The organism is Embleya sp. NPDC001921 (assembly GCF_053594475.1).
Map to the genome: position 1 here is coordinate 1 of NZ_JBSFEO010000055.1, position 55,359 is coordinate 55,359.

A 55,359-nucleotide genomic window follows, 5' to 3' on the forward strand; every position below is an offset into this window, starting at 1 on the left:
GGCCCGCACACACCGTGTGCGGGCCCGCGGCACGTCGTGGGTCGGGTCGGTCAGCCGAACAGGCCGCCCAGCGGCTTGCTCGCGGTGGCACCGGCCTTGGGCGCGCTGCCGGAGGAACCGGTGGTCGAGCCGGCGGCCGGCGCGGAGGGCGGCGTCGACTTCTTCTCGGCGGTGTCCGCCGGGGACGACTTGGCCGCGCCCGTGCCGGTCCTGGGAACGGCGCTCGGGGCGGGCGTGTTCGCCGCGCGCGGTGTGGCCTGCGGCTGGGTGCTCGGGCGGCCCGGTCCCGTCGCCGCGGCGGAGGGTTCGGCCATCGGCGGGCGGGGCTGGCCGGCCACCGTGCCGCCCTGCTGCCCGGCCGCCGGGACCACGGGAACGGTCGCGGCGGGCCCCGGGTCGCCGACCCGGCCGGTGTCCGACTCGTCGAGGTGCCGGTGGCCGCCGCCCAGCAACGAGCCCGCGAGCAGCGTCGCGCCGACCCCCGCGAACGCGAGCATCGAGCCGTAGCCGAGCTTGCGCCGCCGAGCCCGCACGGGAGTGATGATCGGGCCGCGCCAGGTGCGCAGCGACAACCACGCGTCCGCCGAGTACATCGGCGCGCCCGCCAGGGCCAGCGGGCTGAACGCGGCCAGGAAGACCACGTAGGGCGCGTGGTAGGGCGAGGAGCCGGTACCCACCGCGATCAGTACGCCCAGCGAGAGCAACATCCCGAGCAGGCCCGCGAGCCGGGTCCACAACCCCAGCATGACCGCGAAACCGACCACCACCTGCCCGAACGCGAACAGCAGGCCCGCCCCGATCGCGTGCTCGGCGGCCAGGTCCATCACCGACGGCGACAGGCTGCCCTCGCGCAGCACCCCGATCCGGTGCCCGAACGAATCGGTCGAGCTCGGATCCAGGAAGCCCGGCGCGTAGAGCTTGCGCAGCCCCTCGACCAGGAACGCCCCGCCCAGGAACAGCCGCAGCGGCAACAACACCGTGCCGCCCTGGAGCGTGGCCCGGCGCGCGTGCGCGGGAGCCGGGGGCGAGGTGCCGTCCCGCTCGCGCCCGGCCGCGAGATCGCGACGCGCCGGCGGCACCCGTCGCCGCGGTGCCTCGTCCCGGATCACCGGCAGCCGCGTGGTGGCGTCGTCCGCCGGTCCACGGGCTCCGGGCACGGGCTTGCCGCCGACCCGAGGGCCGCCGATCACCACCCGCAGGGTCTTCGTGGGGGTGGCGACCGCCGCCGGATCGCCGGGGTCGCGCACTGCCGAGGGCGAGGGCAACAGCCCGACAGCACCGCCGAAGCTGCCTTCAGATCTGGTGTCCACGCATCAATAACCGCGCGAGGGCACCGGAGGATGCGGCCCTTCGCGTATTACCCGATGCGGGCCCCACGGCCGCCCGCGCGGCGTTACACTGCGCGGCGCCTGGCCACCTCGTAAAGCACGATGCTCGCCGCGACGCCGGCGTTCAGCGACTCGTTGCCGCCCGCCATCGGGATCCGCACGGTGATGTCGCAGGTCTCCTGGACCAGTCGGCCCAGGCCCTTGCCCTCGGAACCGACGACCACCACGATCGGGTCGGTCGCCGCGGCCAGTTCCTCCAGCGAGATGTCGCCGTCGGCGGCGAGGCCGACCACGGTCAGACCCGCCTTCTTGTACGCCTCCAGCGCACGGGTGAGGTTGGCCGCCCGGGCCACCGGCACCCGCGTGGCCGCGCCCGCCGAGGACTTCCAGGCGCCCGCGGTCATCCCGGCCGCGCGCCGCTCCGGCACGACCACGCCGTGGCCGCCGAAGGCCGCCGCGGAACGGATCACCGCGCCGAGGTTGCGCGGGTCGGTGACGCTGTCGAGCGCGACGATGATCGGCGTCTCGCCGCGGTCGTGCGCCTCGACCACGAGGTCGTCCGGGTGCGCGTACTCGTACGGCGGCATCTGGAGCACCAGGCCCTGGTGGATCGCGCCGTCGGTCATCCGGTCCAGCTCGGGACGCGGGATCTCCATCAGCGGGATGCCGCGCACGTTCGCGATCTTCATCGCCTCACGCACCCGGTCGTCGCTGTCGATGTACTGCGCGATGAACAACGACGTGGCCGGCGCGTCGGCGCGCAGCACCTCGAGCACCGAGTTGCGGCCCGCGACCAGCTCGTTCGAGCTCTTGCCGCCGCGCCCGGGACGACCACCGGCGGCGCGTCGGGCGGCCGGGGCCGCGGCCTTGCGCTTGGCGGCGGCGTTCGCGGCGCGCTGCTTGGCGTGCCCCTTGCGCATCTCCGCGGGCGGCGTCGGCCCCTTGCCCTTGAGCGCCCGGCGGCTGTGCCCACCAGTACCGACCGAGGGCCCCTTCTTGCTTCCCTCGTTGCGCTTGTTACGGCGCTCCGTGTTGCCGGCCATGACGGGTACATCCCTTCGATTGCTTCATCATCCGCTGCGATGGCAGCTCACATGCTTGTACAACCGTACGGCCGGCCCGCCACCTCGTGGCGATCCGGCCGTACGGCACGTCTTCATCGGGCCCGGGTGGGCCCGATCACCGTCAGTCCCGGTGCAGTGTCCACCGGGGCCCGTTGGGCGTGTCCTCCACCACGATCCCGGCCGCCGTGAGGCTGTCCCGGACCGCGTCCGCCGCGGCGTAGTCCTTGCGGGCCCGCGCCGCCTCGCGCTGCTGGAGCGCGAGTTTGACCAGGTGGTCGACCACCCCGCGCAGTTCGTCGGAGCGACCGGCGGAGGTGCCCGCCGTCCACTGCTCCGACAGCGGGTCCATGCCGAGCACGCCCAGCATCGCCCGGATGTCCGCCGCGTGCCGCACGACGGCGTCCTTGTCGCCCGCCGCCAGCGCGGTGTTGCCGTCGCGCACGGTGTTGTGCACGACCGCCATCGCCTGCGGCACGCCCAGGTCGTCGTCCATCGCCGCGGCGAACACCGCCGGCACGTCCGCCGCCGGTTCGATCGCCCCGGTCTGCTCGCCCGCGCGCTCGAGGAATCCCTCTATCCGCCCGAACGAGACCTCGGCCTCGCGCAGGGCCTCCACGCTGTACTCGATCATCGACCGGTAGTGCGGGGTGGCCAGGTAGTACCGCAGGACGAGTGGCGACCAGCGCTTGAGCATCTCCGAAACGAGCACGGAGTTGCCCAGCGACTTGCTCATCTTCTCACCGCTGAGGGTGACCCAGGCGTTGTGCATCCAGTAGTTGGCGAACGCGTCGCCCGCCGCCTTGGACTGGGCGATCTCGTTCTCGTGGTGCGGGAAGACCAGATCGAGCCCGCCGCCGTGGATGTCGAACGCCGGCCCCAGGTACTTGTGCGCCATCGCGGAGCACTCCAGATGCCAGCCCGGACGGCCGTTGCCCCACGGGGTCTCCCACGAGGGCTCGCCCGGCTTGGCCGACTTCCACAGCGCGAAGTCGCGCCGATCCCGCTTGCCCGCCGCACCCGCGCCCGCGTCCTCCGCCTCGCGCATCGCGTCCGGCTTCTGACCGGACAGCGCGCCGTACGCGGGGAACGAGGACACGTCGAAGTAGACGTCGCCGCCGGACGGGTAGGCGTGCCCGGTCGCGATCAGCCGGTCCATCATCGCGATCATCTCGGGGATGTGCCCGGTCGCCCGGGGCTCCACCGTCGAGGGCAGGCAGCCGAGCGCGGTGTACGCGTCCGCGAAGGCGCGCTCGTTGGTCTGCGCCACCTGCCAGTACGGAATGTCCTCCGTGCAGGACTTCGCGATGATCTTGTCGTCGATGTCGGTGACGTTGCGGCAGAACACGACGTCGTTGCCGCGGTGGGCGAACCACCGGCGCAGCACGTCGAAGTTCAGCCCCGATCGGATGTGCCCGATGTGCGGCGGCGCCTGCACGGTGGCACCACACAAGTAGATCGAGACCTGTCCCTCGACAAGCGGCACGAAGTCCCGGACCGTGCGGGTGCTGGTGTCGTACAGGCGCATGCTCACACGCGCAAGCTTAGAGCGTCGGGACGGCCCGGCGTTCCCCTGTTATTTGCCTGTTCGCGACGATCACCTCGCCGTGCCGAGGATCAGCTCGAGGTCGCGACCACGAGCGCGGTGGCGATCGCGGCCACCCCCTCGGCCCGCCCGGTCAGCCCGAGTCCGTCGGTGGTGGTCCCGGACACCGACACCGGCGCGCCGACCGCGGCCGACAGCGCGGCCTCGGCCTCGACCCGGCGCCGGCCCACCTTCGGCCGGATCCCGATCACCTGCACCGCGACATTGCCGATCTCGAAGCCGGCCGCCCGCACCAGGCGCGCCGCCTCGGCCAGCAGCGTCACCCCGGACGCCCCCGACCACTGCGGTCGGGATGTGCCGAAGTGCGCGCCCAGATCGCCGATTCCGGCCGCCGAGAACAACGCGTCGCACGCGGCGTGTGCGGCCACGTCGGCATCCGAGTGCCCGGCCAGCCCGGTCTCCCCGGGCCAGTGCAGGCCGGCCACCCACAACTCGCGGCCCTCCTCGAAGGCGTGCACGTCCACCCCGATCCCGGTGCGGGGCACAACGACACGAGAGGCGTGCTCACCGGACAACGTCGATCTCCGTACTCTTCGCGCCGATCGCCGCCCCGCCGGCCGCCGCTTCCGCGCGCCGCGCCAACAGCGCGCCGGCGAGCAGCAGGTCGAACGGTCGGGTCACCTTGAACGCCTCTTCGGAACCGGGCACCACCACGACCGCTCCGCCGAGGCGCTCGACCATGCCCGCGTCGTCGGTCGCGCCCTCCCCGCCGAAACCCCCGGCCTCGGCGTGCGCGCGCGCCAGAACGGCCCGCCGAAAGCCCTGGGGGGTCTGTACGGCGCGCAGGGATGATCGGTCGACCGTGCGCACCACGGTCTCGGCGCCGTCGATCGAGGCGACCTCCTTGACCGTGTCCACCACGGGCAACGCGGGCACCACCGCGTCGGCCCCGGCGGCGACGGCGGCGATCACCGCCTCCACCACCTCGGCCGGCACGAACGGACGCGCGGCGTCGTGCACGAGCACGACGTCGTGATCGGCGGGGACCGCGTCGAGCGCGAGCCGCACCGATTCCTGGCGTGTCGCACCGCCCGCGACCACCCGTAGGGGTGATTCCGCCGGCAAATGCGCACGCAAAAGCTCCCGGACACCGGCGACACCGTCCGGCGGTGCGGCGACCACGACCGCGGTTACCCCGCGGGCGGCCAACAGCGACCGGACGGCGTGCACCAGCATCGGGATGTCCCCAAGCTCACGCAACGCCTTGGGCGCACCGGGACCGAGCCGTTCACCACGCCCTGCAGCGGGCACAAGGACCGCAGCGTTCAACGAAGTCCCCTCAAACCACCCGGGCGCCGACGCGGGATCGCGCCGACACCGCACCGGCGGATTCGTCCGTCATCGACGGGCGGATCCTACGGCTCAGGAAGCCAGAACCTCGTCGAGGATGGCCTCGGCCTTGTCCTCGTTCGTGTTCTCGGCGAGCGCCAACTCGCTCACCAAGATCTGCCGAGCCTTTGCCAGCATGCGCTTCTCGCCTGCCGACAGGCCGCGGTCACGCTCGCGGCGCCATAGATCGCGCACGACCTCCGCGACCTTGATAACGTCACCGGAGGCGAGCTTTTCCAAGTTCGCCTTGTAACGTCGTGACCAGTTCGTCGGTTCTTCGGTGTGCGGAGCGCGCAGTACCTCGAAGACGCGGTCGAGCCCTTCCTGGCCCACCACGTCCCGGACACCGACGAATTCCGCGTTGTCCGCAGGCACGCGGACGGTCAAATCACCCTGGGCGACCTTCAACACCAGATAGGTCTTGTCCACACCCTTGATCGTGCGCTGCTCGATCGCCTCGATCAGCGCGGCCCCGTGATGGGGGTAGACCACGGTGTCGCCAACCTTGAACGTCATGTGACAGGTACCCCTTCCGTGGCTTTCTAGGGTAACACGGGACACGCCCCTACTGAATGACGTTTCCGCAGGTCAGGGCCTTAGTCGGGGCTTGACAACCGACCTCCGGCCGTGCTGGGACAGGGAACCCCACACCCGCAGGACTCAAGCAAATAGGACAAACAGCTCCTCCAGGTGGCGAGCCGCACGCTCTCGCGCGACCCATATGTCACACGGGCCCCACCCATGTCGGCCCCGTGTTCGACATCATTGCGCCGCTCCGACCGGGCCGGAGCCGGCCGTCGGCGCGGTGAGCCGCGTACAAGTCGTCCGCCCGGGCTGAGTACGCTGTCCCCGGTCGTCCTGACCGGTCCTCGATCCAAGATCTTCAAGGAGATGCCGCCGCCGTGAGCCGCAGCCTTCGACGCGGCGCCCTCGCCGCCACCGTCGCCGTCGTCCTTCCCCTGGCCGCGGGCTGCGCCAGTGGCAACGACGCCGAGACCAACAAGATCAAGCCCGATACGGCCAACACGGCGTTCGGCTCGCTCAAGATCCAGAACGTGCAGTTGGTGACGAGCGACCCGGGCAAGAACCTGGTCGCGCTCGGTGGCGCGTTGTTCAACGAGGGCACCGCGCCCGAGACCATCACCAAGGTGACGGTCGACGGCGCCGGCCAGGCCCTGGGCGGCCCGCTGACCATCCCGGCGGGCGGCTCGCTGTACCTGGTCGACCGGCCGCAGGGAATGGCCCCGGACAGCCCGCAGGGCAAGACCTACCTCGGCCCGCTGGTCTTCCCGAACGCGGCGAAGGTGGAGGCCGGTTCGTGGCGCAGGGTGACCTTCGCGTTCGGCACCGCCGGCGAGACCTCGCTGGACGTCTCGGTGCACGGGCCGTCCGGCTACTTCGCACAGCTCAAGCCGACCCCGGCGTTCACCCCGCCGCCGCCGGCCCCGCCGGCCGCGCCGCCCACCACCGCGGCACCCACCAACTCCGCGGGCAACACCTCGCCGCCCGCGACGGGCGCGACCGGTGCGGCGACCACCACCAACGCGGCCAACTCGACGCCGCGCAACAGCTCGTCGGCCCCGGCCGGCGGCTGACCGCGCTCGCCCGCACCTACGACGGCGCCCGCGCCGCCCCCGGAGTTCCGGTGGGCGGCGCGGGCGCCGTCGTCGTACCTGGGGGCGGTTGCCGGCGCCCCGGGCCGATCAGGGCTCGAACTTGTAGCCGAGGCCGCGCACGGTGACCAGGTAGCGCGGGGCGCCCGGGTCCGGCTCGATCTTGGCGCGCAGCCGCTTCACGTGCACGTCGAGCGTCTTGGTGTCGCCGACGTAGCCGACCCCCCACACCCGGTCGATGAGCTGCATCCGGGTCAGCACCCGGCCCGCGTTGCGCAGCAGCACCTCGAGCAGGTCGAACTCCTTGAGCGGGAGGTCGATCCGCCGGCCCTCCACGGTGACCCGGTGCGCCTCGACGTCCAGCCGCACCGGCCCGGCCTCGATCGCCCGGGGCTCGTCGGTGGGCTCACCGCCCTGGCGCCGCAGCACCGCGCGGATCCGGGCGATCAGCTCGCGCGTGGAGTACGGCTTCGTGACGTAGTCGTCGGCGCCGATCTCCAGCCCGACGACCTTGTCCACCTCGCTGTCCTTGGCCGTCACCATGATGACCGGCACGTTGGACTTGGCCCTGAGCCCGCGGAACACCTCCGTGCCGGGCAGCCCGGGCAGCATCAGGTCGAGCAGCACCAGGTCGGCACCGCCCTGGTCGAACAGCTCCAGGGCCTCGGGTCCGGTGGCGGCGACGGCCACCTCGAAGCCTTCCTTGCGAAGCATGTACGACAGCGCGTCGCTGAAGGACTCTTCATCTTCGACGACGAGCACACGGGTCATCGTGAAGCCTCCATGGATGGGGTCGACGATGTCATCGACATCGATTGAGAGGTACTGGACTTGAAGGGCAGCACCAGGGTGAAGGTGGATCCCACACCCTCCAGGCTGCGCACGGTTACCTCTCCCCCGTGGCCCGCCGCGATGTGCTTGACGATCGACAGGCCCAAGCCGGTACCGCCGGTGGCCCGCGAACGGGCCGGATCGACGCGGTAGAACCGCTCGAAAATTCGATCCAGGTCGCGCTGGGGGATGCCCAGCCCCTGGTCGGAAACGGTGATGACAGCCATCCGTGCCTCGGCTCTGACCTCGATGTCGACCCTCGTCCTCGCGGGAGAGTAGTTGACCGCGTTCTCGACGAGGTTGCCCAGCGCCATCACCAGTTGATTGTGGTCCCCGGGCACGATCAGGTCACGGTCGCCGCCGATCTCCAGGGTGATCTGCTTCGACTCGGCGGCCTGCCGGCAACGGTCGGCGGCCTCGGCCACCAGTTCGTCCAGCGGCACCGGGCCGACGTGGTGCAGCGGGTGGTCGTTCTGCACCCGGGACAGGTCGATCAGCTCCTGCACCAGGTTGGTCAGCCGGGCCGACTCGATCTGCATGCGACCCGCGAAGCGGATGATCGCCTCGGGGTCGTCGCTGGCGTCCATCACCGCCTCGGCCAGCAGCGACAGCGCGCCGACCGGGGTCTTGAGCTCGTGGCTCACGTTGGCCACGAAGTCGCGGCGCACCGCGTCCACCCGGCGGGCCTCGGTACGGTCCTCGACCAGCAGCAGCACCAACCGGGAGCCCAGCGGCGCGACCCGGGCGGACACCTCGAACTCGTGCGCCTCGCCGTCGGCGCGGGCCAGCAGCAGGTCCCGCTGCCTTATCTCGCCGTCGCGTCTGGTCTCCCTCGCCATCGCGAGCAGGTCCTCGGGCACCAACTGGTCGCCGCGGACCAGGCCGAACTTGTAGGCCGCCGAGCTGGCCTTCACGACGGTGTCGAACTCGTCCAGGACCACCGCCGAGGAGCGCAGCACGGACAGCACCGTGGCCACTCCGGGCGGCAGCGACGGGGCCACGGCGGGCGCCGCGGCCGTGCCCCTGCCCTGGGCTCGCTCACTCCAGCGGAAAGCCAAGGTGCCGGCCACACCCACGGCCAATCCGGATACGGCGGCCAAAGCGGCAGCAGCAACGTTCACGTCCACATGTTCCAGGGTAGAGCTGCTCCGAACGGGTGAAACCGTCCAGAGGGTCCCTCGTGCAGATCTTCATGTGTCGTTCATCCGTGCGCCACGCCTGTCACCGGTGATCGTTCGGAGGTCGTCATGCCCGACCCGCAGACCCCACCCCAACCTCAGGCCCCCGCGCCGGGCTGCAACTGCCCGTCCAGTTGCGGCTGTGGCTGTAAGTCCGGTTCCGCGTGCAATTGCGGGGGCGGCTGCGGCCGCTGAGCCGGCACTCGGGCCGCCGAGCCCGGCCCGTGCGGGGCGCCCCACCCCTTCCGTGACAGGGGGGCGCCTCGCGCGGAGCCGACCGATGGTTCACCCGATGTTCGTGATCACTTGCGGCCCTGGTTCTTGACCGCCTCGATCGCGGCCGCGGCGGCCTCCGGGTCGAGGTAGCGCCCACCCGGCGTGATCGGGCGCAGGTTCGCGTCCAGCTCGTACAGCAGCGGGATGCCGGTGGGGATGTTCAGGCCCGCGATGTCCGCGTCCGAGATGCCGTCCAGGTGCTTGACCAGCGCGCGCAGCGAGTTGCCGTGCGCGGCGACCAGCACGGTGTCGCCGCCGAGCAGGTCCGGCACGATCGCGTCGTACCAGTACGGGAGCATGCGCTCGACGACGTCCTTGAGGCACTCGGTGCGCGGGCGGATCTCCACCGGCAGCGACGCGTACCGACGGTCGGCGAACTGCGAGTACTCGTCGTCGTCCGCGAGCGGCGGCGGCGGGGTGTCGTAGGAACGGCGCCAGAGCATGAACTGCTCCTCGCCGAACTCCTCCAGGGTCTGCTTCTTGTCCTTGCCCTGGAGGGCGCCGTAGTGCCGCTCGTTCAGGCGCCACGAGCGCCGGACGGGCAGCCAGTTCAGGTCGGCCACATCCAGCGCGAGCTGCGCGGTGCGGATCGCGCGGCGCTGGAGCGAGGTGTGCAGGACGTCCGGCAGCACACCCGCGTCGAGCAGCAGCTGCCCGCCGCGCGCGGCCTCCTTCTCACCCTTGTCGGTCAGGTCGACGTCGACCCAGCCGGTGAAAAGTCCGGCTTCGTTCCACTTGCTTTCGCCGTGTCGCAGAAGGATCAGTTTGTAGAGAGCATCAGCCATGGGCAGGAGCCTAATCGAGGCGATCGGGCGCCCGGGCACGGGCTTTTCCCGGGCCCTATCCGCGGTTCTCCGGAGCCGCGAAGCGGGTGAAGGCCTCCAGGTTCTTCAGGGATTCGCCGCGTTCGACGCGCCAGTCCCATTCGCGGCGGATCGAGGTGGCGAAGCCGATCTCCAAAAGCGTGTTGAAGCTCTCGTCGGCGGCCTGGAGCACGACGCCCAGGATGCGGTCGACCTCGTCGGTGGTGACCGCCGCGATCGGCAGCCGGCCGTTCAGATAGACGTCGCCCAGTTTGTCCACGGCGAAGGCCACGCCGTACATCCGCACGTTGCGCTCGAGCAGCCAGCGGTAGAAGGCCGCGTGGTTCTCGTCCGCGTGCCGGATCACGAACGCGCTCACCGCCAGGGTGTGCGCGTTGACCGTGAGCGCGACCGCCGTCTTGAGCTTGCGCGTGCCCGGCAGGACCGCGACGAACGTGTTCGTCGCGGACTGCTCCCACTCGACGCCGGCGTCCTTCAGGGCCGCGCGGACGGTCTCCGCGGCCCGATCCTGTTGGGCTGCCACGGGCCACTCCATTCGTTTCCGTGTGCGAACGTCTCGACGCTACTGCCCGCCCACGACCCGGCCACGCGGGGCCGCGCTGCGGGCCAGCGTGTCGGCGTAGACCTCGGCCATCGACGCCGCCGCCGAGGACCAGCCGAACGCCGCCGCGTGCCGCACCGCGCCCTCGGAGTAGTCCTCGCGCAGCCCGGGCGCGCGGATCAGGTCGCGCAGGGCCAGGCCGTAGTCCACCGGATTGTGGCCCCGGACCAGGGTGCCGGAGACGCCGTCGCGCACCGCGGTCGGCAGGCCGCCCACCGCCGCCGCGACCACCGGGGTCCCGCAGGCCTGGGCCTCGATGGCCACCAGGCCGAAGGACTCGTTGTAGGAGGGCACCACCGCGACGGTGGCCGCGCGATACCAGTCGGCCAGCACGTCCTGGCGGACCGGCCGCTGGAACCGGACCACGTCGTGGATGCCCAGCGTCGCGGCCAGCTTGTGCAGGTGCTCGGGCGCCGCCAGGCCGTTGCCGCTGGGCCCGCCGACCACCGCGACCACGAGCGAGTCGCGCAGGCTCGGATCGGCCTGCAGCAGGTGGGCGATCGCGTACAACAACACGTCGGGGGCCTTCAGCGGCTGGATCCGACCCGCGAACAGGATCACCGTGGCGTCCGCCGGCACGCCCAGCCGACGGCGCGCGTCGGCCATGTCGCCCGGGCGGAAGGTCTCCAGGTCCACGCCGGGGTTGACCACCGCGACCTGGTCGGGGTTCGCGTCGTAGAGGTCGATCAACTGGTCGGCTTCCTCGACCGTGTTGGCGACCAGCCGATCGGCGGCCTCGACCACCTGGGACTCGCCGATCACCCGGGCCCGGGGTTCGGGCGCGTCGCCACCGGCCAGCGAGGCGTTCTTGACCTTGGCCATCGTGTGCATGGTGTGCACCAGCGGCACGCCCCAGCGCTCCTTGGCCAGCCAGCCGACCTGGCCGGAGAGCCAGTAGTGCGAGTGCACGAGGTCGTAGTGCCCCGGGTCGCGCATCGCCTCGGTGCGCAGCACCCCCGAGGTGAACGCGCACAACTGGGCCGGCAGGTCCTCCTTGGACAGGCCCTCGTACGGCCCGGCGGTGACGTGTCGCACCAGGACTCCCGGGGCCATCTCGACCACCGGCGGCAGGTCCCGGCCGGTGGCCCGGGTGAATATCTCCACCTCGATGCCGAGCGCGGCCAGCCGCTTGCTGAGTTCGACGATGTAGACGTTCATGCCACCGGCGTCGCCGGTGCCGGGTTGGTGCAGCGGGGAGGTGTGAACGCTCAGCGTCGCGATTCGACGAGGTGCCCCCCGGCGCGCTCCCAATGTGATCGCGCGCTGGACGTGGTGGCTCACTCGTTGACCTCCCAGGCCGGCCCCGTGTCATGTTGTCCGGTGTACAGAGCTACCACGTGTACACAGAGCTACTAGTTGTACAGAGCTACTACCGATCGTGGACCGCCCGTCCGTCGCTCGCGGCCCAACTCAAGAGCTAACCCATCGTGGTGGGAGGGGATTCCCCGGCGGAGTGTGATCCGGACCGCTCGCGGGGGCGTGTGGAGGCGTTCCCTTACGCTGCGAGCATGGGCACGCGCGGCAACTCGGGGTTCGGCGCCCCGGGAGCGGGGACGAGGGCCGCGGCCCGGTCGCGGCCCAGTGGGGTGATCACCCGGGGAACCACCAACGCGAACCGGTTGCGCCGGGTGGACCGGTGGCTGACCGACGTACACGCGCGGCTGCTGCGCGGCGCGGCCGATCCGCTGGTGGTCGACGTCGGCTACGGCGCGTCGCCGGTGACCACCGTCGAGCTGTTCCGGCGGTTGCGCACGGTCCGTCCCGACGTCGCGGTGGTCGGGTTCGAGATCGATCCGGAGCGGGTGGCCGCGGCGCTCCCCTACGCCGAGGACGCGCTGACCTTCGCCCGGGGCGGCTTCGAGGTGCCGCTGCCGGCGGGCCGCTCGGCGACCGCGATCCGGGCGTTCAACGTGCTCCGGCAGTACGACGAGGACGCGGTGCCCGCGGCCTGGGCCCGGATGTGCGCCCGCCTGGCCCCGGACGGGGTGCTCGTGGAGGGCACGTGCGACGAGTTGGGCCGGCGCGCGGTGTGGCTGGGCATCGGGGCCGACGCGCGGCCGCGCACGGTCACCTTCGCCACCCGGTTGGCCGGCCTCGAGCGTCCGTCCGAACTGGCCGAGCGACTACCCAAGGCGCTGATCCACCGCAACGTGCCGGGCGAACCGGTGCACACCTTCCTGACCGCGTTCGACCGGGCCTGGGACCTGCACGCGCCGCTGGCCGCGTTCGGCGCCCGGCAGCGCTGGCTGGCGGCGACCGCGACGCTGGCCCGGGACTGGCCGGTGTGCGACCGGCCGGCGCGCCGGCGGCAGGGCGAGCTGACCGTGGCGTGGTCGGCGGTGGCCCCGCGCGGGTCGGCCGCGTCGGCCGGCCGGACCGACGGAATTCGGTGACTCGTGTCCGATCCGGAACAGCACATGAAATCTTGAACACACCACGTTCACTTGACCGTGGCCGGACCCGGCGTGTCGTCCGCAAATGGATATATTCGCCCGTTCCGATAAGTGGACGATCGTGAATTCTCCTCTGCCCATCGTCGCCGGAACATGTAAGGATCCGACGCTGAGCCGGCCTTTGGGAACTGCCGTCCCGGAAGCACCGGTTCCGTTTCGAATCGACGTCGCCGGCCGGCATCGACACGCACGTCGCAGGAGAGCATTCGAGTTCCGAAAGGGCGAAAGCATGGTGAAACTCGGGGGCCGAAAAGGTCTGCGAACCCGGGCTGTGACCACCTGCGGCGCGGCGCTGTTGTGCGCGGCCCTGTTCGGCGGCAACGCGTGGGCGGACCCGGGCATACCGCCCGTGCCGCCGGCCGGTACCACCGCGATCACGTCGGTGCAGGATCTGCTCGCCGCGCAGGCCCGGGTGCAGGAGCTGTACCGCCAGGCCGAGCAGGCCACCGAGCGGTTCAACGCCACCACCGAACAACTGGCCCGCACCCAGGTCAAGGTCAACGACGTGAACGCGGGCGTGGTGTGGGCCCGGCAGAACGTCGAGAAGGCCCGCGACGACCTCGGCCGGCTGGCCCGGTTGCAGTACACCACCCGCGGCCTGGACCCACTGCTCACCCTGATGCTGACCTCGGACCCGCAGGGCTTCCTGCGCGACGCGCCGGCGTACGAGCACATCTCGCAGACGCAGTTGGACACCATCAACCGGGCCAAGCAGGCCGAACTCCAGCTCACCGCGATGCAGAAGAGCGCGGACACCCAGCTCGCCGAGAGCCGTCGGCTGGAGCAGGAGGCGGCCGGCAGCCGGACCGACATCCAGACCCGGATCGCCGAGGCCGAGAAGATACTGGCCGGCCTCACCCCCGAACAGCTCAGCGAACTGGCCCGGATGGAGGCGCTGTCCGCGGAGGCCGGCCAGGCCCAGCTGAACACGCTGATCGGCAAGCCGGACCAGCAGACCACGCCCAAGGCCGCGCTGGCCATCGCGTTCGCGATCGACAAGATCGGCAAGCCCTACATCTGGGGCGGCGTGGGCCCGGACGGCTACGACTGCTCCGGTCTGACCTCGAAGGCGTGGGCGTTCGCGGGAGTGCCGATCCGCCGCACCTCGCAGGAGCAGTGGGCGTCGCTGCCGCGCGTGCCGCTCGCCGACATGCGCCCGGGCGACCTGATCGTCTACTTCTCCGACGCGAGCCACATCGCCATGTACCTGGGCAACGGCAAGATGGTGCACGCGCCCCGACCGGGCCGCGCGATCACCGTGGCCAACGCCGGCTCGATGCCGATCCTCGGCGTGGTGCGTCCCGACGCCGGCGCCGGCACGGTGAACGCCCCGGCCATCCCGCACGTCCCGGCTCCGCCGACCACGCCCACGGCGCCGCCGATCACGCCGCCGGTGACGACACCCCCGGTCACGACACCGCCGGTCACGACACCGCCCGTGACCACCCCGCCGGTGACCACCCCGCCGCCGAGCACCGAACCGCCCACGACGCCGCCGAGTTCACAGCCGCCCACGTCGACGCCGCCCTCGACCGGCGCGCCGAGCAACTCCGCGTCGGGCAGCCCGTCCGGGAGCACCTCGGCCGTCCCGAGCGGCGGCTGAGCACCTCGACAACGCGTGTGGGCCGGACCCCGGGGTCCGGCCCACACCCGTGTCCGGGTCTACAGCGCGGCGACCGCCCGCTCGAACGCGACGTACGCGCGCGCCTCGAACAGCACGAAGCGCACCTCGTCGAGGGCGGACGGCGTCGCGTGCACGGTCTCGACCGCGATCCGCGCCGCGTCGTCCATCGGCCAGCCGTAGGCGCCCGCGGAGATCGCCGGGAACGCCGCCGAGGTCGCGCCGAGCTCGTCCGCCACCCGCAGCGCCTCGCGGTAGCAGGACGCGAGCAACGCGGACCGGTCGTCGGTGTGGCTGTACACCGGCCCCACCGTGTGCACGACCCACCGCGCCGGCAGGCGCCCCGCGGTGGTGGCCACCGCGGCGCCGGTCTTCAGGCCCTTGCCGAGCCTTGCCGCGCGCAGCGCCCGGCACTCGGCCAGGATCTCCGGACCACCCTTGCGGTGAATGGCCCCGTCGACACCGCCACCGCCCATCAGGGACGAGTTCGCCGCGTTCACGATCGCGTCCACGTGTTGTTCGGTGATGTCGCCGCGAACGAGCGTTGTCCGTGTCATGCGCCCAGCCTGCCGGCCCCGACCGTGGCGCTCCCACTCCCTCAGCCGGCACAGTGGCCGGATGTCCGTGGCCCGAGGAGAAGGGGACCTACCCGCGGAACTGCTCGATCGTGTGGACGCACTGTGCGAGTGGCTGACCGCGGTACGCACCCGCGCACACGGCGATCTGGGCAGCCGGGTGTCTCCGTCCCAGTTGCGGGCCCTGCTCGTGATCGCCGGTCACGACGGCATCAATCTGAACATGCTGGCCGCCCGGTTGCGGGCCATCCCGTCCTCGGCGAGCCGCCTGTGCGACCGTCTGGAGAACGCCGGCCTGCTGGTGCGCGGGCTGAGCCCGGCCGACCGCCGGGAGGTGGTGCTGCGACTGGCGCCCGACGGGGTCAGGTTCGTGGAGGAACTGCGATCGGCTCGACGACAGGCCCTGGCCAAGGTCTTGATACATCTGGAGGCGGACGAGTTGGACTCGCTCGTGCGATCCCTCGTGGTACTGCGCGACGCGGCGCAACGGGCCACCGACCGGACCTAGCTTCGGCCGAACCCGCGCGTCGTGCGGTTACCCGCTCACACCCCGCCGCGCTATCGTCCTTTTTCGATTGCCGAACGACAACGATTCGTACGGCGACATCAATCCCGGAGGTGGTGGCGTGCGCCCCGCGTACGGCGGCGACGGCAAAGCGGTCGAACGCACCGACTACCGCTCGGTACCGATGCCCGCCCCCGCGGCATCGGGTCCGGTCGCCCACGCCGCGCACCCGCTGCGCGTCCTGCTCATCGAGGACGACGCGGGCGACGCCTTCCTGGTGGAGGAGTTGCTCGCCGACTCCCCGGACCCGATGGAGATCGTCTGGGCCCGGTCGATGGCCGAGGCCGTGGTCAAGCTCGGCGAGGACATCGGCTGCGTCCTGCTGGACCTGGGACTGCCCGACGCCGAGGGGCTGAACGGTCTGCACCGCCTGCTGCTGTTCGCGCCGCGGACCGCGGTGATCGTGCTCACCGGCCTGTCCGACGCGCATCGCGGTTCGGCCGCGGTCGCCGCCGGCGCCCAGGACTACCTGGTCAAGCAGGAGATCGACGGCTCGTTGTTGTCCCGGGCCATCCGCTACGCCCTGGAGCGCAAGCGGGCCGACGAGTCGCAGCGCCGGCTGGTGGAGTCGGAGTTGCGCGCGCAGGAGAACGCGCGGCTGGAACGCGGGCTGCTGCCCGCGCCGATCCTGCGCGACCCGACGTTGGACTTCCGCGCGCGCTATCGCCCCGGCCGCCAGCGGGCGCTGCTGGGCGGAGACCTGTACGACGCGGTGCAGACCGCCGACGGGCGCGTACATGTGATGATCGGCGACGTCTGCGGGCACGGGCCGGACGAGGCCGCGCTCGGGGTCAACCTGCGGATCGCCTGGCGCTCGCTGATCTTCGCCGGGCTCACCGGCGGCGAATTGCTCACCACGCTGGAGCGGATCTTCGAACACGAGCGACGCTCGGACGAGATGTTCGCCACGTTGTGCATGACCATCATCGAGCCCGATCGTCGACGCGGCCAGGTCTACCTCGCGGGCCATCCGGCGCCGCTGCTGCTCACGCCCAAGGGCGTCGCGCCGCTGTCCGAGGGGGCGACCGGCCCGGCGCTGGGCCTGTTCCCGGACGGGCGCTGGGGCCACGAGTCGATGGAGCTGGGCACGGACTGGTCGCTCCTGCTCTACACCGACGGACTGATCGAGGGCCGGATCGGCCCGGGCCCGGAACGACTGGGCACCGAGGGCCTGTTGCCCCTGATCGGGCGGCTCCTCGCGGCCGGGCGCTCGGGGTACGACCTGATCGATTCCGCCGTGGCCGCGGTGGAGGACCTGCACGGGGGCAGTCTCAACGACGACGTGGCGGTGTTGCTGCTGCGGCACGACCCCGATCGCCCGTTGCACGGCGTGCAGGGGGGACATCCGGTGCTGCCGGGCCAGACGACGGGCGAGGACGACAAGGCGTGACTCGAGAGCGGGAGCGGGAGCGGCGGAGCGGGCCACGCATGCGCCAGGTCGTCGGGCTGGGCCTGGGCCTGCTCGCGCTGGTGATCGTGATCTCCGCGGTGGTCGGCGCGTTGGCGATATCGCGCCTGAACGACTCGCGGCACACCGTCCTGGACCGCCTGGAACCGGCCGCCAACGCCGCTCTGCGGCTGGAGACCGCGCTGATCGACCAGGAGACCGGCGTGCGCGGCTGGATCATCGGCGGCGACGCGAGCCTGCGCGAGCCGTACACCCAGGGCCGGACCGAGGAGAACCGGGCGTACGCGGACCTGGAGCGGCTGTTGCCGAAGTCGGCCGAGGGCGACCGGCTGCGCGCCGACCTGGCCGAGGTGAGCACCCGGGCGCGGGAGTGGCGCGTGGGCTACGCGGAACCGGCGCTCGCCGACCGGGCGGCCACCATCGGCGGCTCGCTGCCCGATCAGGGCAAGCGACTGTTCGACGCGGTGCGTGCGGCGACGGCTGCCCAGCAGGCCGACCTCGGCGACGAGCGGGCGCGGGCGCGGGCGGAACTCTCCCGCGACGCCGGCACGTTGACCGCGACGCTGATCGCGGTGGCCGCGCTGTTCGCCGGGCTGGTGCTGCTGGTCGCGCTGGTGTTCCGCCGGATGGTCACCCGCCCGCTGGAGCATCTGGGCGAACAGGTCCGCAAGGTCACCGAGGGCCACTACAACCAGGTGCTGTCCGGCCGGGGGCCGGCCGAGATCACCGCTCTCGCCTACGACGTGAACTCGATGCGCGAGCGGATCGTGGAGGAGTTGCACAGCACCGAGGCGGCCCGGGCGCTGATCGACGAGCAGGCCGAGGATCTGCGCCGCTCGAACGCCGAGTTGGAGCAGTTCGCCTACGTCGCCTCGCACGACCTGCAGGAGCCGCTGCGCAAGGTGGCCAGCTTCTGCCAACTCCTGGAGAAGCGGTACAAGGGCCAACTGGACGAGCGGGCCGACCAGTACATCGCGTTCGCGGTGGACGGCGCCAAGCGCATGCAGACGCTGATCAACGACCTGCTCGCGTTCTCCCGGGTGGGCCGGCTGGACACCGAGCGGGGCGATGTGGACCTGCGCGAGTGCCTGGACCACGCGCTGCACGCGCTGGCCACCGCGCGCGAGGAGAGCGGCGCGAGCATCACCGCCGACCCGCTGCCCACGGTGCCGGGCGACGGGCTGCTGCTGGGTCAACTGGTGCAGAACCTGCTCGGCAACGCGATCAAGTTCCACGCCGAGGAGGTGCCGCGCGTGCACCTGGGCGCGCGCTGGGACGGCGAGCAGTGGGAGTTCTCCTGCGTCGACAACGGCATCGGGATCGAGCCGCAGTACGCGGACCGGATCTTCGTGATCTTCCAGCGGCTGCACCCGAAGGACGCCTACGGTGGCACGGGTATCGGGCTGGCCCTGTGCAAGAAGATCGTGGAGTACCACGGCGGCCGGATCTGGCTGGACGCCGAGGGCACCGGCGGCACCACGATCCGCTGGACCCTGCCGGGACCGCCGCCGGCCGCCCTGCCGGAGCCGCGCGAGTCCGAGCCGGATCCGGAGCGATCGGAACCGATCACCCCCGAGCCGCAGTCCCAGGGACCGGCCGACGAAGCGGTAAGAGGGAGCAACGCATGACCTACCCCGTCGAGGGAGCCATCGAGGTCCTGTTGGTCGAGGACGACCCGGGCGACGTGCTGATGACGCGCGAGGCGTTCGCGGACAACAAGGTGCGCAACACGCTGCACGTGGTCAGCGACGGCGTCGAGGCGGTGGCGTTCCTGCGCCGCGAGGGCGAGTACACCGACGCGCCGCGTCCGGACCTGATCCTGTTGGACCTCAACCTGCCGCGCAAGGACGGCCGGGAGGTGCTCGAGGAGATCAAGGCGGACGAGGATCTGCGGCGGATCCCGGTGGTCGTACTGACCACGTCCGAGGCCGAGGAGGACGTGCTGCGCAGCTACCACCTGCACGCGAACGCCTATGTCACCAAACCGGTGGACTTCGAGCAGTTCATCAGCGTCGTGCGGCACATCGACGAGTTCTTCGTCTCGGTGGTCAAGTTGCCCGCGCGCTGAACGCGGCCCGGCGGTTCGGGCGCGGCGGTTCGGGCGCGGCGGTTCACCAGGGGCGGCCCGGCCCCATGTTGCGACCGCCGCCCCGACCGCCGGCGACCTCCTTGAGCGCGGGCCGCACGTCGACGAGGTAGACGATCGCCGCGACCAGGCCCGCGAGCATCAGGAGCAGACCCAGGCCGATCGGCAGCACGTCGACCACGACCGCGATGCCGAGCAGGATCAGCCAGAAGGACTTCTTCTTCTTGTCCGCCGCGCGGTAGGCGTCCTCGCGCCGGAAGGCGGCGTCGAACAGGCAGAACACCTTGAGCAGCAGGATGCCGAGGAACAGCCAGGTCAGCGCCTGGTCGAACTTGGCCGTCAGCAGACCATCGGCCATGGCCAGCTCCATCGATCCTCCTCTGCGCGGCCGCCGCGTGCCGCCACGTGGTGCGGGGATTCCAGTCTGGCATGCCCGATGCCGCCTCGGGGGTTGCCGAGGCGGCATCGGGTCCGTCGGTGTGCGCGGGCCGAGGATCAGGCCTTGGTGTCACCGGTCGGCTTGGAGCCGGAGTCGCCGACCTTGCCGGCCGCCTGCTCGACCGCGTCGGCCGCCGCGTCGGCGGCCTTGGCGGCGGCGGTCGCCGCGGACTTCGCCTGCGCCTTGGCGTTCGCCGCGCCACGCCGTGCCGCGGTCGTGGTGGCCTTCGCCTTGCTCTCGGTGGTGCTCACGGCCGCCTTGGCCCGCTTGGTGCTCTCCTGCCGGTCGACCCGCTTGACCAACTTCTCGCCGCGCGCGGCGAGGTCCTCGTAGAGCTCCTTGGCCTTGTCCACCTGGGACTTGGCGAAGGTCTGGGTGCGGTCGGGCAGCGTCTGCAGACGCTCGCGCAGCACCTTGGGGTCGGTGGTGACCTCGGCCCGGAAGCGCTCGGGCAACTCGCGCAGCTTCTCCACCACCAGGTCGCCGGCACCGGCCACGGCGTACAGCGGGGTGGTGTCGGTCAGGGTCTTCTTCAGTTCCGTGGCGATTGCCATGGTGTTCCTCACTTCTCGGGATCGAGGTGGTCGGTTACGGCCCGGCCGGCCCTGCCGTTCTCGGTTCCGTCGGCGGCGCCCCGTTCGTCCCGCACGGCGCCGTCCTGCGCGTTCTCCTTGCGGAATGCCTCGTAGATCTCGATGAGGACCCGCTTCTGGCGGTCGTTGATCGCCGGATCCGCCATGATCGCGGTGCGCACCTCACGGTCACCCTCCTCGCGCTCGTCGAGGATGCCCGCCTGCACGTAGAGCGTTTCCGCCGAGATGCGGAGCGCCTTGGCGATCTGTTGCAGGATCTCCGCGCTCGGCCGCCGCAGACCGCGCTCGATCTGGCTCAGATAGGGGTTCGAGACCCCGGCCGCCTCGGCGAGTTGCCGAAGCGAGTATTGCGCGTTGCGGCGTTGCTCCCGGATGTACTCACCCAGCGAGCCGACGTTCAGACCTGCCATGGCTCCAGCATGCACAGATCGTGCTTGCTATTGCAAGCACAGTGCTAGCAACCGTATGCGGAGTCGATCGTGCCGCTTGTCCGGACCCGGGGTGGTCATCGGCCCGACAGCAGGTCCTCCACCTTCGCCTCGCCCTCGCGGTAGCGGCGGGTGATCTCGGCGGCGCAGTCGTCGGCGGTGCGCTGGAGGCGGTGCCGGCGCGAGGACACCTCCTGCTCGTGCGCGCCGAGCTTGTCCAGCGCCTCGCCCAGTTCCGCGTCGCTGTGCGCGGCCAGGTCGGACAGGCCCACGTCGGCCAGCAGTTGCTCGATCCAGCTCCGGTAGCGATCGGTGCGCGGCGGCTGGACGTTGACGTGCCGCGCGCCCCGGGTGGGCGGTCTGGACTCGGACAGGATCTCGGGCAGCCGGCCCACCACCGGCGATTCGGGCTCGGCGCCGTCCTGGCCGGATCGCCGGGCCAGTTCGGCGCGCAGGATGTCGATCCGCCCTTGCAGCAGTCTCCGCAGATAGGACAGATCGTTCTCCTCGCGCTGGGCGTCACGCATGAGTTCGCGAACCCGACTCAGCGTGAGTGCGCGGATGGCCTCCGGGGCCACTCCGTCGGGAAGATCCACCATGAGACGCATCGTGTCATGTCGGGCAGACCGCCGCGTGCCACATGGCTCGGAATCGGTCCGGACGGGTGTGCAGAATGGGCCCATGCGTGCCGTCCTGCAGGTCGTGACCGAAGCATCCGTGACCGTCGAAGGGGAGGTCGTCGGCTCGATCGTGGGCCCCGGCCTGTGCGTCCTGGTCGGCGTGACGCACACCGACACTCCCGAGATCGCCCGCCGACTGGCCGCGAAGTTGTGGAGCCTGCGCGTCCTGGACGGTGAGAAGTCCTGCTCGGACCTGTCCGCGCCGCTGCTGGTGATCTCCCAGTTCACGCTGTACGGCGATGCCCGCAAGGGCCGTCGACCGACCTGGAACGAGGCCGCGCCGGGCCCGGTCGCCGAACCCCTGGTGGCCGAGGTCGTCGCGGCACTGCGCGCGCTGGGCGCGGAGGTGGCCACCGGAGTGTTCGGCGCCGACATGAAGGTCGCGCTCGTCAACGACGGCCCGATGACCCTCGTCGTGGACATGTGACCGGCGCGCGCGACCCCCACGGGTGAGCCGGCCCGCGCCCCGACGATTCCCGTTCCCGGGGGTTCTCCCCATGTTCGCGGGCCCCGCGGGGAAGGAGAATGGGCGTCGGGTACACCGACCGAAAGGGGTTGGACCATGTCGCACCGCGGGCCGTACATCGCGGCCGGGATCGTCGTCGCCATCGTCGCGCTGATCGTGCTGCCGTCGTGGATCGCCTGGACCATCGTGGCGGTCGCGATCGGCCTGCCGGTCGTCGCCTACTTCACCCTGGACCGCTCGCAGCGGCGGCGCCTGCACCGCATCCGCCGCCGCGAGATCCGCTAGCCGAGGAAGGGCCCGTGCCCGGGCCGACGAGGACTACGCGGGGACCACGACCTCCTGGGTGGCCGGCACGCCGCCGGCCAGGAGTTCCGCGTCCACCGCGGTGTTGCGCTTGATCAGCGCCAGCGCGATCGGGCCGAGTTCGTGGTGGCGCACCGCACTGGTGACGAAGCCGACCTGCCGGCCGGCGAGTTCGACCGGCGCGCCGTGCGCGGGCAGCGCCTCCGGCGTGCCGTCCAGGTGCAGGAAGACCAGCCGGCGCGGCGGGCGGCCCAGGTTGTGCACGCGTGCGACGGTCTCCTGGCCCCGGTAGCAGCCCTTGTCCAGGTGCACGGCGGTGTCGATCAGACCCAGCTCGTGCACGATCGTGCGGTGGTCGGTCTCCTGGCCCAGCCGGGGCCGGTGGGCCGCGATCCGCAGCGCCTCGTACGCCCACATGCCCGCCGGGTGCGCGTGCTCGCGGCCGTACCGCTCCAGGCGCTCGCGCGGCAGGAACAGCTCGCGTCCGTGATCGGTGACGCGCACCAGCACGTCCTCGGGCGTGTCGCCGGGGTCGCCCGCCTCGTGCACGATCGCGAAGTCGGCGGACACGTCCGCGACCTCGACCCGCAGCATGAAGCGCATCCGGTCCAGGAACTCGACCAGCGCCGGCGCCTCGCCGGGCTCCAGGTGGGCCCAGAACGCCTCGCCGTCGTCCACGCCGTACAGCGCGTGCTCGATGTGCCCGTGCGGGCTCAGCACGAGCGTCAGCGTCGCCTCGTGCGGCTTCAGGTCGCTCAGGTGTTGCGTGGTCAGCGAGTGCAGCCAGCTCAGCCGGTCCGGACCGCTGACCTTGATCACGTCGTGGTGGGAGAGGTCGACGAAGCCCTCGCCGGCCTCCAGCCGACGTTGTTCGCGCAGGGGATCGCCGTAGTGCGCGGCGACGCCGGCGTCGGGGGCTTCCGCGGCGACCGCGCCGGGCAGGGACAACAAGGGGCTCGTGGGCATGTCCCCACAGTACGAGACCGGCGCGGCGGACCTCAGGGAACCCTGGCCGCGGTGCACTCGGCACAGCGGCCGAAGATCGCGAAGTGCGCGAGATCGATGTCGAATCCGTGCTCGGCCCGCAGTTGCTCGCCCATCGCCGCGGCCACCTCGGTGCCCACCTCGATCACCCGACGGCAGTCCCGGCAGACCAGGTGCAGATGGCCGCCGACGTCGGCCGGGTGGTAGGTGGGCGCGCCGTGCCCGAGGTGGGTGTGGGTGACCAGGTCGAGTTGTTCGAGCAGTTCCAGGGTGCGGTAGACGGTCGAGATGTTGATCCCGCCGGCCGTCTTGTGCACCTCGACCAGGATCTCGTCCGGCGTCGCGTGGCCCAGGGTGTTCACCGCTTCGAGGACGAGTTGGCGCTGCGGCGTGAGCCGGTAGCCCTTCTCCCGAAGTTCGTGCTTCCAGTCAGTGCTCACGCGGGGAAGTTTACGAGGGCCGGCCGGTCCCCGGGCCACTCGGCGCGGTCGCGTCCGGTGCGGCGCCGTGCGACCGGCGCTATTCGGCCGCGAGGTCGGCGTCGACCCGCTTGAGCTGGGCGGAGACGTGGGCCTGGAGCGGGTGCCCCATGGCGGCCATGTCGTACGCGTACATCAACTCGCCCTTGACCAGGCCGTACAGCCGGTGGCCCGCGGTGTACTCCTTCGCGTCCTCGGTGCGCGCGACCACGTCGGTGCGCATCTCCAGGCGCGGGCCGTCCACCTTGCCGAGCCAGATCTCCACGATGCCGGTGGGGTGCGCGAGGGTCACGTCGACCGAACCGTCCAGCTTCGAACGCCAGAAGCCGGTCTCGGTCGCCAGCGGGCGCACCCGCTCACCCTCGTCGTCGAGCAGCCAGGTGCGCGAGGTGTAGGTGAGGAACGGCTTGTTCGCGATGTAGCCGAAGGTGACCTGCTGACCGAAGCGGAACGCCTCGATGGTCGGGTAGTCGCCGACGCCGGCGCCTTCCCAGGTGCCGAGCAGGAACGCGAGCGGGACGGCGTCGAAGTGCAGGTCGTCCGGGATTTCGATCATGGTGGGGCGGCCGCTTCCGGGGTCGGGTACGGCGGGTCAGCCTACCGGTCCCGCGCTCAGTTCTGGCCCTTGTACAGCTTGGACACGGTCAGCGCGGCGAACCACGCGACGAGGACGCCGACCACGGCCAGCAGCGCAATGAAGAAGTAGTGCATCGCCCGGGTGCTCCTGGTGCTCTGTACGGAGTGGGCCAGGTCGACCTGGCCGGGTGCCAAACGGCCTCAGTGTATAGGCTGCGGGCCGTGAAGCGATCTCTCGTGGTCAAGGTCACCGCAGGTCAGGACGCGCCGGAACGCTGCTCCCAGGCGTTCACGGTGGCGTCCGTGGCGCTCGCGTCGGGCGTCGACGTATCGCTGTGGCTCACCGGCGAGTCGTCCTGGTTCGCCCTGCCCGGGCGCGCGGCCGAGTTCGAACTCCCGCACGCCGCACCGCTGCCGGACCTGCTCGACGCGCTGATCGCGGGCGGCCGGGTGACCCTGTGCACGCAGTGCGCGGCACGCCGCGAGATCACCGGCGACGACGTGTTGCCGGGGATCCGGATCGCGGGCGCGCAAGTGTTCGTCCAGGAGGCGCTCGCCGACGGCGCCCAGGCGTTGGTGTACTGACCGATCGGCCGCGCGGGCGGTCAGTGGCTGATCCCGGAGATGTTCAGGCCGATCACGCCGAGCAGGACCAGGCCGATCGAGATCAGTTTGAGCGGCGACGCGCCCTCGTTCAGGAGCCAGATGCCCACGAGCGCGGTGCCCGCCGCGCCGATCCCGGTCCACACCGCGTACGCGGGGCCGACCTCCAGGGTCTTGAGCGCGTAGGTGAGCAGCCCGAAGCTGCCCAGCGCGCACGCGGCGAAGCCGACGGTGGGCCACAACCGGGTGAATCCGTGGCTCTGCTTGAGCATGATGGCGAATCCGGTCTCCAGGACTCCCGCGATGATCACGATCACCCATGCCACGTGTGCCTCCCGGCGTCGCGCCCTGCTTCCGGTGCCCCGCCCCGAAAGATCCACCCGAGGCGGATCCCCCGAAGATACGGAAACCTTTCTGCCCCGGCGACGCGGGGCACACACCAAACAGCCCCGCCCCTCCCCCGAGCACGTGGGGAGGGGCGGGGCCGTCTTGCCGCCGATCGGTTGCGGGTTCCGTGGGTGTACGTCCGAAGGAGACCCGCCCCGGTCGGGGTCAGACCGCGATCTCGACCTCGGCGACGGTGCCCTTCTCGGACACCACGACGCTGCGGTCCACGGTCGCGCCGGGCACCAGTGCCCGCACGGTCCAGTTGCCCGGGGCCGCGAAGAACCGGAACTGGCCGGTCGCGGAGGTGGGCACCTCGGCGGTGAAGTCGCCACCCGCGTCGAGCAGGCGCACGTAACCGTTGATCGGCTGCCCGCCCTTGGTCACCGCCCCCTGAATGATGGTTTCCTTCGCCACGTCAACTCCTGCCAGATCCGGGCCGCCGGCCTTCGCACCGCACATCGTTCTTGCTCCCTGAAGTCGGGTTGGTCGGGTAGCCGTCGGTCACTTGCCGTCGCCGAGCTCGATCGGCACACCGACCAGCGCGCCGTACTCGGTCCACGAACCGTCGTAGTTGCGGACGTTGCCCTGCTCCAGCAGCTCGTGCAGGACGAACCACGTGTGCGCCGAGCGCTCGCCGATGCGGCAGTAGGCGATGGTGTCCTTCGCCAGGTCCACGCCCTCGCCCTCGTACAGCGCGGTGAGCTCCTCGTTGGTCTTGAAGGTGCCGTCGTCGTTGGCGGCCTTCGACCAGGGGATGTTCTTCGCGGTGGGCACGTGGCCGGCCTTCTGCGACTGCTCCTGCGGCAGGTGCGCCGGGGCGAGCAGCTTGCCGGAGAACTCGTCGGGCGAGCGCACGTCGACCAGGTTCAGCGTGCCGATCGCGGCGAGCACGTCGTCGCGCCAGGCGCGGATCGACTTGTCCTGCTCCTTGGCCACGTAGTTCGTCGCGGCGCGCTCGGGCACCTCGACGACCAGCTCGCGCGAGTCGAGCTCCCACTTCTTGCGACCGCCGTCGAGCAGCTTGACGTCGCCGTGGCCGTAGAGCTTGAAGTACCAGTAGGCGTAGGACGCGAACCAGTTGTTGTTGCCGCCGTAGAGCACGACGGTGTCGTCGTTGGAGATGCCCTTGGCGGACAGCAGCGCGGAGAAGCCGGCCTCGTCGACGAAGTCGCGCTTGACCGGGTCCTGGAGGTCGTCGCGCCAGTCGATGCGCACCGCACCGCGGATGTGGTTCTTGACGTAGGCGCTGGTGTCCTCGTCGACCTCGACGAGAACGACCTTCGGGTCGTCCAGGCGGGCCTGGACCCAGTCGGCGTCTACCAGAACGTCGGAGCGGCTCATGGGGATACCTCCGGTGCAGAAGTGCGCGGGATTGCCGCGGGTGTGGGGCTACGCGGTCTCGGGGTACACCCGGGCGTGCCGCGGCGCCGCGGCAGGCGGGGTGTGGGTGTGTGCGTGGTTGCCACGCGGGGCCGGGTGCCCGTGCCACCGCGTCGTCACACGGTTCGGGTCCCGGGTCCGACGGTCGGTCGCGATCCGCCTCGGGCGCATCGCCGATCGACGACTGTCGGCAAGTCAGTCAGCGCAACACAGGCAGGTCTGCGTGCGGCACAGGTCCACTGCGCGCCGCTTGGTGAGGTCGTCCGCCTGTCGCTTCACACCATCGATCGTAGGGAGGGTGGGCCACTCGTGTCATGCACGGCCCAAGATGTGAGACAAAATTGTCCGCCCACTGAGATGGGCGGACAATTGGCACCGATTTGTCATGGTTGGGCGGGCGGGATCTCCAGCAGTTCCGCGCCGTCGCCGACGGTTTTGACGGCGAACCGGGTGATCTCCCCGACCGGAATGCTGGTCGCGCCCCGGATCGGGTCGCCGGGGCCGTAGTCGCCGTTCGGAACCACCCATGAGGACGCCGTCTCCACCCGCCCCCGGGTGCCGTAGACGTCGAGTTGACAGCGGGTGCCGGGCCGGATGCCGGACAGCGACAGGTCCACGCTGCTGCCCCACGCGGTGGCGGCGTAGCGCAGTTCGGCGCCCATGCCCGAGCGCGGGTCGCCGCCGCGGGCGATCCGAAGGCCCGGCAACCCGGGCGGCGTCGCGGTGCCCGCCGGCCCGGCCGTCGCGGACGGGCGCCCCGGGGGCGCGGTCGTCGGCGGTGCCCCGGCCGTGTCGCCGGTGTCCGAGGAGTCGCCGAGGGCCCAACCGGTGAACCCCGCGAGGATCATCAACACGGCCGCCGCGGCGGCCACCGCATGGCGCGACCGGCGGCGCCGATCCGCCTGCCGGGCCGCGGCGGACAACACGCGTGCGGGCACGGTGCCGTGCGCGGCCGCGCCACTGGCCTCCGCCTCGGCCGCGGTCAGCCGGGCGAGCAGGGTGGGCAGGCCCGCGAGTTCCTCGTACTCGGCCCGGCAGCGCGGGCACGTGGCCACGTGTTGCCGGACCCGGGCGGACTCGTCCTCGTCGAGGGCGCCGACCACGAACGCGCCGAGGTCCAGGCGGGCCACCGCGCAGCCCAGCCGGGCGGGTGGGCCCGCCGGCTTCGGCGGATGCGCGTCGGGAGCGGCGCCGTTCGCCGCCGCGTTCTCGTCCCCGGTGTCCGTCACGGGACCAACCCCCTTTCCTCCAAGGCCACGCGCAGCGCTCGCAGCGCGTAGTACGTCCGTGATTTGACCGTGCCCTCGGGTACCCCCAGGGCCTTGGCCGCGTCGGCCACCGAACTGCCCCGGTAATAGGTCTCCAGCAACACCGCGCGGTGCTCGGGGCTCAGCGCGGCCATCGCGTCGGCGACGTCCCACGCGAGTACGGCCCGGTCGAACTCGGCCTCGGCACCCTCGTCCGCCACCGTCGCCAGCGCCGCGTCGCCGGTCTCGGGCGGGCGGGCCTTGCGGGCCCGGCCGACGTCGATCACCACGTTGCGGGCCACCGTGCACAGCCAGCCCCGGACCGAGCCGCGGGCGGGGTCCAGCGCCTCGGGGTGGCGCCACGCGCGCAGCAGCGTCTCCTGGACCACGTCCTCGGCCCAGGGCCGATCGCCGCCGGTCAGCCGCAGCGCGAAACCCAGCAGCGGGCCGCCGTGTTCGAGGTAGAGCGTGCGGATGACCGCCTCGTCGGCGGTGGATATTCGAGACGCCGAGTGCAGCGGGTCTGCGCCGGGGCGGTCGTCCCCGCGAGCGGGGCGGGCCAAAAAGGCCCGAGCCGCCGCCGGGTCCGCCTGCGCGTCGGCGCCGAGCAGTTCCGAACGATGCGTCACACCCGCCATACGGGCGGGCGGGTCCGGCGGTTCATCCCGGCTCCCGGGACGGGACCGGCGGTGTATCCACGGCATGGCCGCATCCTCCCGTGGCGGAGCCGCCGCCGTACGGTCAATCAGCCGATCATGACCCGACCCAGCAGATACGCGGCCGGCGCGGCGAGCGCGAGCGGCAGGGACACACCGGCGGTGAAGTGCACGAACCTGGACGGGTGGTCGTAGCCGGCGATCCGCCGGCCGAGCAGTGCGAGCGCCGCGGCTCCGGCGCCGAGCAGCGCGGCGTACGGCGCCTCGCCGCCGAGCGCGATGCCCGCGCCCGCGCCCGCCGCGGTGCCCAGCAGCCAGGACGGGATCGGCGCCACGGCCGGCGGCAGCGGCACCGCCCGGACCAGCGTCGCGACACCGGCCGCGAGCACCGCGGCGACCACGGCCGCGCCCGCGTCGATCGGCCCGCCCTCGAGGTCGCCCGCGACCAGGTAGGCGACGTCGAACGCGGCGATCAGCGCGGCGGACGTGGTCACGGTGAGCGCGGGCAACAACTCGCCCGGTCGGGCCCCGCTGCGGGCCTGGAGCGCGAGCACCACCAGCAGCGTGCAGGCGAGCACGGCCGGCACGCTCGCGAGCCCCTGCTCGCCCTTGGCGTACACCGCGATGTCGGTGGCGAAGGCGGCGAGCACGACCAGCGCGATGCCCTGGCGCGCGGGCCACATGCCGTTGAGCCGGAACCACCCGGCGGCGGTGAGCACTTGCAGGAACGCGACGCCGAGCACGAGGGCCGGCTTGCCGGCGATCGCGGTCGCCGCGAGGACCGCGGCCAGGCCGACCGTGCACAGCGCCGGCAGCATGCCCGGCGGATCCCAGATCGGTGTCCGGGGCGTCCGCGGCGTCCGCGCGGCCCGCGTGGACGGCTCGCCCGTGCGCTGGGCGGGCACCCGCGCGGCCCGGCGACCGGTGCCGCCGGCGTGCTCGAGGTCACGGCCCCGGTCGAGGTCGGTGGCCCCGGCCGCGTCGGGCTCGTGGTCCGCGTCGTGGTCGGTCCCGGCGTAGTCGGCCCCGGAGTAGTCCGTCCCGGCGTAGTCGGTGGGCCCCGCGTCGTAGTGGTCGACCTCGGCCCCGTACCCGCCGGAGTGGTCCGTCCCCGCCTCGGGAAGCGGCTCGACGATCGCCGGCAGCACGCTCGTCGCCCCGTCCTGGTCCGGGTATCCCGAGCCGTACGCGTCCCGGCCGGGTTCGGCGAGCGCGGGCGACATCTCGGGCGCGTCCGGGTAGCCGTACCCGCCGCCGGGCCCGCTCGGGACCGGCTCGGCGTATGCCTGCGCGGGAGACTCCTGCGGATACGACCCCTGGGCGTAGGGCTCCGGCGCGTAGGACTCCGGCGCGTAGCCCTGCGCCGGGTAGCTCTCGGGCGACCCGTCCGGCCCGGCGTAGGACGGTTGCGGGTAGCCGTAGCCGCCGTGTTCGGCGGGCTGGGCGTACCGCCCGGGCTCGGCGTGGCCGCCGCCCGGGTGCGGTCCGCCGTACGCCTCGCCGGCCGGGCCGCCGTACGGCTCGCCGTAGTGCTCCCCGGCTGGCGCGAAGGCCTGTTCGCCGTAGCCGGGTCCCGGCGCGCCCGGGTCGGCCTGCGGCTCGCCCTGGTACATGGCCGCCGGGTCGTACCCGCCCGGCTCCTCGTATCGGTCGCCCGTCGGGCGCCCCCGTCGCCCGCTCATCCGCCGGCGAAGGGGGGCAGGACCTCGACGGTGCCGCCCTCGGTCAGGGTGATCGCCGTGTGGTCGCGCAGCCCCACCGGATCGCCGTCCACGACGAACGAGCAGTTCGCGACGACCGCGCCGAAGCGGGTCGAGTCGCCGTGCAGCTCTCGGGCCCGCCGCAGCGCGTCGGCGAGGGTGACCGCGTCGTACGGCTCCTCGGGCGTGCCCGCGGCTTCCTTCGCCGCGGCCCAGTACCGCATGGTGCCGACCGCCATCGCGCGCCCTCCCGTGTGTCCGTGTGCGCGTCCGCGGCCGGTGTGCCCGAACGGCGCCGAAGTGTGCAGCATCCATGATGACGCCTCCCGACGGGCCGTTCGGTCCCCCGGCACCCGGATCACCCCTCGGTGTGCGCCCGGGCCCACCGTGCGATCCGGTCCACCAGGTCGGCGCCGACCGCGTTCTCGGCGTGGCCGAGGCCGGGCTCGATCCACAGGTCCTTCGGGGCACCGGCCGCGTCGTGGATCTGTCGGGGGTGGTCCAGCGGGAAATACGGGTCGCTGTCGCCGTGCACCACGAGCAGCGGTGTGGGCGCGATCGCCGCGGCGGCCTCGAACGGGGCGAGCGGCACCGGATCCCACGTTCGGGCGGAGATCCGGGTGCGCAACACGAAGCGGGCCACCGCGCGCCCGGTCCGGCGCTCGATCGCGAAGTGCACCCGGCGCATCGGCGGAGTGTCCCGGTAGTACCAGCGGGCCGGCGCGCTCACCGAGACCACCGCCGCGACGCCGTCGTACAGCGCCGCGTGCCGCAGCACGACGCTGCCGCCCATCGAGAAGCCGACCGTGACCACCCGTCGGTAGCCGAGCCTGCGCGCCCACCCGACGGCCGCCTCCAGGTCGCGCACCTCGCGATCGCCCACCGTGCTCAGTCCCGTGGACGCGCCGTGGCCGCGGAAGTCGAAACCGATCACCCCGCCGTACCGGCGCAGCCCGTCCAGCACCGCGTCGACGGCCGGCCGACGCCACGAACCGGTGAACCCGTGGGCGACCACGAAGACCCGATCGCGGGTGCCGAAATCGGCTCCGGGCCGGTGTACGGCGCTGATCCGCACGTCGTCGTCGGTGATCAGAACAGCCTGCTCGGGTGCAGGCATTCCGGTGAAAGGCGGACCCGAAGGTGTCCGCAGTGCGGGAAGATCCCCGGGTAGGTCGGTTCCTCGAGACATGTTCGCTATCCTGACCCCGCAGGCTCACCTCCGATGACGGGCACACCCCACGGACCCCAGAAGTGGTTCCCGAACGGTTACGGAATCGGACGAGCCGGCGACCAATGAAGGATCCGGGCGACGATGCCCCGGGTCCTTTCGTGTTTCTGTGCCTGTTTTGGGAGGTGTCCCGTTGAGTGCACTGCTGCTGCTCACGAACGCGCTCCAGCCGTCGGCCGAGGTGCTGCCCGCGCTCGGTCTGCTGCTGCACCAGGTACGCGTGGCCCCGGCGGAGGCCTCCGCGCTGGTCGACGCGCCCGCCGCGGACGTCATCCTGGTCGACGGCCGGCGTGACCTCCCCCAGGTGCGCAGCCTGTGTCGGGTGTTGCGCACCACCGGGGTCGGTGCCCCGCTGGTGCTGGTGGCCACCGAGGGCGGCCTGGCCGCGCTGACCGCGGACTGGGGGGTCGACGACGTCCTGCTGGACACCGCCGGGCCCGCCGAGGTCGAGGCCCGGCTGCGGCTGGCGATCGGCCGGCTCCAGGCGGCGCAGGGCGCGGAGGACGAGCCGACCGAGATCCGCAACGGCGACCTGAGCATCGACGAGGCCACCTACAGCGCGAAGCTGCGCGGTCGGGTGCTCGATCTGACGTTCAAGGAGTTCGAGCTGATCAAGTACCTCGCGCAGCACCCGGGCCGGGTGTTCACCCGGGCCCAGTTGTTGCAGGAGGTGTGGGGATACGACTACTTCGGCGGCACCCGCACGGTCGATGTGCACGTACGCCGACTGCGCGCGAAACTCGGGCCCGAGCACGAGTCGTTGATCGGCACGGTGCGCAACGTCGGCTACCGGTTCGTGGTGCCCGATCGGGGCGTGGGCGAGCCCGCGCTCGCCGACCGCACGTGACCCACCACTCGGCACCGGGCCCGGTCGATCGATCCGACGAGGCGTCACATCCCTTACACACAAGCACAAAGCAGACTTATCCGGAACAACACGGAGGACCACCCCGTCCCGCGTCCAGGTTGTGAACTCCCGTGAGTCGCGCCGGTCCCCGTCCCTACAATGACCGGGTGCCCAAAGTGACCCGCGACGACGTCGCCCGCCTCGCGGGGACCTCCACCGCGGTGGTCTCCTACGTCGTCAACAACGGCCCGCGCCCGGTCGCGCCGGCCACGCGCGAGCGTGTGCTCGCCGCGATAGACAAGCTGGGTTACCGGCCCGACAGTGTGGCCCAGGCGATGGCCAGCCGCCGGACCAACCTGATCGGCCTGGTGCTGCCCGACGCCCGACAGCCGTTCTTCGCCGAGCTCGCGCACACCGTCGAGCAGGCCGCGTTCGAACAGGGCCGGTTGGTGCTGATCGGCAACTCCGACTACGAGGACGACCGCGAGCTGCACTACGTGCGCGCGTTCCTGGGCATGCAGGTGTCCGGACTCGTGCTGGTCAGCCAGGGCCCCTCCGAGCGCGCCGCGCGCGAGATCGCCACCCGGGACGTCCGGGTGGTGCTGATGCACCGTCAGCCCGACGCGCTGGGCGGCGACGCGGTCATCGTGGACGACGTGGAGGGCGCCTACACGGCGGTCCGCCACCTGCTCGACACACACGGCTTCACCCGGGTGGACTGCCTGGGCGGCCCGCCCACCACGCCGGACTCGGGCGACCCGGTCACCGACCACGTCACCGGTTGGCGGCGGGCGATGGCCGAACGCGGGCTGCCCACCGACGGCCTGCTGCACGAGGCGCCGTTCGGCCGGTTCGGCGCCTACCAGGTCGCGCTGTCGCTGCTGACCGGGCCGGATCGGCCCCGGGCGCTGTTCTGCTCGACCGACGACCAGGCGATGGGTGTCCTGCACGCGGCTCGCGAGGCGGGCCTGCGGGTGCCGGACGACCTCGCCGTGGTCGGCTTCGACGACATCGCCGAGGCGGCGATCGCCGATCCGCCGCTGACCACGGTGACCTCGGACCGGCCGGGCATGGCCCGCGCCGCGGTGGAGCTGGCCCTGGAGCGCGAACCGGCCGCGGCCGGCGACCCCAGGGTGCGTACCTTCCCGTCCACGCTGGTGGTCCGGCGGAGCTGCGGCTGCGGCTGACGGCGGCGCGACGACCCGAGACGGCGCTCAGTACCGTGGAGGCCATGGACCTCGCGGATGTGTCGATCGAGACGGTGAATCGGGCCTCGGCGCAGGACGCCGACGCCGTACTGGCCCTCGCCGAGACGGCGGCCGGCGTCGACGGCGCCTCGCCGCTGTCCGAACAGTCCCGGCTGGAGTTGCGGCACGGCGCGCCGGCGGCGCGCGAGGTGCTCGCCCGCGACGGCGACACGATCGTCGGCTTCGCGCACCTGGACGGCTCGGACCCGGTGGACGGTCCGTCCGCCGAATTGTTCGTCGCGCCGCACGCGCGCGGCGCGGGCCTGGGCCGGGCGCTGCTGGACGCGCTGGTGGCCGAGGCCGCCCGGATCGACGGGGAGGGCCGGCTGCGGGTGTGGGCGCACGGCAAGCTGCCCGCGGCCGAGCGGCTGGCCGCGGCGCTCGGCTTCACCGCGTTCCGTGAGCTGTGGCAGATGCGCCGCGCGGCCGGCACCGCGCTGCCCGATCCGGACGTGCCCGCCGACGTGCGGCTGCGCGCCTTCTCCCCCGGCACCGACGACCGGGCCTGGCTGGCGCTCAACGCCAAGGCCTTCGCGCACCACCCCGAACAGGGCGCGTGGACCGCGGACGACCTGCGCCGGCGGTTCGCCGAGCCGTGGTTCGACCCGGCCGGCTTCTTCCTCGCCGAGGACACGAACAGCGGCGAATTGCTCGGCTTCCACTGGACCAAGACGCACCCCGCGACCGCGGACTCGGGCCCGCTGGGCGAGGTCTACGTGGTCGGTGTCGACCCGGCGGCACAGGGCCGCGGGCTGGGCGCGCTGCTGACCTCGGTGGGTCTGCGGCACCTGGCCCAGCGCACCGTCGACGGTCGTCCGGTTGCCGAAATACTGCTTTATGTGGACGCGGACAACGAAGCGGCGGTCAAGGTGTACACCCGTTTGGGCTTTCGTGTGCATACCGTCGATGTGATGTACCGACGCTGAACACCGTGTGAAACCTGGCGAACATCTGTTTCGGGTCGGGGTCGCACAGGTGCACATAGACCGTCGCGAAAAGACAATGGTCTGATGAACGCCGAAACTCCCGCCGCGCGATCCTCCCGACACCTGACCGTGGCCGTGCCGCCGGCGAAGGCGGGCGGCACGACCGCGGTCGCCGAGGCGCCGCCGCGCGTGGAGGCCGACCTGCCGCCGGACCGGTTCCTGGACCGCGAGGGCAGTTGGCTGGCGTTCAACGAGCGGGTGCTCGAAATGGCCGAGGACCCGAGCACGCCGCTGCTGGAGCGGGCCCGCTTTCTGGCCATCTTCGCCTCCAACCTCGACGAGTTCTTCATGGTCCGGGTGGCCGGCCTCAAGCGCCGGATCGCCACCGGCCTCGCGGTGCGCGCGGCCAGCGGGCTCCAGCCGCGCGAGGTGCTGGAGAACATCTGGTCGCGCAGCCGCGCGCTGATGGCCCGGCACTCCACGTGCTTCCACCACGACGTGCTGCCCGCGCTCGGCGAGGCCGACATCCAGTTGCTGCACTTCGACGACCTGACCGACGGCGAGCGGCAGTCGTTGTACGCGCTCTTTCGCGAGCGGGTCTTCCCGGTCCTGACCCCCTTGGCGGTGGACCCGGCGCACCCGTTCCCGTACATCTCCGGCCTGTCGCTGAACCTGGCCGTGATCGTGCGCAACCCGCGCTCGGGCAACGAGCACTTCGCCCGGGTCAAGGTGCCGCCGCTGTTGCCGCGCTTCGTGGAGACCTCGCCGGCCCGCTTCGTGCCGCTCGAGGAGGTGATCGCCGAATTCCTCGGCGACCTGTTCCCGGGCATGGACGTGCTGGGCCACCACGCGTTCCGGGTCACCCGCAACGAGGACCTGGAGGTCGAGGAGGACGACGCGGAGAACCTGCTCCAGGCGCTCGAGCGGGAGTTGATGCGCCGCCGGTTCGGGCCGCCGGTCCGACTCGAGGTCGAGGAGAACATCGACCCGCACGTGCTCGACCTGCTGGTACGCGAGCTGGGCGTGGGCGAGAAGGAGGTCTACCCGCTGCCCGGTCCGCTCGACCTGACCGGGCTGCACGCGATCGCCGACCTGGACCGGCCCGAACTCAAGTTCGGCCGCTTCGTCGCCGGCACCCACCGCGACCTGGCCGAGGTGGAGACCGCGCAGGCCGCCGACGTGTTCGCCGCGATGCGCAAGCGCGACATCCTGGTGCACCACCCCTACGACTCGTTCGCGACCTCGGTGCAGGCGTTCCTGGAGCAGGCCGCGTCCGACTCGCACGTGCTCGCGATCAAGCAGACGCTGTACCGCACCTCCGGTGACTCGCCGATCGTGGACGCGCTGGTGGACGCGGCCGAGTCCGGCAAGCAGGTGCTGGTCCTGGTCGAGCTCAAGGCCCGCTTCGACGAGCACGCCAACATCACCTGGGCGCGCAAGCTGGAGCAGGCCGGCTGCCATGTCGTGCACGGCGTGGTGGGACTCAAGACGCACTCCAAGCTGAGCCTGGTGGTCCGCCAGGAAGGCGACGCGCTGCGCCGCTACTGCCACATCGGGACCGGCAACTACAACCCCAAGACGGCCAGGCTGTACGAGGACCTGGGCCTGCTGACCGCCGACCCGCAGGTCGGCGAGGACATGTCGAACCTGTTCAACCGGCTCTCCGGCTACTCGCGCGCGCAATCGTTTCGGCGGTTGCTGGTCGCCCCGCACTCGCTGCGCAACGGGCTGATCGAGCGAATCGAGCGCGAGGTGGACAACCACGAGCAGGGGCTGCCGGCGTACGTCCGGCTCAAGTCGAACTCGCTGGTCGACGAACTGGTGATCGACGCGCTGTACCGCGCCTCGCAGGCCGGGGTCCCGGTCGATCTGTGGATCCGCGGCATCTGCGCGCTGCGCCCGGGCGTTCCCGGACTGTCCGAGACCATCCGGGTGCGCAGTATTCTCGGGCGATTTTTGGAACACTCGAGGGTATGGGTGTTCGCCGGCGGCGGCGAACCGGAGGTGTGGATCGGCAGTGCCGACCTGATGCACCGCAACCTGGACCGCAGGGTCGAGGCCGCGGTGCGGTTGCGCGGCGATCGACACCGCGACGAGATGACGTCCTTCATGGACCTGGGGATGAGCCCGGAGACCGCGTCCTGGCACCTGGACCGGAACGGCGTCTGGACCCGGCACGCGACCGCCGCCGACGGGACCCGGCTTCGTGACGTGCAGGAGCACCTCATCGAGACCCGGAGGCGCAGACGTGGGCCGGAGTAAGCAGGCGACGACCATCCCTCGGCAGCGTGCGGCGGCCGAGGACACCTCGGCCGGTGCGATCCTGCTCGCACATCTGGTCGGGGAGGCCGGGGCGTTCATCGACGAGTTGCCCCGGCTGAGCGCGGGCGAGGAGGAGGCCGCGCACAACGCGCGGGTGGCCGCCCGGCGCATCCGCAGCGCGCTGGCCACGTGCGGACCGCTCCTGGAACCGGAACCCGCCGCGCTGCTGCGCACCCGGCTGCGCGATGCCGCGGACGCGCTGGCGGGCGAGCGCGACGCGGAGGTGCTCCTCGAACGCCTGTCGGCCGACCTGGACGCGCTGCCCGAGCGGCCCGGCACGGCCAGGGCCAGGGCGATCCTCACCCGCCGGCTGCGCGGCGATCAGGGCGCCGGCCGGGCCCGCGCGCTGGACGCGCTCGGCTCGGGAGTGTTCACGGCGCTGTCCGCGGACCTGGTCGAGCCGGCCCTGGGTCTGACCTTCACCGAGCGGGCCGCGGCATCGGGCGCCGAGGTCGTGCCCAAACTGGTCGCCCGCACGCTGCGCCGGCTCGACCGCGCCGCCGGGGCACTGCCGCTGGAGGCGGCCGGCGTGCCCTATCCGCCGGACCAGGCCGGGTTCACCCCGTACGCGGGCACCGACGACGAGGCCTGGCACCGGGTGCGGATCCTGGCCAAACGGGCCCGCTACGCGGCCGACATGTGCGTCCCCGCCTTCGGGCCGCCGGCGGCCCGGCTGGCCCGGCGGCTCAAGGCGGTGACCGAGGTGCTCGGCGTGCACCAGGACGCGACCATCGCCGCCGACGCGGTCGCGGAGCTCGCCGCCGGACCCCGGGTGGGCGGGCCGGCCGCCTTCGTGTTGGGCGAGTTGTACGCGCACGAGCGGCAGGTCGCCACCGCTCGGCGGTACGCGTTCACGCGCGTGTGGCCCAAGGCCTGCGCGCCGGACGTGCGGGCGTGGCTCGATGGATGACCCCGCTCGGGGCACGCACACCGAGCGCGCCCCGGTACTCGCCGCGGGCGGGGTGTTGTGGCGCCGGGCCGGGGACGGCGTGGAGGTCGGGCTGGTGCATCGGCCGCGCTACGACGACTGGTCCTTCCCGAAGGGCAAGCTGGAGTCCGGCGAGCCCGCGGTGGTGGCCGCCGTGCGCGAGATCGCCGAGGAGACCGGTTATCGGGCGATCCTGGGACGCGAGTTGGGCGTGCTCAGCTATCCGATGCACTCGCGCGATCGCCTCAAGATCAACCGCTACTGGGTCGCCGAGGCGGTCGCCGGCGAGTTCGCCCCCAATCCGGAGGTGGACCGGATGTGGTGGGGCCCGCCGGAGCAGGCCGCGACGCTGACCGGGACCCCGGACTACACCGCGTCGCTGACCGACGCGTTTCGCACCGGACCGCCGCCCGCGACGGTCCCGGTGCTGGTGTTGCGCGCGGGTCCGGCGTACGCGCGGGACCTGGTGCCGATGCTCGCCGCGTTCGGTCCGGTCGAGGTGTACGGCGCCACGACGCCGGCCGCGGTCGCGACGGTGGCGCCGTATGTCGCGGCGGTGGGCGCGCGGGTGCGCTCGACCGCGTGTTCGGTGGCCGACGCGCTGCGCGGCGGCCGGCCCACGCTGCTGTGCGCGCCCGTTCCGGACCTGCCCGGCGCCGCTCCCGGGGTGACCGCCACCCGGCTGGCCGCCGAGCCCCTGCTGCCCGGGGAGTTCGCCGTGTTGCACGCGTGGGCGGGCCGAGTGGTGGCCATGGGCCGGTACGCCCCCTACCCGACGGGGAGCTGAGCACTCGGTCAAGTCGTGATCACGGTTCACGGAACGTCACCCGACGCCCATCTGAACGGCGGGTGAACGCGATTCGGCGTGCGCGACAAAGGCCCAGTTCACGGGTGCTAAATGGCTACATGAGCGGACAATTCATCCAGCAGTCGGCTTATCTGACTCGACCGTTCAAGTTCACCCTCGGTTCACTTTGCGCGGCGGATCGCTTCATTCTCACGGCTTAACTTCATGGATGACGGCGACCGTTCGGGTCGTCGCACCACGAGTCGAGTTCGATCGAAAGGGAGCGCCGTGACCATTCGGCCCCGCAGTGTCCGTCGCGGTATCGGCTTCACCGGCCTGGCACTCGCCGGCGCGCTCACGCTGGCCGCGTGTGGCTCCGACGACAACAGCTCGGGGGGCGACGACAAGTCGTCGACGAAGGCCGCCTCGGCCCCCGGCGCCGAGGCGCCCAAGGGTGACTGCGGTACCGGCAAGATCGCCGGCGCCGGCTCCAGCGCCCAGAAGAACGCGCTGGACGAGTGGATCAAGGCCTACCAGGCCAAGTGCTCGGGCGCCTCGATCGACTACGCGGGCTCGGGCTCGGGCGCCGGCCGCCAGTCGTTCTTCGACAAGCAGGTCACCTTCGCCGGTTCCGACTCGGCGCTCAAGCCGGAAGAGGTCGCCAAGGCCGGCGCCGCGTGCGCCCCCGGCCAGGCGATCAACCTGCCGATGGTGACCGGCCCGATCGCGGTGGCGTACAACGTCTCCGGCGTCAAGGACCTGGTCCTGGACGCGAAGACGATCGCGGGCATCTTCAGCGGCAAGATCACCAAGTGGGACGCCGCCGAGATCAAGGCGCTGAACCCGAACGCGCAGCTGCCGTCGACCCCGATCCAGACCGTGCACCGGTCCGAGGCGTCCGGCACCACCGAGAACTTCACCAAGTACCTCAAGGCCGCGGCCCCCGCCGACTGGACCTTCGACGCCGCGCAGGACTGGAAGGCCCCGGGCGGCCAGGGCGCCAAGGGCAGCGAGGGTGTCGCGTCGATCGTCAAGCAGACGCAGGGCGGCATCAGCTACATGGAGCAGTCCTTCGCGGAGAACTCCGGCCTGGGCATCGCGCAGATCAACACGGGCGCGTCGGCTCCGGTCAAGCTCACCCCCGAGGCCGCGGGCAAGGCCGTCGAGGCCGCGAAGATCGCCGGTCAGGGCAACGACCTGAAGCTGACCGTCGACTACGCGACCAAGGCCGAGGGCGCCTACCCGATCATCCTGGTCACCTACGAGATCGTCTGTGAGAAGGGCACCCCGGCGGACAAGCTGCCGCTGCTCAAGTCCTTCCTCAACTACACCTCCAGCGCCGAAGGCCAGAAGGTCCTCGCGGGCATCGGTTACGCGCCGCTCCCGACGACGATCGCGGAAAAGGTCCGCGCCGCCGTGGCCGGTCTGTCCTAGTCCGAGCCCGCTGAGCGACCGACTCGTACGGAGAGAGATGTCCACCACCACCCCCACCGCACCGGCGGAACCCGAGCGCAAGGCCCCCGTGGCCAAGCGCACCAAGGTTCGGCCGGGCGACCGGATCTTCTCCGGTGCCGCCCGAGGCGCCGGCATCAGCCTGCTCGCCATCATGGCCGCGATCGCGATATTCCTCGTGGTCAAGGCGACGGACGCGCTGTCGAAGAACCAGGGCAGCTTCCTGACCGACCAGGGCTGGGACCCGAACGCGGCAAAGCCCGCGTTCGGCGTCGTCACCCTCGTGTTCGGCACGGTTGTCAGCGCCACCATCGCGATGGTCATCGCGGTGCCGGTCGCGGTGGGGGTGGCGCTGTTCATCACGCACTACGCTCCCCGGCGGATCGCCCAGACACTCGGTTACGTCGTCGACCTGCTGGCCGCCGTGCCCAGCGTGGTCTACGGCCTGTGGGGCTACATCTTCCTGGCCCCCAAGCTGCTCGGCCTGCACGCGTGGCTGTCCGACTACCTCGGCTGGATCCCGCTGTTCGACAAGGAGCAGGCGGGCGTCACCGCCCGCACGCTGTTCACCGTCGGCATCGTGCTCTCGATCATGATCCTGCCGATCATCGCGGCGGTCACCCGAGAGGTCTTCCTCCAGGTGCCCCGCGCCCACGAGGAGGCCGCGCTCGCGCTCGGCGCGACCCGCTGGGAGATGATCCGGGTCGCGGTGCTGCCCTACGGCAAGCCCGGCATCATCAGCGCCTCGATGCTCGGCCTGGGCCGGGCGGTCGGCGAGACCATCGCGGTGGCGATGGTGCTCTCCCCCAGCTTCGTGGTCTCGGTGCACATCCTGGACCCGGGCAACAACACGATCGCGGCGAACATCGCGAACCAGTTCGGTGAGTCCAACGACATCGGTCGCGGTGCGTTGATCGCCTCGGGCCTGGTCCTGTTCGTCATGACGCTGCTCGTCAACGGCGCCGCGCGCGTCGTCATCAACCGGCGCAAGGCGTTCTCTGGAGCGAACTCATGACCGTCCTCGACACGGGCGACAAGCGCCCGGGCATCGGTTCGGACGCGGCGGAGAAGGCCGGTGGCCTGCCGGATCCGCGCGCGGCCTCGCTGACCCGCCGGACCCTCCCGCGCCAGGTGCCGTGGGCGATAGCGGGCGGCGCCGTGGCGCTGACGGTCGTGCTGAAGCTGGTCCTGGACAACTGGGCCCTCGCGGTCTTCCTCGCGGGTGTGGCCTTCATCGTCGCCCTCTCCGTCGTCTCGTGGCGCTACGAGGACAGCCGTCGGGCCCGGGACCGGTTCGCCACGAGCCTGATCTCCACCGCGTTCGTGCTCGCCGTACTGCCCCTGATCTCGCTGCTCGGGTACACGATCCAGCGCGGCTGGGACAAGCTGACCCCGTACTTCCTGAGCCACTCGATGCGCGGAGTGGGCGCCCGGGACGACACCGGCGGCGTCTACCACGCGATCATCGGCACCCTGGAGCAGGTCGGCCTGGCCACCCTGATCGCGGTCCCGATCGGGCTGCTCACCGCGATCTACCTGGTCGAGTACGGGCGTGGCCGGCTGGCCAAGACGGTGACGTTCTTCGTGGACGTGATGACCGGTCTGCCCTCGATCGTCGCGGGTCTGTTCATCTACGCCTTCTGGATCATGATGCTGGGCTTCGAGGCGTCCGGCTTCGCCGGGTCGCTGGCGCTGATGATCCTGATGTTGCCGACGGTGGTGCGCTCCGCCGAGGAGATGCTCAAGCTGGTCCCGAACGAGCTGCGCGAGGCCAGCCTCGCGCTGGGCATCCCGAAGTGGCGCACGGTGCTCAAGGTCGTGCTGCCCACCGCGTTCGGCGGCATCGTCACCGGCGTCATGCTCTCCATCGCCCGGGTCATCGGCGAGACCGCGCCGCTGCTGCTGCTGGTCGGACTCACCCAGTCGATCAACACCGACCCGTTCTCGGGCTGGCAGTCGGCGCTGCCGCTGTACGTCTTCGACCAGAACCACGCGGGCAACCAGTTCGCCGAGGAGCGGGCCTGGGCCGCCGCGCTGACGCTGATCCTGATCGTCATGATCCTGAACCTGGCGGCGCGGTTGATCGCCCGCTGGAAGGCCCCGAAGGGGGGCCGATGAAGTCCCTGACGACCCGACCGGCCGACCGCGGCACCGACAACCGCACCGATTCCGAGGCAGGAATGACCAAGCGCATCGAAGTTTCCGGACTCAACGCCTACTACGGCTCGCACAAGGCCGTCGAGGACATCTCGATGACCATGGAGCCGCGTTCGGTCACGGCCTTCATCGGTCCCTCCGGTTGCGGCAAGTCCACCTTCATCCGCACCCTCAACCGCATGCACGAGCTGATCCCGGGCGCTTCCGTGGACGGCTCGGTCGCGCTGGACGGGCAGGACCTGTACGGCAGCGAGATCGACCCGGTCGCGGTGCGCCGCACGGTCGGCATGGTGTTCCAGCGGCCCAACCCGTTCCCGACCATGTCGATCTACGACAACGTCGCGGCCGGGCTCAAGCTCGCGGGCATCAAGCGCAAGGGCGACCTGGACGCGATCGTCGAGCGCTCGCTGCGCGGCGCGAACCTGTGGACCGAGGTCAAGGACCGGCTGGCCAAGCCCGGCGCGGGCCTGTCCGGCGGCCAGCAGCAGCGACTGTGCATCGCCCGCGCGATCGCGGTCGAGCCGCAGGTGTTGCTGATGGACGAGCCGTGCTCGGCGCTCGACCCGATCTCCACCCTCGCGATCGAGGACCTGATCGCGCTGCTCAAGGAGCGGTACACGATCGTCATCGTGACCCACAACATGCAGCAGGCCGCGCGCGTCTCGGACAAGACCGCGTTCTTCAACCTCGCCGGCCCGGGTCAGCCCGGTCGCCTGGTGGAGATCGGCGACACCGAGACGATCTTCTCCGCACCGACCCAGGAATCCACGGCGGACTACATCGCCGGCCGGTTCGGCTGACCGCCCGAGCGCGAGCGAAGCACCGACATGGACATGCGAGAGGGCCCACACCGGTACGGGTGTGGGCCCTCTCGTCCTGTCCGGACCGCGGGTCGCTTCGCGTGCCCCGTACGTCCTGCGTCGCGTACGCGGCGTGCGACGTGCGGATCAACCCACGATCAGATTGGTGATCCCGTAGGTGCCCGCCGCGACCAGGCCCGCGGCCGGCATCGTGGTGAACCAACCGATCAGGATGTTCTTGGCGACGCCCCAGCGCACCGCCTTGACCCGCTTGGTCGCGCCCACGCCCATGATCGCCGAGGTGATGATGTGCGTGGTCGAGATCGGCGCCTTGAAGACGTAGGCCGTGGTGTACAGGATCGAGGCGGCCGTGGTCTCGGCCGCGAAGCCCTGCGGCGGATCCAGCTCGATGATCTTGCGGCCGAGCGTGCGCATGATCCGCCACCCGCCCGCGTAGGTGCCGAGCGAGAGCGTGATCGCGCACGCGAGCTTGACCCACACCGGGATGCCGGAGCCCTCGTGATGGCCGCTGATCACCAGCGCCATCACCACGATGCCCATCGTCTTCTGGGCGTCCTGGATGCCGTGCCCGAGCGCCATGCCGGCCGCCGAGACGGTCTGCGCCAGCCGGAATCCGCGCTTGGCCTTGTGCGGATTCGACTTGCGGAACAGCCATATGATCCCGACCATCACCAGGTAGCCGGCGACCAGGCCGACCACCGGCGACAGGAACATCGGGATGACGACTTTTTCGAGCACCCCGTTCCAGTAGACGGTGCTGGAGCCCGCGAGCGCGGCGCCGACCAGGCCACCGAACAGCGCGTGCGACGAGGACGAGGGCAGTCCGAAGTACCAGGTCAGCAGGTTCCAGAAGATCGCGCCGACCAGCGCCGCGAACAGGATGATCAGACCTTGTTCGCCTTCGGGGGTGGAGATCAGCCCTTCGCTGACGGTCTTGGCGACGCCTTCGCCGAGGAAGGCTCCCGCGAGGTTCATCACCGCGGCCATGGCAAGTGCCACGCGCGGGGTCAGTGCCCGGGTGGACACCGAGGTCGCGATGGCGTTGGCCGAGTCGTGGAAGCCGTTGGTGTAGGTGAAGAAGAGCGCGACGCCGATGACGATGATCAGACCAGTGAGTTCCACTGGGTCAGGACTCCTTGACGGCGATCGTCTCGACCGTGTTCGCCACGTGCTCGAACCCGTCCGCGGCCTCTTCGAGCACGTCGACGATGCCCTTGAGCTTGAGCACCGTCAGCGCGTCGTACGCACCGCTGAACAGGTGCGCCAAGAGCTTGCGGTGGATCTGGTCGGCCTGGTTCTCGAGCCGGTTGATCTCGATCCAGTACTCGGTCAGGTCCCTCATCGTACGCAGCCGCGGCATCGCCTCGGCGGTCAGCTCCGAGGCCCGCACCAGCACCTCGATCTGGTCCGCGACCTGCGGGGGGAGTTCGTCGAGCTGGTACAGCACGACCAGGTCGACGGCCTCTTCCATGTAGTCCATGACGTCGTCCAGTTGCGACGCGAGGGCGTAGATGTCCTCGCGGTCGAACGGCGTGATGAAGGAGGCGTTGAGCTGACGCATGATCGCATGCGTGGTGTCGTCACCGGCATGCTCGGCCGCGCGCATCCGTTCGGCGATCTCCGGACGAGCGGAGACCTCTGCGCCGAGCAACTCCGTCAGGAGCTTGGATGCGGTGACCAGGTTGCTCGCCGCTGCGGCGAACATGTCGTAGAAGCTCGTCTCCCTGGGGGTCAGACGCAATCGCACTTGAGGTCTCCGGGATAATGAAAGTGGTCGGCGTCGATGCTAGGCGCTCCGGCGGTGCCGCACACAAACCGGGGAGCCGACGCGGACCCCGACCGTACCCGGCGGTAATGAGACGCGTGCACACAGCAACGAACGGGCATGCGGAACCGCCCGTTCCGCCGCCCATGGCGCCCGTCACACGGCCAGAGTATGGGTCCGGGCACCCTTCGAGGGACAGAGCGGCCTACGCTCGATCCATGTCGCCCACATCACACGAACCGGAACCGGGGATTCGGCATGACCGCCGGAGGATCGGATCGTCGGTGCGAGCGACGCCGTCGGTGCGTGATCGAATGCTTGCCGGATATACCCCCCGGGGGTAAATTTGGACGTGGACGGTCACCCGATCGGGCCATGGACACGTGGGGAACGGCCACAGAGCTACGGGAGACGACGGTGGAACAGGATCCGCAGGCGCCGGAGACGACGGCGACGCACGGCACAGCGGGGCACGGGCACGGCTACAGCGGACGCAAGGACGAGCACCTCAAGCGGCTGCGCCGGGTCGAGGGACAGATCCGCGGGTTGCAGCGGATGGTCTCCGAGGACGAGTACTGCATCGACATCCTGACGCAGGTCTCCGCGGCGACCAAGGCGCTCCAGTCGTTCGCGCTGAGCCTGCTGGAGGAGCATCTGGGCCATTGCGTCGCGAACGCGGTGGAAAAGGGCGGTCCGGAAGCGGACGAAAAGGTCAAGGAGGCGTCCCAGGCGATCGCACGCCTGGTGCGCTCCTGAGGCCGCGGCGACGGGGGCCGGCCCGGGTGTGGGTCGCCGTCCCCCAGCCGCCGACCAGCCCGAGCACGGCGTCGATCTGGGCCTGCGTCAGCGGACCCTCGCTCGCCGACGCCGCGATCATCAGGTCGCCGTAGAGTTCGATCTCGTCGAGGACGACGTGGTCGTGCACACCGCGATCGGAGAACCGTGACACCCACATCACCTCCTCGTGCGCACCCCGGACGGGCCTCGGCCCATCCAGCGTAGGGGCGGGCCCTCGGCGCGGACATGGCACGCCTGGGTCATATGGGGACCGCCCGGAACGACTCCGCGGGAGTGACTCAGCCGCGTTTGGCGGGTGTTCCCGGCGGGGTCGGCGCGACGTACAGGTCCTTGGCCTCGGGCGGCTTGACGTCGACCACGACCCCGAAGTCGTACAACTCCGCCGAGGAGAGCACCTTCGCGGTCGGCGGTGCCGCCTTGCCCTCCTCCGGGCCCATCACGAACGCGAACGACTCGTCGACCCGGCGCAACCGGCCCGCGTCGTCGAGGTAGGCGTCGAACGGGATCGGCGCGCCGTCGAAGGTCTTCAGCGCCGCGGCCAGCGGCCCGCGCACCTCCGGCGCGGTCAGGTCGTGCGCCTTGCGGATGTCCAGCGTGCCCCGATAGTGCCGCACGGTGTCCGCGCCCATCTTCTCGGTGCCCACGAGCACGACGTCGTCGTTGACCCCGCGCAGTATCTCGAAGGAGGTCCCGGGGTCGGTCGCGCCGCCGCTGACCAGGTTGCCGTCGGCCAGCCCGTCGATCGCCAGTCGCACCCACTTGTCCTTCGGGATGCCCGGCGACCCGTTCTTCATGTAGAGCGCCTCGGGGGTGAGGATCTCCTGGAGCGGACCGGCGATGCCGGAGTCCTTGGGCGCGTCCACGGTGAGCGTGCCGATGTGCCGGACATAGTCGAACATGCCCTGACCGGTGAGCTTGACCACGCGGTCGTTGTTGTGCATGGTCATCGTGGTCCGGGTGCGCGAACTCTTCGCGCCGGTGGTGACGTCGGCCGCCTTGCGTACGGCCAGCACCGCCTCGGACGGGCCGCTCGCGACCCCGCCGCCGCCCTTGACCCGCGCTCCCTGGGGTTGCACGTCGTCACCCTGACAGCCGGTGACCCCGGCCAGGACGAGGGCGCAGCAGGCACTCGTGAGCACGGTGCGGACCAACATGTGGGTTCTCCCGGATGCTCTGAATCCTCGCTTGACGGCCGGCCACGCGGCGGCGGCTCGACGGGACAACGAGCGAGGCGGCGCCGGGTTACGGCCGTTCGGGGGACGTCGGGTCGACGAGCGCGGGCGCCGGATTCGGCTCCGGGTTCGGATTCGGCTCCGGGTTCGGGCTCGGGTCCGGACTCGGGCTCGGGTCCGGGTTCGCTCGCGGGTTCGGTGTGCGCGACCACGCCAGGTGCCGGCGAGTCAGCTCCTCGGCGCCGGCCGGATCGCGCGCCTCGATCAGGTCGAGCAGCCGGTGGTGTTCGGCCGCGATCAGGCTCCGGTCGGCCGGCTCGGTCAGCGGGCGCGGACCGTACAGCCGGGCCTGGGCCCGCAGTTCGCCGACCATCCGGACCAGGCGCGCGTTGCCGGCCAGGCCGAGCAGGTGGGCGTGGAAACGGTCGTCGGCGTCCACGTACTCGAGCACGTCGGCGCGGTCGATCGCGTCGGCGAGTTCGTCGACCAGCGCGCGCAGGGCCGGCAGCGCGTCCGCGATGCCGTCCCGGGCGAGCCGCGCGATCGTGGGTATCTCCAGGAGTTCGCGCAGGTCGTGGATGTCCCGCAGGTCGTCCGCGGACATGGCGCGGACCCGGAAGCCCTTGTTGCGGACCGGCTCGACCAGGCCGTCCTTGGCCAGGTCCAGCAGCGCCTCGCGGACCGGGGTCGCGGACACCCCGAACCGGGTGGCCAGGGCCGGCGCGGAGTAGACCACCCCCGGCTGCATCCGCCCCGCCACCAGCGCCGCCCGGACCGCTCGCGCGACCTGTTCGCGCAGGCTCAGCCGTTCGCCCAGGCGTCCCGCGTCGCGACCGCCCTCGGTGTCCGTTCCCATCGTGTCCGCCCCCTCGGCCGCGTCGCCGTCAGCCGGCCGGGCGTGCTCGGTCCGTCACCACTACCCGCAGCGGGCCGCGTTCCACCTGCCGTACCACCGGTTCCAGGACCCGCCCGACGAACATCGACCCGACCAGCGCGACCAGCGCGCCGAGCGCGAACCCGGCGAGCACGTCCGTCGGGTAGTGCACGCCCACGTACAGCCGGGAGAAGCCGGTGAACACCGCAACGAGCACCGCCGCGATGCCCAGCCGCCGGTCCACCAGCAGGATCCCGACCGCCAGCGCCATCGTGGTCAGCGCGTGGTCGGAGGCGAAGGACGGGTCGGTCTTGCCCTCGACGAGCACGTGCAGCCCCTCGTGGCTGAGGAACGGACGCGGCCGATCGACCCAGTCGCGCAGCGGCGCGTTGGCCAGTTCCGCGACCAGGGCCGCCAGCGGGGCCCACACCAGGCCGGCCACGGCCGCTATGTGGTCGGGTCGGGCGCGGGCCCGCCACCACGCGAGCAGGCCGAGTACGGCGAGTACGGCGAACGTGCCGTACTCGCCCATGAACTCCATGCCCCCGTGTGCCCATGAGGTGTGCTCGGTGAGTCCGTTGACGTCCCGCAGGACCTCTATGTCGAGGTTGTCGTCCGTACTCTCCGCCAGGACCTGCAAGGACACCGGTGAACCCCTTCGCGTGGTGCTGTTGGTGCTGTCGGTGCCGTCGAAGCAGCGGACGCAACCGTCGGAGCGGTGTCGCCGCTACTTGCCCTCGTACGCGTTGACGACATCCTCCATCGGACCGTCCATCTTGATCACGCCCTGATCGAGCCAGATCGCCCGGTCGCAGGTGTCCCGGATCGACTTCATGCTGTGGCTGACCAGGAAGACCGTGCCGGCCTCCTTGCGCAGCTCGCGGATCCGGGCCTCGCTCTTGAGCTGGAAGTCGCGGTCGCCGGTGGCCAGCGCCTCGTCGATCATCAGCACGTCGTGCGTGCGCGCGGCCGCGATGGAAAAGCGCAGGCGGGCCGCCATGCCGGACGAGTAGGTCCGCATCGGCAGCTTGGTGAAGTCCTTGCCGTTGTAGTTGTTCAGCCCGGAGAACGAGGCGATCTGGTCGTAGTTGGCCTCGGCCTCGCGCTGGGTCATGCCCATCGCCAGGCAGCCCAGGATGATGTTCCGCTCACCGGTGAGGTCGTTCATCATCGCGGCGTTGACGCCCAGCAGGGACGGCTGGCCGTCGCTGTAGATCTTGCCGGTGGTGGGCGGCAGCAGGCCGGCGATGCACCTCAGCAGCGTGCTCTTGCCCGAACCGTTGCGCCCGATCAGGCCGATCGCCTGGCCCTTGTAGGCGACGAAGCTGACGCCGCGTACGGCGTGCACCTCGGTGATGCCCGCCGCCTTCTTGCGCAGCGCGAGCCGGGACAGCGCGGACGTGGCGCTGCCCTTGCCCGAGGAGGCGCCGTGCACGCGGTAGATCAGGTGCACGTCGTCGACCACGACGGTCGGCGGGATCTCCTCCTGCGGCTGCGCCGGCTGTGGAGCGTTCTGCTCGGGCACCTCGACCTCGGACTCCGCGCCGGCCTCGGCCCAACTCATGATCGCGGGCTGCTCAGCCACGGCCGTACCTCTCTTCCGCCTTCCAGAAGTACACGTAACCGCCGATGCCCATCACCAGCGCCCAGCCCACCGCGTAGCCCCACACGTGCAGCGGGAGCGTGTGGTGGCTCTCGATGAGCGAGTCGCGGATCACCTCGATGTAGACCGCTCCCGGGTTCGCCTCCAGCACCCGGGCCACCCACGCGGGCGCCTTGTCGGTGTAGGAGTCCAGGCTGTAGAAGACGCCGCTGAGGTACAGCCAGGTGCGCAGCAGGAACGGCAGCAGCTGCTTGATGTCCACCAGCACCGCGCCGATCCGGGCCAGGACCAGGCTCAGGCCGACGTTGAAGACGAACTGCAGCACCAGCGCGGGCAGCACGAGCAGCCACTTCAGGGTGAGCGGCTCGCCGGTGCCCAGCACGATCGCGCACAGCACGACCATCGAGAACATCAGCTGCTGGAGCTGCACGATCGTGAAGGAGATCGGCAGGCACGCCCGCGGGAAGTGCAGCGCGCGGATCAGGTTGAGCTGATCGCTGATCGCCCGGCTGCCCGCGAGCACGGCGCTCTGCGTGAAGGTGAACACGAAGACGCCGGTGACCAGGAAGGCGACGTAGTTGTCGATGCCGTCCTTGGTCTGCACCAGGTAGCCGAAGATCAGGTAGTACACGGCCGCGTTCATCAGCGGCGTGAGCACCTGCCAGACCTGGCCGAGCTTGGCGGTGCTGTACGTCGCCCGGGTCTTGGCGTTGGCGAAGGCCACGATGAAGTGGCGTCGGGCCCAGAGCTGCCTGGTGTAGGAGAGCAGTCCGGGACGGGCCCCGCTGACCGTCAGCTTGTAGCGGGCGGCGAGGTCCGCCAGGGGTTCGGTGGAACCGGGGGGCGCCGACGTCCCCTGTGGGCTCAGGGTGTCGGCCTGCGCGCTGTTGGCCACGTTGACACTTTCGTCTGCGTCGGGTCGAAATCGAAACGGTACGGGGATTCCAGCCTGTCAGATGACCGGCGGACGGCCGAGCCTGGTCATCCGCCAGACCGTGCGCCAGGACATGGGTCTGCGCGGGCCGCTCGGGGTCTTCCACCCCTCGCGGAAGCCGGCCAGCCAGGCTTGGGCGTTCTCCTTGGACGGCCGGCGGGCGGCGGTCAGGACGACCCAGGTGCCCAGGTAGGCGGGCACGATCGGCCACGGCAGGTTGCGGCGGGCCAGGTAGACGCGGTTGCGCGCGTTCATCCGGAAGAACGCCGCGTGCCGGGCCGGGCTGGTCTTGGGGTGCTCCAGCACGATGTCCGCGCGGTAGTCGATCTCCCAGCCGGCGTCGAGCGCGCGCCAGGCCAGGTCGGTCTCCTCGTGCGCGTAGAAGAAGTCGTCGGGCAGCCCGCCGACCTCGCGCAGCACCGCCGCGCGCACCGCGCTGGCACCGCCGAGGAAGGTGGTCACCGGGCCCGAGCGCAGCGGGTCGCCGACCCGGATCCGGGGCACGTGCCGGCGCTGGGTCTCGCCGCTCTCCGGATCCACGATCCGGAAGCTGACGATGCCCAGGCGCGGGTTCGCCGCGAACGCCTCGCGCAGCAGCCGGCCGGCGTCGGTGCCGGCGAGTCGGCCGTCGTCGTCGAGGAAGAGCACCACGTCGACGTCGTCGGGCAGGCCGGCGGTGCCCACGTTGCGGCCGGCCGGGATGCCCACGTTCTCCGGCAGGGTGATGCCCACCGCGCCCTCGGGCAGCTCCGGCAGCGTCCCGCCGTTGGCCACCACGACCACCGCCATCGACGCGCCGTGCTGATCGGCCACCGAGCGCAGCAGCCGGTTCAGCTCGTCCGGGCGGTCCCCCATGGTCAGCACCACCGCGCCGAGCGCGATGGACGCTGCCACGGCCTCGCCGGCGCGCTGCCCCTCGGCAGCCTCGGCGGTCACCGGAGCCTGCTCGACATCAGCACGCTGACCAGGTGCAGCACGGTCTGCAGGAGCGCGATGGCGGCGAGCGCGCTCACCGCGATCCGGCTGTACAGCAGGCCGCCGTCGTCGGCCACCAGGTCCAGCACGCCCGCCAGGAGCAGGAAGATCGACGCCTCGACGGCGCCGACCAGGCGGTGGAACTTGAGCGAGGCGACGATCTTGCGCGCCGACGCGGCGCCCGAGGAGCGCGGCACGGCGGCGGCGTCCTGGACCGGCGGCAGGCCGCTCTTCGCCCGCGCGCCGTCGACCAGGTCGGTCTCCGACTTGATCAGGATCGCGCCCAGCGCGGCGACCACGCCCAGCGTCGCGTAGCCGTTGAAGCCGCCGCCGTCCAGGACGCCCGCGGCGTGCAGGCCCGCGCCGGAGAGCAGCGCGGCCTCGGAGAGGTAGTGGCCGACCCGGTCGAGGTAGACGCCGGTGACCGAGGTCTGCCGCCGCCAGCGGGCCACCTCGCCGTCGACGCAGTCGAGCAGCAGGTAGAGCTGCACCAGGAGCAGCGCCGCGAGCGGCCCCGCGATCCCGGGCAGGATCAGCGCGGCGCCGGCGGCGATGCCCGCGAGGATCATCATGTAGGTGAGGCCGTTGGGCGTCACCCGGGTCCCGACGATGCGTCGGGTGACCTGGAGGGAGATCTGCCGCATGTAGATGCGTCCGGCCCAGTGTTCGCCACTGCGCCGATCGAGCAGGCCCTCGGGGTGTACGACCGAGCGAAGCTCAGCCGCCGTAGGTGTGGACATATTCGGTCACCGAATCCCGGATGGCGTCATTGTCGAGGTCGAGATGTTCGAGGATGGTGAAGCGTCCCGGACGGGTCTGGGGCGCGTGACTCACCGCCGCCACGAATTCGTCGATGGTCAGGCCGAGATGCTCCGGCACGACCGGCAGCCTGTGCCGATCAAGGGTGCTCGTCAAGAGCTTCGTCAGCGCGGTGTCGCCGCGCAGGTGGGTGGCGAACGCGGCGCCCAGGCCGACCTGTTCGCCGTGCAGCCCGTCGTGGCCGTCGCGCTCGCCGTAGAGCAGGTCGATGGCGTGCGAGATCTCGTGGCAGGCTCCGCTGCAGGGGCGGGTGGTGCCGGCCACGGACATCGCGATGCCGGAGAGTACGAGGCCCTCGGCCAGGGCCACGAGGAAGTCGTCGTCCTCGATGCCGCCGGGGCGGTGCAGGATCGAGTCGCCGGAGGTGCGGGCCAACGCGACCGCGAGGCCGTCCACCGGCTCGCCGGTCTCGCGCTGGGACAGCTCCCAGTCGGCCACCGCGCACAGGTTGGACAGGGATTCGCCGATGCCGGAGCGGACGAAGCGCTGCGGCGCGGCGCGGACCAGGTCCAGGTCCACCACCAGGGCGATCGGCGTGGGCACGCCGTAGGAGCCGCGCCCCGCGTCGTTGTCCAGGATGCTCACCGGCGACGCGATGCCGTCGTGGGCGAGGTTGGTGGCGACCGCGACCATGGGCAGGCCCACCCGCGCGGCGGCGTACTTGGTCGCGTCCAGGACCCGGCCGCCGCCCAGGCCGACCACCGCGTCGTAGGCGCCGCCGCGCATGCGGTCGGCCAGGTCGACGGCGGCGGTCAGGGTGCCGCCGGCGACGGTGTACCACTCGGCGCCGGGCAGTTGCGGCGCGAACCGCTCGCGCAGTCGGGCCCCGGAGCCCTCGCTGACCACGACCGCGATCCGGCCGGACGTGGAGACCCGACGGTCGGCCAGGATGCCCGCGAGGTCGTCGACCGCACCGGCGCGGATGTCGACGGTGAGCGGGGTGGGGACCAGACGGGTCAGTACCGGCACGCGATCTCCCGCGCGACCATCAGGTCCTCGGTGGTGTCGATCTCGGTCCACGGCACCCGGGTGTCCGACGCGCTGATCGGCTGCACGTCGACCCGGCCGCCCCGGTTCACCAGTTCCTGGTAGCCGTCCTCGTAGTAGAGCTGCGGGTCGCGCTCGAAGGTCGCGCGGAGCGCGTCGATCAGCGCGGGCGCCGCGTGGCCCTCGATCAGCGTGACGCCGATGTACTCGCCGGCCGCCTCGGCCGGGTCCATCAGCTTGGTGATCCGGCGCATCCGGCCGTCCTCGCCGAGGGTGACCTTCATTTCCTCGTCGGCGAGCGGCTTGGCGGTGTCCAGGGCCAGGATGATGCCCTTGGCGTCGGCCCCGGAGGTGTCGCGCGCGGCCAGCATGGTCTCCTGGACCGAGACCGGGTGCAGCGTGTCGCCGTTGGCCAGCAGCACGCCGTCCGCGAGGTGGTCGCGCGCGCACCACAGGGAGTAGGCGTTGTTCCACTCCTCGGCCTTGTCGTTGTCGACCATGTGCAGCTTCAGGCCGTAGCGACGCTCCAGCAGGCCCTGCCGGTCGCGGATCGCGTCGCCGCAGTAGCCGACCACGATCGCGGCCTCGGTCAGGCCGACCGCGGCGTAGTGGGAGAGGGTGACCTCCAGGATCGACCGTTCGCTGTCCGGCGCACCGGGCGCGCCCACCGGCACCAGGGCCTTGGGCAGCGTGTCGGTGTGCGGGCGCAGCCGGCGGCCGGCGCCGGCGGCGAGAACGAGGCCGATCATGAGAGGTCTCCAGTTCGATCGGAGGCCGCCGCGGCGGCGGCCTCCAGGGGGCGGTACGGCGGCGTCGAGGCCGAGGGAGCCGGTCCCACCGGGGTCACGTCGTCGATGTCCGGGCGCGCGCCGCGCACCCAGAACACGACACTCTCGGTGAGCACGATCGCCGCGAGCACGACGGCCGTCGCGATCAGGCCGGTACGCAGGGTGCCCGAGCCCAGTGCGGCCAGCACGGTCACCAGGAGCACCCGCCCCTCGTGACCGAGCACCAGCCACACCAGCGCCCGGGGCGGGGCGCCGTAGCCACCGCGCAGGCGGTACACCGTGTCGTAGTGATGGTAGGCCGTGGCCGCGACCAAGCCGAACGCGGCGGCCACCGCGGTGGGCACCACCCGGGCCGCCAGGATGGTGATCGCGGCGTATTCGGCGGCCCGGAAGATCGGCGGCACCACCCAGTCGAGCCGGCGCACCAGCGGCCGGCCGATCGCGATCCCGGCGCACAGCGCGTAGGCGCCGGCACCGGCCAGGCCCCACCACTCGCCCGCGCCGCCCGCGAGCAGCACCGCGACCAGTGCGGCGGTGCCCAGCAGGGCGGCGGCGGGGGCCGGGACGCGCAGCCGCAGTCGGCCCACCAGTTCGGCGAGCGGACCGCTGTCGGCGAGCGCGGCGAGGTGTTCGCCCACCTGCGGCACGAACGCGGCGCGGCGCGGCAGCGAGCGCAGGATCCGGCCCAGCGAGGTGTAGCAGGCGGCGAGCACGCAGCCGACGATCAGCACGACGAAGGTGATCCGCGGCGTGGTGGTGGCGGTGAGCACGGCGATCAGCGCCCAGCGCTCGCCGATCGGCAGGATGATCATCCGCCGGGCCCACACGGTCCAGCCGACCGAGTTCAGCTTGCCGGAGAGCTTGGCGCCCGCGCCGCCGTCGGCGCTGTCGTCGTCCCCGCCGCCGATGCCGCGTCGGGTCTCGTTGAAGGCGAAGTCGACGATGTGCCGGGTGGTCATCACCACCATCGCGACCAGGGCGAGGGTCCACACGTCGTCGCCGTGCCGGGCCGCGCCGAGCGCGAGGCCCGCGTAGACCGCGTACTCCTTGGCCCGGTCGAAGGTGGCGTCCAGCCACGAGCCGATCCGCGAGTAGCTCACCGCGTAGCGTGCGAGCTGGCCGTCGGTGCAGTCCAGGACGAAGGAGAAGTACAGGCCCAGCGCCGCGGCGATGTACCCGGCGCGGGTGCCGGTGGCGGCTCCGGCCGCCGCCATCAGCGCGACGAACAGCGACGCGACGGTGACCTGGTTGGGGGTCAGTCCCCGGCGGGCGCACCAGCGCGCGAGGTAGCGCGACCACGTGCTCACCGCGAACGTGGTGAAGAAGCCGTCCCGGGCCTTGACCGCCGAGTTCAGCCGGATGCGCTCGTCGTCCACGGCCGCCACCGCGGCCAGCGCCCGGGTGCGCGCGGCCTCGTCCCGGGCGACCTCGGCGACCAGGTCGCCCAGCGGGACCTCGCGCGGCGCGACGCCGGCCTCGGTCAGTCGTTCGGCCAGCAGGTCGGGGACGCACACGTTCGCCGGCAGCCGGTCGAGCGCGGCCAGGATCCGGGCCGCCTCGGCGCGCGCCTCGCCCTCGAGCGCGAGCACACCGGGCACGTGCGCGACCGGGAAGCGGGTGTCGGCGATCACCAGGCGCAGCGCGTGCCGGTGG

At 71.6% G+C, this 55,359-nt stretch carries 62 protein-coding genes (1 of these 62 only partly in view); 21 read left to right on the forward strand and 41 right to left on the reverse strand.

The genetic code is table 11. The annotated features are described in order from the left end of the window. Nucleotides 1–50: 50 nt before the first annotated feature. The 6 genes from ACWCPW_RS42900 to ACWCPW_RS42925 all read right to left on the reverse strand — a co-directional run bounded on the left by ACWCPW_RS42900 (nt 51) and on the right by ACWCPW_RS42925 (nt 5,840). Nucleotides 51–1,310 carry a TQO small subunit DoxD gene (locus ACWCPW_RS42900; RefSeq protein WP_449767056.1) on the reverse strand — a complete coding sequence of 420 codons (1,260 nt, stop codon included), beginning with the start codon at nt 1,308–1,310 and terminating at the stop codon, nt 51–53. 83 nt (nt 1,311–1,393) lie between these two features. Beyond that, entirely contained in the window at nt 1,394–2,371 is a 978-nt protein-coding gene (gene rlmB / locus ACWCPW_RS42905; RefSeq protein WP_395864337.1) for a 23S rRNA (guanosine(2251)-2'-O)-methyltransferase RlmB, read from the reverse strand. A gap of 142 nt (nt 2,372–2,513) precedes the next feature. Then, entirely contained in the window at nt 2,514–3,923 is a 1,410-nt protein-coding gene (gene cysS / locus ACWCPW_RS42910; protein WP_449767057.1) for a cysteine--tRNA ligase, read from the reverse strand. A gap of 83 nt (nt 3,924–4,006) precedes the next feature. Then, the gene (ispF, locus tag ACWCPW_RS42915; RefSeq protein WP_449767058.1) at nt 4,007–4,480 is read right to left on the reverse strand and encodes a 2-C-methyl-D-erythritol 2,4-cyclodiphosphate synthase; all 474 of its coding nucleotides are present in this window, start codon (nt 4,478–4,480) and stop codon (nt 4,007–4,009) included. A 19-nt stretch (nt 4,481–4,499) separates the two neighbouring features. Then, nucleotides 4,500–5,264 carry a 2-C-methyl-D-erythritol 4-phosphate cytidylyltransferase gene (ispD, locus tag ACWCPW_RS42920; RefSeq protein ID WP_449767059.1) on the reverse strand — a complete coding sequence of 255 codons (765 nt, stop codon included), beginning with the start codon at nt 5,262–5,264 and terminating at the stop codon, nt 4,500–4,502. A gap of 93 nt (nt 5,265–5,357) precedes the next feature. Next, entirely contained in the window at nt 5,358–5,840 is a 483-nt protein-coding gene (locus ACWCPW_RS42925; protein ID WP_020552233.1) for a CarD family transcriptional regulator, read from the reverse strand. A gap of 386 nt (nt 5,841–6,226) precedes the next feature. Here ACWCPW_RS42925 and ACWCPW_RS42930 point away from each other — a divergent pair, with 386 nt between their 5' ends. Further along, entirely contained in the window at nt 6,227–6,919 is a 693-nt protein-coding gene (locus ACWCPW_RS42930; protein WP_449767060.1) for a hypothetical protein, read from the forward strand. A 108-nt stretch (nt 6,920–7,027) separates the two neighbouring features. Here the strand turns inward: ACWCPW_RS42930 and ACWCPW_RS42935 are convergent, their stop codons facing one another. From ACWCPW_RS42935 to mshA, 5 genes are all read right to left on the reverse strand, one after another. Then, nucleotides 7,028–7,708 (reverse strand): response regulator transcription factor, encoded by a 681-nt coding sequence (locus ACWCPW_RS42935; protein WP_020552235.1) that lies wholly within the window; start codon nt 7,706–7,708, stop codon nt 7,028–7,030. Continuing rightward, entirely contained in the window at nt 7,705–8,895 is a 1,191-nt protein-coding gene (locus ACWCPW_RS42940) for a sensor histidine kinase (protein WP_395864347.1), read from the reverse strand. Before ACWCPW_RS42940 ends, ACWCPW_RS42935 begins: the two co-directional genes overlap by 4 nt. Before the next feature lie 353 nt (nt 8,896–9,248). Beyond that, entirely contained in the window at nt 9,249–10,007 is a 759-nt protein-coding gene (locus ACWCPW_RS42945) for a phosphoglyceromutase (protein ID WP_395864349.1), read from the reverse strand. A gap of 55 nt (nt 10,008–10,062) precedes the next feature. Beyond that, complete coding sequence (locus ACWCPW_RS42950; protein WP_449767061.1) at nt 10,063–10,581, reverse strand: YbjN domain-containing protein; 519 nt, start codon at nt 10,579–10,581, stop codon at nt 10,063–10,065. 27 nt (nt 10,582–10,608) lie between these two features. After that, complete coding sequence (gene mshA, locus ACWCPW_RS42955) at nt 10,609–11,928, reverse strand: D-inositol-3-phosphate glycosyltransferase (RefSeq protein ID WP_449767062.1); 1,320 nt, start codon at nt 11,926–11,928, stop codon at nt 10,609–10,611. A gap of 227 nt (nt 11,929–12,155) precedes the next feature. Between mshA and ACWCPW_RS42960 the strand changes: the two genes are divergently transcribed. Together ACWCPW_RS42960 and ACWCPW_RS42965 are read left to right on the forward strand one after the other, a co-directional pair. Then, nucleotides 12,156–13,040, forward strand: a complete 885-nt coding sequence (locus ACWCPW_RS42960; protein WP_449767063.1) for a class I SAM-dependent methyltransferase — start codon at nt 12,156–12,158, stop codon at nt 13,038–13,040. 331 nt (nt 13,041–13,371) lie between these two features. Continuing rightward, nucleotides 13,372–14,703: an NlpC/P60 family protein gene (locus ACWCPW_RS42965; RefSeq protein ID WP_449767064.1), complete on the forward strand. Its 1,332-nt coding sequence runs from the start codon at nt 13,372–13,374 to the stop codon at nt 14,701–14,703. Between the two features lie 59 nt (nt 14,704–14,762). On the opposite strand, the gene ACWCPW_RS42970 is transcribed toward ACWCPW_RS42965, so the two are convergent. Beyond that, complete coding sequence (locus ACWCPW_RS42970; RefSeq protein ID WP_449767065.1) at nt 14,763–15,278, reverse strand: O-acetyl-ADP-ribose deacetylase; 516 nt, start codon at nt 15,276–15,278, stop codon at nt 14,763–14,765. 61 nt (nt 15,279–15,339) lie between these two features. Between ACWCPW_RS42970 and ACWCPW_RS42975 the strand changes: the two genes are divergently transcribed. The 4 genes from ACWCPW_RS42975 (at nt 15,340) to ACWCPW_RS42990 (ending at nt 19,337) form a co-directional block, all read left to right on the forward strand. Beyond that, nucleotides 15,340–15,804, forward strand: a complete 465-nt coding sequence (locus tag ACWCPW_RS42975) for a MarR family winged helix-turn-helix transcriptional regulator (RefSeq protein ID WP_449767066.1) — start codon at nt 15,340–15,342, stop codon at nt 15,802–15,804. 118 nt (nt 15,805–15,922) lie between these two features. After that, nucleotides 15,923–17,251 carry a PP2C family protein-serine/threonine phosphatase gene (locus ACWCPW_RS42980; RefSeq protein ID WP_449767067.1) on the forward strand — a complete coding sequence of 443 codons (1,329 nt, stop codon included), beginning with the start codon at nt 15,923–15,925 and terminating at the stop codon, nt 17,249–17,251. A gap of 38 nt (nt 17,252–17,289) precedes the next feature. Then, the gene (locus ACWCPW_RS42985; RefSeq protein WP_449767068.1) at nt 17,290–18,897 is read left to right on the forward strand and encodes a sensor histidine kinase; all 1,608 of its coding nucleotides are present in this window, start codon (nt 17,290–17,292) and stop codon (nt 18,895–18,897) included. Next, nucleotides 18,894–19,337, forward strand: coding sequence for a response regulator (locus ACWCPW_RS42990; protein WP_449767069.1), 444 nt, complete (start codon nt 18,894–18,896; stop codon nt 19,335–19,337). The genes ACWCPW_RS42985 and ACWCPW_RS42990 overlap by 4 nt, the downstream gene beginning before the upstream one ends. Nucleotides 19,338–19,380: 43 nt before the next feature. Here the strand turns inward: ACWCPW_RS42990 and ACWCPW_RS42995 are convergent, their stop codons facing one another. The 4 genes from ACWCPW_RS42995 to ACWCPW_RS43010 all read right to left on the reverse strand — a co-directional run bounded on the left by ACWCPW_RS42995 (nt 19,381) and on the right by ACWCPW_RS43010 (nt 21,414). Further along, nucleotides 19,381–19,701, reverse strand: coding sequence for a DUF2516 family protein (locus ACWCPW_RS42995; protein WP_449767114.1), 321 nt, complete (start codon nt 19,699–19,701; stop codon nt 19,381–19,383). Nucleotides 19,702–19,850: 149 nt separating this feature from the next. Continuing rightward, the gene (locus ACWCPW_RS43000; protein ID WP_449767070.1) at nt 19,851–20,348 is read right to left on the reverse strand and encodes a hypothetical protein; all 498 of its coding nucleotides are present in this window, start codon (nt 20,346–20,348) and stop codon (nt 19,851–19,853) included. An 8-nt stretch (nt 20,349–20,356) separates the two neighbouring features. Further along, entirely contained in the window at nt 20,357–20,797 is a 441-nt protein-coding gene (locus tag ACWCPW_RS43005; protein ID WP_449767071.1) for a helix-turn-helix domain-containing protein, read from the reverse strand. Between the two features lie 95 nt (nt 20,798–20,892). Next, nucleotides 20,893–21,414, reverse strand: a complete 522-nt coding sequence (locus ACWCPW_RS43010) for an RsiG family protein (RefSeq protein ID WP_449767072.1) — start codon at nt 21,412–21,414, stop codon at nt 20,893–20,895. Between the two features lie 82 nt (nt 21,415–21,496). Between ACWCPW_RS43010 and dtd the strand changes: the two genes are divergently transcribed. Both dtd and ACWCPW_RS43020 read left to right on the forward strand, forming a co-directional pair. Beyond that, nucleotides 21,497–21,922, forward strand: a complete 426-nt coding sequence (gene dtd, locus ACWCPW_RS43015; RefSeq protein WP_020552251.1) for a D-aminoacyl-tRNA deacylase — start codon at nt 21,497–21,499, stop codon at nt 21,920–21,922. A 135-nt stretch (nt 21,923–22,057) separates the two neighbouring features. After that, nucleotides 22,058–22,246, forward strand: coding sequence for a hypothetical protein (locus tag ACWCPW_RS43020; protein WP_406297921.1), 189 nt, complete (start codon nt 22,058–22,060; stop codon nt 22,244–22,246). Between the two features lie 33 nt (nt 22,247–22,279). On the opposite strand, the gene ygfZ is transcribed toward ACWCPW_RS43020, so the two are convergent. The 4 genes from ygfZ to ACWCPW_RS43040 all read right to left on the reverse strand — a co-directional run bounded on the left by ygfZ (nt 22,280) and on the right by ACWCPW_RS43040 (nt 24,498). Continuing rightward, nucleotides 22,280–23,230: a CAF17-like 4Fe-4S cluster assembly/insertion protein YgfZ gene (gene ygfZ / locus ACWCPW_RS43025; protein ID WP_449767073.1), complete on the reverse strand. Its 951-nt coding sequence runs from the start codon at nt 23,228–23,230 to the stop codon at nt 22,280–22,282. Between the two features lie 32 nt (nt 23,231–23,262). Then, the gene (locus tag ACWCPW_RS43030) at nt 23,263–23,688 is read right to left on the reverse strand and encodes a Fur family transcriptional regulator (RefSeq protein WP_406297919.1); all 426 of its coding nucleotides are present in this window, start codon (nt 23,686–23,688) and stop codon (nt 23,263–23,265) included. A gap of 79 nt (nt 23,689–23,767) precedes the next feature. Beyond that, a complete protein-coding gene (locus ACWCPW_RS43035; protein WP_355534005.1) occupies nt 23,768–24,283 on the reverse strand; it encodes an FABP family protein in 516 nt (171 codons plus the stop codon). Between the two features lie 56 nt (nt 24,284–24,339). Then, nucleotides 24,340–24,498, reverse strand: a complete 159-nt coding sequence (locus tag ACWCPW_RS43040; RefSeq protein WP_449767074.1) for a hypothetical protein — start codon at nt 24,496–24,498, stop codon at nt 24,340–24,342. Between the two features lie 27 nt (nt 24,499–24,525). On the opposite strand from ACWCPW_RS43040, the gene ACWCPW_RS43045 reads away from it, so the two are divergent. After that, nucleotides 24,526–24,888: a DsrE family protein gene (locus ACWCPW_RS43045; RefSeq protein WP_360319300.1), complete on the forward strand. Its 363-nt coding sequence runs from the start codon at nt 24,526–24,528 to the stop codon at nt 24,886–24,888. 20 nt (nt 24,889–24,908) lie between these two features. Here the strand turns inward: ACWCPW_RS43045 and ACWCPW_RS43050 are convergent, their stop codons facing one another. The 9 genes from ACWCPW_RS43050 to ACWCPW_RS43090 form a co-directional block, all read right to left on the reverse strand. After that, nucleotides 24,909–25,232 carry a DMT family transporter gene (locus ACWCPW_RS43050; RefSeq protein WP_449767075.1) on the reverse strand — a complete coding sequence of 108 codons (324 nt, stop codon included), beginning with the start codon at nt 25,230–25,232 and terminating at the stop codon, nt 24,909–24,911. A gap of 226 nt (nt 25,233–25,458) precedes the next feature. Next, a complete protein-coding gene (locus ACWCPW_RS43055) occupies nt 25,459–25,752 on the reverse strand; it encodes a DUF1416 domain-containing protein (RefSeq protein ID WP_020552259.1) in 294 nt (97 codons plus the stop codon). 42 nt (nt 25,753–25,794) lie between these two features. Continuing rightward, the gene (locus ACWCPW_RS43060) at nt 25,795–26,634 is read right to left on the reverse strand and encodes a sulfurtransferase (protein ID WP_449767076.1); all 840 of its coding nucleotides are present in this window, start codon (nt 26,632–26,634) and stop codon (nt 25,795–25,797) included. Between the two features lie 234 nt (nt 26,635–26,868). Then, on the reverse strand, nt 26,869–26,952 hold the full coding sequence (locus tag ACWCPW_RS43065; protein WP_360319360.1) for a putative leader peptide: 84 nt from the start codon (nt 26,950–26,952) through the stop codon (nt 26,869–26,871). A gap of 104 nt (nt 26,953–27,056) precedes the next feature. After that, nucleotides 27,057–27,902 carry an anti-sigma factor family protein gene (locus ACWCPW_RS43070; RefSeq protein WP_449767077.1) on the reverse strand — a complete coding sequence of 282 codons (846 nt, stop codon included), beginning with the start codon at nt 27,900–27,902 and terminating at the stop codon, nt 27,057–27,059. Next, nucleotides 27,899–28,549 (reverse strand): sigma-70 family RNA polymerase sigma factor, encoded by a 651-nt coding sequence (locus tag ACWCPW_RS43075; protein WP_449767078.1) that lies wholly within the window; start codon nt 28,547–28,549, stop codon nt 27,899–27,901. Before ACWCPW_RS43075 ends, ACWCPW_RS43070 begins: the two co-directional genes overlap by 4 nt. Before the next feature lie 116 nt (nt 28,550–28,665). Continuing rightward, the gene (locus tag ACWCPW_RS43080; RefSeq protein WP_449767079.1) at nt 28,666–30,258 is read right to left on the reverse strand and encodes a hypothetical protein; all 1,593 of its coding nucleotides are present in this window, start codon (nt 30,256–30,258) and stop codon (nt 28,666–28,668) included. Then, nucleotides 30,255–30,515 (reverse strand): MoaD/ThiS family protein, encoded by a 261-nt coding sequence (locus ACWCPW_RS43085; protein WP_449767080.1) that lies wholly within the window; start codon nt 30,513–30,515, stop codon nt 30,255–30,257. Before ACWCPW_RS43085 ends, ACWCPW_RS43080 begins: the two co-directional genes overlap by 4 nt. A 119-nt stretch (nt 30,516–30,634) precedes the next feature. Then, a complete protein-coding gene (locus ACWCPW_RS43090; protein WP_449767081.1) occupies nt 30,635–31,393 on the reverse strand; it encodes an alpha/beta hydrolase in 759 nt (252 codons plus the stop codon). Nucleotides 31,394–31,637: 244 nt separating this feature from the next. Here ACWCPW_RS43090 and ACWCPW_RS43095 point away from each other — a divergent pair, with 244 nt between their 5' ends. The 10 genes from ACWCPW_RS43095 (at nt 31,638) to pstB (ending at nt 42,970) form a co-directional block, all read left to right on the forward strand. Next, nucleotides 31,638–32,351: a winged helix-turn-helix domain-containing protein gene (locus ACWCPW_RS43095; protein WP_395864396.1), complete on the forward strand. Its 714-nt coding sequence runs from the start codon at nt 31,638–31,640 to the stop codon at nt 32,349–32,351. 167 nt (nt 32,352–32,518) lie between these two features. After that, nucleotides 32,519–33,538 (forward strand): LacI family DNA-binding transcriptional regulator, encoded by a 1,020-nt coding sequence (locus ACWCPW_RS43100; RefSeq protein WP_449767082.1) that lies wholly within the window; start codon nt 32,519–32,521, stop codon nt 33,536–33,538. Between the two features lie 44 nt (nt 33,539–33,582). Next, entirely contained in the window at nt 33,583–34,524 is a 942-nt protein-coding gene (mshD, locus tag ACWCPW_RS43105; RefSeq protein ID WP_449767083.1) for a mycothiol synthase, read from the forward strand. A gap of 84 nt (nt 34,525–34,608) precedes the next feature. Continuing rightward, the gene (locus ACWCPW_RS43110; protein ID WP_449767084.1) at nt 34,609–36,786 is read left to right on the forward strand and encodes an RNA degradosome polyphosphate kinase; all 2,178 of its coding nucleotides are present in this window, start codon (nt 34,609–34,611) and stop codon (nt 36,784–36,786) included. Next, entirely contained in the window at nt 36,773–37,756 is a 984-nt protein-coding gene (locus ACWCPW_RS43115; RefSeq protein ID WP_449767085.1) for a CHAD domain-containing protein, read from the forward strand. The genes ACWCPW_RS43110 and ACWCPW_RS43115 overlap by 14 nt, the downstream gene beginning before the upstream one ends. Then, on the forward strand, nt 37,749–38,561 hold the full coding sequence (locus ACWCPW_RS43120) for an NUDIX hydrolase (RefSeq protein ID WP_449767086.1): 813 nt from the start codon (nt 37,749–37,751) through the stop codon (nt 38,559–38,561). Before ACWCPW_RS43115 ends, ACWCPW_RS43120 begins: the two co-directional genes overlap by 8 nt. Nucleotides 38,562–38,849: 288 nt before the next feature. Next, the gene (gene pstS, locus ACWCPW_RS43125; protein WP_449767087.1) at nt 38,850–39,995 is read left to right on the forward strand and encodes a phosphate ABC transporter substrate-binding protein PstS; all 1,146 of its coding nucleotides are present in this window, start codon (nt 38,850–38,852) and stop codon (nt 39,993–39,995) included. Between the two features lie 37 nt (nt 39,996–40,032). Continuing rightward, nucleotides 40,033–41,028 (forward strand): phosphate ABC transporter permease subunit PstC, encoded by a 996-nt coding sequence (pstC, locus tag ACWCPW_RS43130; RefSeq protein WP_449767088.1) that lies wholly within the window; start codon nt 40,033–40,035, stop codon nt 41,026–41,028. After that, nucleotides 41,025–42,131, forward strand: a complete 1,107-nt coding sequence (gene pstA / locus ACWCPW_RS43135) for a phosphate ABC transporter permease PstA (RefSeq protein ID WP_449767089.1) — start codon at nt 41,025–41,027, stop codon at nt 42,129–42,131. Before pstC ends, pstA begins: the two co-directional genes overlap by 4 nt. A 62-nt stretch (nt 42,132–42,193) precedes the next feature. Next, nucleotides 42,194–42,970 (forward strand): phosphate ABC transporter ATP-binding protein PstB, encoded by a 777-nt coding sequence (gene pstB, locus ACWCPW_RS43140; RefSeq protein WP_449767115.1) that lies wholly within the window; start codon nt 42,194–42,196, stop codon nt 42,968–42,970. A 147-nt stretch (nt 42,971–43,117) separates the two neighbouring features. On the opposite strand, the gene ACWCPW_RS43145 is transcribed toward pstB, so the two are convergent. Together ACWCPW_RS43145 and ACWCPW_RS43150 are read right to left on the reverse strand one after the other, a co-directional pair. Then, complete coding sequence (locus tag ACWCPW_RS43145; RefSeq protein WP_449767090.1) at nt 43,118–44,113, reverse strand: anion permease; 996 nt, start codon at nt 44,111–44,113, stop codon at nt 43,118–43,120. 4 nt (nt 44,114–44,117) lie between these two features. Next, nucleotides 44,118–44,738, reverse strand: coding sequence for a DUF47 domain-containing protein (locus ACWCPW_RS43150; protein ID WP_449767091.1), 621 nt, complete (start codon nt 44,736–44,738; stop codon nt 44,118–44,120). Nucleotides 44,739–45,131: 393 nt separating this feature from the next. Between ACWCPW_RS43150 and ACWCPW_RS43155 the strand changes: the two genes are divergently transcribed. Next, nucleotides 45,132–45,512 carry a metal-sensitive transcriptional regulator gene (locus ACWCPW_RS43155; protein WP_449767092.1) on the forward strand — a complete coding sequence of 127 codons (381 nt, stop codon included), beginning with the start codon at nt 45,132–45,134 and terminating at the stop codon, nt 45,510–45,512. A 320-nt stretch (nt 45,513–45,832) separates the two neighbouring features. On the opposite strand, the gene ACWCPW_RS43160 is transcribed toward ACWCPW_RS43155, so the two are convergent. From ACWCPW_RS43160 to ACWCPW_RS43205, 10 genes are all read right to left on the reverse strand, one after another. Beyond that, nucleotides 45,833–46,708 carry a hypothetical protein gene (locus ACWCPW_RS43160; protein WP_449767093.1) on the reverse strand — a complete coding sequence of 292 codons (876 nt, stop codon included), beginning with the start codon at nt 46,706–46,708 and terminating at the stop codon, nt 45,833–45,835. 88 nt (nt 46,709–46,796) lie between these two features. After that, on the reverse strand, nt 46,797–47,582 hold the full coding sequence (locus ACWCPW_RS43165) for a GntR family transcriptional regulator (RefSeq protein WP_449767094.1): 786 nt from the start codon (nt 47,580–47,582) through the stop codon (nt 46,797–46,799). Nucleotides 47,583–47,610: 28 nt separating this feature from the next. Continuing rightward, nucleotides 47,611–48,246: a phosphatase PAP2 family protein gene (locus ACWCPW_RS43170; protein ID WP_449767095.1), complete on the reverse strand. Its 636-nt coding sequence runs from the start codon at nt 48,244–48,246 to the stop codon at nt 47,611–47,613. 81 nt (nt 48,247–48,327) lie between these two features. After that, a complete protein-coding gene (locus ACWCPW_RS43175; protein ID WP_449767116.1) occupies nt 48,328–49,164 on the reverse strand; it encodes an ABC transporter ATP-binding protein in 837 nt (278 codons plus the stop codon). A gap of 13 nt (nt 49,165–49,177) precedes the next feature. Continuing rightward, complete coding sequence (locus ACWCPW_RS43180) at nt 49,178–50,098, reverse strand: ABC transporter permease (RefSeq protein ID WP_449767096.1); 921 nt, start codon at nt 50,096–50,098, stop codon at nt 49,178–49,180. 57 nt (nt 50,099–50,155) lie between these two features. Beyond that, on the reverse strand, nt 50,156–50,992 hold the full coding sequence (locus ACWCPW_RS43185) for a glycosyltransferase family 2 protein (protein ID WP_449767117.1): 837 nt from the start codon (nt 50,990–50,992) through the stop codon (nt 50,156–50,158). A 77-nt stretch (nt 50,993–51,069) separates the two neighbouring features. Continuing rightward, nucleotides 51,070–51,852, reverse strand: a complete 783-nt coding sequence (locus tag ACWCPW_RS43190; protein WP_395864423.1) for a CDP-alcohol phosphatidyltransferase family protein — start codon at nt 51,850–51,852, stop codon at nt 51,070–51,072. Next, entirely contained in the window at nt 51,830–52,900 is a 1,071-nt protein-coding gene (locus tag ACWCPW_RS43195) for an iron-containing alcohol dehydrogenase family protein (protein WP_449767097.1), read from the reverse strand. The genes ACWCPW_RS43190 and ACWCPW_RS43195 overlap by 23 nt, the downstream gene beginning before the upstream one ends. Next, entirely contained in the window at nt 52,888–53,667 is a 780-nt protein-coding gene (locus tag ACWCPW_RS43200) for a phosphocholine cytidylyltransferase family protein (protein ID WP_395864427.1), read from the reverse strand. The genes ACWCPW_RS43195 and ACWCPW_RS43200 overlap by 13 nt, the downstream gene beginning before the upstream one ends. Next, nucleotides 53,664–55,359 carry the 3' portion of a DUF5941 domain-containing protein gene (locus ACWCPW_RS43205; protein WP_449767098.1) on the reverse strand. It continues 152 nt past the right edge of the window, so the window shows 1,696 of its 1,848 coding nt (coding positions 153–1,848); the start codon falls outside the window, past its right edge; the stop codon is at nt 53,664–53,666. Before ACWCPW_RS43205 ends, ACWCPW_RS43200 begins: the two co-directional genes overlap by 4 nt.

Coding starts and splice junctions, on each gene's coding strand:
- ACWCPW_RS42935 (WP_020552235.1), bottom strand. CDS start 7,708: ATGACCCGTGTGCTCGTCGTCGAAGATGAAGAGTCCTTCAGCGACGCG.
- pstC (WP_449767088.1), top strand. CDS start 40,033: ATGTCCACCACCACCCCCACCGCACCGGCGGAACCCGAGCGCAAGGCC.
- ACWCPW_RS42990 (WP_449767069.1), top strand. CDS start 18,894: ATGACCTACCCCGTCGAGGGAGCCATCGAGGTCCTGTTGGTCGAGGAC.
- ACWCPW_RS42925 (WP_020552233.1), bottom strand. CDS start 5,840: ATGACGTTCAAGGTTGGCGACACCGTGGTCTACCCCCATCACGGGGCC.
- ACWCPW_RS43160 (WP_449767093.1), bottom strand. CDS start 46,708: ATGTTGGTCCGCACCGTGCTCACGAGTGCCTGCTGCGCCCTCGTCCTG.
- ACWCPW_RS42945 (WP_395864349.1), bottom strand. CDS start 10,007: ATGGCTGATGCTCTCTACAAACTGATCCTTCTGCGACACGGCGAAAGC.
- ACWCPW_RS42985 (WP_449767068.1), top strand. CDS start 17,290: ATGCGCCAGGTCGTCGGGCTGGGCCTGGGCCTGCTCGCGCTGGTGATC.
- ACWCPW_RS43175 (WP_449767116.1), bottom strand. CDS start 49,164: ATGAGTTGGGCCGAGGCCGGCGCGGAGTCCGAGGTCGAGGTGCCCGAG.
- pstA (WP_449767089.1), top strand. CDS start 41,025: ATGACCGTCCTCGACACGGGCGACAAGCGCCCGGGCATCGGTTCGGAC.
- ACWCPW_RS43080 (WP_449767079.1), bottom strand. CDS start 30,258: ATGAGCGGGCGACGGGGGCGCCCGACGGGCGACCGATACGAGGAGCCG.
- ACWCPW_RS43185 (WP_449767117.1), bottom strand. CDS start 50,992: ATGGGGGACCGCCCGGACGAGCTGAACCGGCTGCTGCGCTCGGTGGCC.
- ACWCPW_RS42975 (WP_449767066.1), top strand. CDS start 15,340: ATGTCCGTGGCCCGAGGAGAAGGGGACCTACCCGCGGAACTGCTCGAT.
- ACWCPW_RS43060 (WP_449767076.1), bottom strand. CDS start 26,634: ATGAGCCGCTCCGACGTTCTGGTAGACGCCGACTGGGTCCAGGCCCGC.
- ACWCPW_RS43055 (WP_020552259.1), bottom strand. CDS start 25,752: ATGTGCGGTGCGAAGGCCGGCGGCCCGGATCTGGCAGGAGTTGACGTG.
- rlmB (WP_395864337.1), bottom strand. CDS start 2,371: ATGGCCGGCAACACGGAGCGCCGTAACAAGCGCAACGAGGGAAGCAAG.
- ACWCPW_RS42960 (WP_449767063.1), top strand. CDS start 12,156: ATGGGCACGCGCGGCAACTCGGGGTTCGGCGCCCCGGGAGCGGGGACG.
- mshD (WP_449767083.1), top strand. CDS start 33,583: ATGGACCTCGCGGATGTGTCGATCGAGACGGTGAATCGGGCCTCGGCG.
- ACWCPW_RS43120 (WP_449767086.1), top strand. CDS start 37,749: ATGGATGACCCCGCTCGGGGCACGCACACCGAGCGCGCCCCGGTACTC.
- ACWCPW_RS43000 (WP_449767070.1), bottom strand. CDS start 20,348: ATGGCAATCGCCACGGAACTGAAGAAGACCCTGACCGACACCACCCCG.
- ACWCPW_RS43085 (WP_449767080.1), bottom strand. CDS start 30,515: ATGGCGGTCGGCACCATGCGGTACTGGGCCGCGGCGAAGGAAGCCGCG.
- ACWCPW_RS42950 (WP_449767061.1), bottom strand. CDS start 10,581: ATGGAGTGGCCCGTGGCAGCCCAACAGGATCGGGCCGCGGAGACCGTC.
- ACWCPW_RS43200 (WP_395864427.1), bottom strand. CDS start 53,667: ATGATCGGCCTCGTTCTCGCCGCCGGCGCCGGCCGCCGGCTGCGCCCG.
- ACWCPW_RS43010 (WP_449767072.1), bottom strand. CDS start 21,414: ATGGTGGATCTTCCCGACGGAGTGGCCCCGGAGGCCATCCGCGCACTC.
- pstB (WP_449767115.1), top strand. CDS start 42,194: ATGACCAAGCGCATCGAAGTTTCCGGACTCAACGCCTACTACGGCTCG.
- ACWCPW_RS43165 (WP_449767094.1), bottom strand. CDS start 47,582: ATGGGAACGGACACCGAGGGCGGTCGCGACGCGGGACGCCTGGGCGAA.
- ACWCPW_RS43005 (WP_449767071.1), bottom strand. CDS start 20,797: ATGGCAGGTCTGAACGTCGGCTCGCTGGGTGAGTACATCCGGGAGCAA.
- ACWCPW_RS43155 (WP_449767092.1), top strand. CDS start 45,132: ATGGACACGTGGGGAACGGCCACAGAGCTACGGGAGACGACGGTGGAA.
- ACWCPW_RS43020 (WP_406297921.1), top strand. CDS start 22,058: ATGTCGCACCGCGGGCCGTACATCGCGGCCGGGATCGTCGTCGCCATC.
- dtd (WP_020552251.1), top strand. CDS start 21,497: ATGCGTGCCGTCCTGCAGGTCGTGACCGAAGCATCCGTGACCGTCGAA.
- ACWCPW_RS43035 (WP_355534005.1), bottom strand. CDS start 24,283: ATGATCGAAATCCCGGACGACCTGCACTTCGACGCCGTCCCGCTCGCG.
- ACWCPW_RS42970 (WP_449767065.1), bottom strand. CDS start 15,278: ATGACACGGACAACGCTCGTTCGCGGCGACATCACCGAACAACACGTG.
- ACWCPW_RS43090 (WP_449767081.1), bottom strand. CDS start 31,393: ATGCCTGCACCCGAGCAGGCTGTTCTGATCACCGACGACGACGTGCGG.
- ACWCPW_RS43190 (WP_395864423.1), bottom strand. CDS start 51,852: ATGTCCACACCTACGGCGGCTGAGCTTCGCTCGGTCGTACACCCCGAG.
- ACWCPW_RS43110 (WP_449767084.1), top strand. CDS start 34,609: ATGAACGCCGAAACTCCCGCCGCGCGATCCTCCCGACACCTGACCGTG.
- ygfZ (WP_449767073.1), bottom strand. CDS start 23,230: ATGCCCACGAGCCCCTTGTTGTCCCTGCCCGGCGCGGTCGCCGCGGAA.